Raw genomic sequence first — 55,666 nt, 5'->3', positions numbered from 1 at the left:
TCATCCTGCTCGGCCTGGGCTGGAGTGCGGCGACCGTCGCGGGTGCGGCTCTGCTCACGGAGGCGAGTTCCCCTGAGGTGCGCACACGCCGCCAGGGACGCAGCGATTCGCTGATGAGCCTGTCTGCCGCCGCCGGAGCAGTGCTGGCCGGTGTGATCCTGTCGAACTTCCAGTACGCGGGACTCGGCATCGCAGCGTCCGTTCTCGTGGTCGCGATCGTGGTGCTCTCGCCTCTCGGCGTCTCGAAGGCTCGATGAAGGACTGGGCGGGCACGGGCCGCGCGTACGCCGACTCCTACGCCTCCCTGTGCGTCGGCACCGCCAGTGCCGTGAGCGCATCGCTCGGAGACGCGGGCGGGCGCACGCTGCTCGACGTCGGATCGGGTACCGGCATGCTCGCCGCGGCCCTGGTCGATGTCGGATGGGACGTGACGGGTTGCGAACCGGAGCCGTCGATGCGCGCGGTGTCGCAGCACGATCAACCGATGCTGCCCGTGCGAGACGGTGCGCTTCCGCGTCTGCCGTTCGCCGACGGGTCCTTCGACGCGGTCGTGGCGAACTTCGTGCTCAACCACGTGGCCGACCCTCGAGCATCGGCACGAGAGCTCGCCAGAGTCGCGGCGGACAGCATCGCTGCGACGATCTGGACGACCTCGCCGACGTGGCTGTGGCGTGAGGTGTGCTCGCGGGCGGGACTCGTGCCCGCGCCGGGAGAGCGGCTTCTGCCGCAGTCGGACTTCGAACGCACAGCGGCGGGCTTCGAGCGCATGCTGACCGACGCGGGCTGGCGTGTGCGTGCGGTCTCCGATCTCACCTGGACCTGGCATGCGGATGCCACGGCGCTGTGGATCTCGGCGGAGGGAGGCGTCGGCGGTGCCGGGCTCTTCTATCGTGCGCTCGATCACGAAGGACGCGTCTCGTTCCGGCGGGCATTCGACGAGGTGTGCGAGCAGCGATCCGTGGCCGGGGCCCTTCCTCTCGTGCATTCCGCTGCGGTGGCGGTCGGGAGCCGCCGCTGACTCGGTGTCGCACCTGCAGCCGTATGCGACGCAGACGCGACACCGGGTGAGGTTCTCGGCGAGCTCAGGTGTACCAGGTGGGTTCCGGCACCTCGTTGAGCAGCACGTATCCACCCACCTCGCGCTTCTTGTAGGCGATCGGGTCATGCAGGCTGTGCGTGCGAAGGTTGCGCCAGTAGATGTCGAGACCGACGGAGCTGGCCGATGCGCGGGCACCGGTGAGCTCGTAGACCTTCGTCGCGACCTCCAGGCCGTCGTCGACGATCCGCAGCTTCCCCGCGGCGATCCGCACGGCGATCTCTCCGCGACGGCGGGCGGTGAGCTCTAGGCGCGGTGCATGGAGCGCGGCGCTGATCTCGGCGCCGGCGGCATCGAGCAGGGCTTCATCGGCCCAGAGCTTGGACGCCAGCTCCCCGTACCCCTCGAGCAGGTACCACTCGTCGGTTGCGCGCTGCTTGTCGTCGCCGCCGTACGGCCAGGGGCGTGTCGCGGAGCGCGTGTAGGCAGCCGCCGTTTCGATCGCACCCTGCGCGATTCCGAGGTAGAAGTTGGCGAACACGAGCTGGATGGTCGGCACGTTCAGGGTGTTGTAGGTGAGTGGCTGGAACACCCTGTCCACGAATCCGGCCGCGGAGGCCCAGGGCACACGGACGTCGCGGATCTCTACCGAGCCGGATTCGGTGAGCCGCTGCCCGAGGCTGTCCCAGTCGCCGGCGAAGACGATGCCGTCCTGTGCGGTGGGCACGATCGCGAAGATGTGCGTCTCGGTGCCTTCGAGAACTCCTTCCAGCACCGTCAGATCCGAGATCTGACCTCCGGTGGAGAACGACTTGCGCCCTGAGAAGATGAGGTCGTCTCCGTCTTCCCTGACGATCAGGTCGGAGTCGCGAGGGTTGACGGCACCGCCGAAGACGAAGTTGTTGCTCGTGTACAGCTCCTCGACGGCGGCGATCTGGTCTTCCGTCGCCACGAGCCGGGCAGCCCATGCCCAGAGGTAGTGGTACCCGAGCACCTGACCGATCGATCCGTCGCCGCGCGCCACGGTGCGGATCACCTTGTACGCGGTGTCCCAGATCTCGCCGGCACCGCCGTGCGCAGTGGGGCCGAGCAGCGTGATCAACCCCGCGTCCTTGAGCAGTCTCACCTCCGCGTGAGGAGTCGCATTGGCGCGGTCCCGCTCGACGGCATCGACCGCGAGGATGTCGGCCACCTGCCGCGCTCGCGCGAGCCATTCGGCACTGTTCCGCGGTCGTGGTGCGTCTCGCCAGCGATCGCCGAGCTCGGTCGTCGTTGCCTCCGTGAGTGTCATGTCGTTGCCTTTCGAGTGGAGTGATCCTGCGGTTGTGGGTTGCCGCAACGATAGGAGCCGATCGGTTCGGAATGCAGGTTGTGACCCGGGGTGAGTGACTGTTACCCGACGTGACCGGATGAGCACACGGAAGGACTTCTGCGAGGACCGACGTCGCGCCCGATCGAGGTCGGTGGGAGGGTTCACGACGGCAACTAGAATCGAGGGGATATGGCTACTCCGCACCCCCTCACCACGACCGCCAGTGGCGCCGACGTCCGCGTCCGCTTCTGCCCTTCGCCGACCGGTCTGCCGCACGTCGGCATGGTCCGCACCGCACTCTTCAACTGGGCGTACGCTCGCCATACCGGCGGGAAGATGGTGTTCCGCATCGAGGACACCGACGCCGCCCGCGACAGCGAGGAGAGCTTTCGTCAGCTCGTCGACGCGCTGACCTGGCTCAAGATCGACTGGGACGAAGGCGTCGAGGTCGGCGGCCCGCACGCACCGTATCGCCAGTCCGAGCGCCACGACATCTACCGAGGCGTCATCGACAAGCTGCTCGCCAGCGGTGCGCTCTACGAGAGCTACTCGACGGCGGAGGAGATCGACGCCCGTAACGAGGCCGCAGGGCGCGCGAAGCAGCTCGGCTACGACAACTTCGATCGTGCTCTGACCGAGGAGCAGAAGGCGGCGTTCCGCGCCGAGGGGCGTCAGCCGGCGCTGCGCCTGCGGGTGCCGGACGAAGATCTCACCTACGTCGACCTCATCCGCGGCGAGGTGACCTTCCCCGCTGGATCCTTCCCGGACTTCGTGGTCGTGCGCCCGAACGGCATCCCGCTCTACACGTTCGTGAACCCGGTGGACGACGCCCTCATGGGCATCACCCACGTGCTCCGTGGCGAAGACCTGATGCCCTCGACGGCGCGTCAGCTCGCGCTGTACGCGGCACTCATCGAGGCCGGTGTCACGACCTTCGTGCCGCGATTCGCTCACATGCCGCTGGTGCTGGGGGAGACCGGCAACAAGAAGCTCTCCAAGCGCGATCCGCAGGCCGACCTGTTCCTGCACCGTGACCGCGGCTTCATCCACGAGGGCCTGCTGAACTACCTGGCTCTTCTCGGCTGGTCGATCGGGCCCGACCGCGACGTGTTCTCTCTCGAGGAGTTCACCGAGGCGTTCGACATCGTGAACGTGAACCCCAACCCGGCCCGGTTCGATCAGAAGAAGGCCGAGTCGATCAACGGCGACCACATCCGCATGCTGGGCGAGAAGGACTTCGCCGAGCGGACGATCCCGTACCTCGCCGCCGCGGGACTCTTCGACGAGCCCACGCACGAGCAGCTCGTGATGGCATTCCGCGTCGCGCCACTCGTGCAGGAGCGCGTACAGCTGCTGGGCGAGGTGCCGGGTATGGTCGGCTTCCTCTTCACGAATGACGTCTCGTACGACGCCGATGCGCTCAAGGGCCTTCCGGCGAATGCGGCCGAGGTCCTCGAGGCGTGCGCCGCCGCTCTCGAGCCGGTGACCGAGTTCACTCCCGAGCGGATCCAGGAGGCTCTCGCCGAGGCACTCGTGGAGAAGCTCGAGCTGAAGCCGCGCGTGGCCTACGGGCCTCCGCGGGTCGCGATCACCGGCCGCCGGGTCTCGCCGCCGCTGTTCGAATCGATGGAGCTCCTGGGCAAGGACGAGTCGTTGCGCCGGCTGCGTGCGCTGGCGGCATTCCTCGCGAACTGAGTGCTGACACGAGGGAGGGCATCCATCGGGTGCCCTCCCTCTGTCGTTTCCGGCGACGAGAGACCGGATGTTCCGAGCGCCGCGGAGCACGACGCGCCCGGACTGCCCGGGGCGTTTTGGCATTGCGGCGGTGGCTCGGGTAAGCTTGACTCTCGGTGCGAGGCTCCGGTTTCGCCCTTGGGGTATGGTGTAATTGGCAACACGACGGTTTCTGGTTCCGTTATTCTTGGTTCGAGTCCAGGTACCCCAGCAAGATCAAGACCCGCGGATTTCCGCGGGTTTTCTTGTTTCCGGGTACGCGCTGATTCCCACACGCGCGGTCGTCTGAGCACTCGTGCGCCTAGCAGGTTCACCGGTCACGACGCCATGCCCTTCTCGAAAGCGGCTGCAGTCGAGAAGCTCGACCTCGGGCGCTCCTCCTGAGATCGGAGCGCGTGAGGGAGACGGCGATGGCACTGAGAAGAGTGGTCCCCGGCGAAGAGCCCGGCATCCGCCGCATCCGCTCGGGTTCGGGCTTCCGATACGTCGACGCTGCCGACCAGCCGGTGTCCGAGGCGGACCGCGAGCGCATCCATGACCTCGTCGTCCCGCCCGCATGGAAGGACGTGTGGATCGCGGCAGATCCGCTCGCGCACATCCAGGCGGTCGGCACCGACGATGCGGGGAGGCGCCAGTATCTGTACCACCCGCTCTGGCGCACGGGCCGCGACCAGAGGAAGTTCGCGAGGGCGCTGCGCCTGGCTGCGGCGCTGCCGTCGGCGCGGGCGCAGGTCACTCGGGCGATCAACCAGGACGGGCTCACCCGCGATCGCGCACTCGCCGTCGCCTTCCGCCTGCTCGACGACGCCGCGCTGCGCATCGGTTCCGAGCGCTATCTCGTGAAGCACGGCAGTCGTGGACTCAGCACCCTGCGACGCAACGACGTGCGGGTCGACGGCAGCACAGTGGCGTTGAGCTTCCCCGCGAAGAGCCGCCAGCTCGCGTCGATCGAGATCACGGATGCCGCTCTCGCCGACGCTCTCTCGGAGTTCGCGGTGGGCGCCCCTCGTGCACCGCTGCTGGCCTACCGCAAGGGGCGCCGCCGGGTGCGACTCAACTCGGGCGAGGTGAATGACTATCTCCGGGAGGTCACCGGGGCGGCATTCACGGCGAAGGATTTCCGGACGCTGCATGGGACGATCCTCGCCGCGGATGCCCTGGCGCGCATCGGGCGGCTCGAGACGAAGAACGAGCGGCGTCGTGCCGAGCGCCTCGCCGTGCAGGCCACGGCCTCGGCGCTCGGCAACACCCTCGCAGTCGCGCGGGGGAGCTACATAGACCCGCGCGTCTTCCGTCTCTACGCGCGCGGTCGGACCCTCGATCTGACGGTGTCGCCGGAGACCGCCATCCGGCGACTGCTCGGGCGTTGAGCGCTCAGCTCTCGCGCGGGTAGGTGTAGAAGCCCTCGCCCGTGGCGACGCCCAGCTTGCCCTCGTCGATGTACTGCTCCTTGAGCAGCTGGGCGAATCGCTGCTGCTTCTCTCCGCCCATGCGTGAGATGTTGTAGGCGGTGGTCAGACCGACGATGTCGTAGATCTCGAAGGGTCCTGCCGGCGCTCCGGTTCCGATCCGCCAGGTCGCGTCGATCGCCTCCGGCTCGGCGATCCCGTCGACGAGCAGCTGAGCTCCCGCTTCGAGGAACGGCACGAGCAGCGAGTTCAGCAGGTATCCGGCCTTCTCCTTCTTGATCTGGATCGGGACCATGCCGATCTGCGACGCGAACTCGACGACCGATCCGTAGACTTCGGGGTCGGTGGCGGGGGTGCCCATGACCTCGGCGGTGTTGTGCGACCAGATCTCGTTCGCGAAGTGCAGCGCGAGGAAGCGATCGGGGCGACCGGTGGACTCGGCGAGTGCGCTGGGCAGCAGAGTCGACGAGTTCGTGGCGAAGATCGTCGTCGCGGGAGCCGCATTCGCGAGAGTGCGGTAGATGCCCTGCTTGAGTTCGAGGTTCTCGGGGACGGCTTCGATGACGAGGTCGGCGGCGGCTGCGGAATCCGACAGATCGGATGTGAGGCGGATGCGGCCGATGGCCGCCTGTGCGCCGCCGTCGGCCGCGTTCTCGACGCCGTCTGCGACGTACCGGGCGGCGAGTGCGTCGAAGCGCTCGGCGGCGCGGTCGAGCGCTGCCTGATCGATGTCGTACGCCACGACGTCGAATCCATGGAAGGCGGTCTGGAACGCGATCTGCGATCCGAGGACGCCGGTGCCGAGAACAGTGATGTTCTTCATTTCTCTTCCTTCTGTGGTGGGCTTGTGGGCCGTGGTCACGATGCGGCGTCGCCGCGGTCGAATCGCTGAAGATCATGCGCGAAGCGCGCGACCTCGGCATCCGACCACTGCGCGAGATGGGTGTCGATCACGCCCTGCAACGTGTCGAGCGTGTGGCGGAATGCGTCTTCGCCGGCGGGGGTGAGGGTGAGGGGGCGTCCGCGACCGGCTGGAGACGTCGTCTCCTGCACCAGCCCCAGTGCGATGAGCGCGGAGAGCTGACGGGACACGGTCGATCTGTTGAGCCGGAACATCCGGGCGATGTCCGTCGAGCGGATTCCCGGTTCGTCGGCGATCGCCATCACGATGGACTGATCGGTGATCGAGAGTCGGGGTTCACCCGAGCGCGCATCGACCAGGCCGCGCCGGGTGATGGCCACGAGAGACCGCAATACGGTGACGCTGTCATCGTGTCGTGCATCGGTCGATCCCTTGTGTTGCATGATGCAACTCTATTCCCCTCTGTTGCGTTACGCAACACGCGGGCGTCGTCGGCAGGTGAAATGATGGATCCATGGACACCGCCAACCTCACCCGCGAGGAGACTGCTGCGCGATCCGCCGTCATCTCCGTGCGAAGCATCCGCGTCGAGCTGGATCTCACGGGAGCGCCCGAGCGCGCGCGCACCGGATTCTCGACGATCACGACGCTCGAGTTCGCGTCGACGTCGCAGTCGACCTGGGTCGACTTCATCGGGGAGAGTGTCGATCGCGTCGTGGTGAACGGCATCGATCAGGACGTCGACTTCGACGGCGCGCGCATCGCGCTCCGCGGCCTGGGAGCCTCGAACGTCGTTCGCATCGAGGCGGTGGCTGCCTACAGTCGCTCGGGCGAGGGGATGCATCGGTTCCATGACCCCGTCGACGACCGCACGTATCTGTACACGCAGTACGAGCCCGCCGACTCGCGTCGCGTGATGGCGTGCTTCGAGCAGCCCGACCTCAAGGCCGCGTACACCTTCGTGGTCGATGCCCCCGCCGGATGGGAGGTCCTCTCGAACCAGGCGGCCGTGAAGGTCGATGCGGGTGTCGGTGTGCAGCGGGTGGAGTTCGCGCCCACCCTGCCGATCTCCAGCTACATCACGTCGGTGGCCGCGGGGCCGTACGCACGCGTGGACGGCGCCTGGGATCGCGACGATCAGCACATCGCGCTCGGTGTCTTCGCTCGACAGTCGCTCGCGCAGTATCTCGAATCCGAAGAGATCATCGAGGTCACGCGTCAGGGGCTCGACTTCTTCACCGACGCATTCGCCTACCCGTACCCCTGGGGCAAGTACGACCAGATCTTCGTCCCCGAGTACAACCTCGGTGCGATGGAGAACCCCGGCCTCGTCACCTTCACCGAGGCCTACCTCTCGCGGGGCGCGGCCACCGATGCGCAGCGCGCGGCCCGGGCGAACACGATCCTGCACGAGATGGCCCATATGTGGTTCGGCGATCTGGTGACCATGAAGTGGTGGGACGACCTCTGGCTCAAGGAATCGTTCGCCGACTACATGGGCTCGCACGCCTCCGCGGTCGCGACGCGCTTCCACGACGCCTGGGTGAAGTTCGCGGCCAATCGCAAGGCCTGGGCTTACCAGCAGGATCAGCTGCCGACCACGCACCCGATCGTCGCGGACATCACCGACCTCGAGGCCGCGAAACTGAACTTCGACGGAATCACCTATGCGAAGGGCGCCGCTGTGCTGAAGCAGTTGGTCGCCTTCGTGGGCGATGATGCCTTCTTCGAGGGTGCGCGGCGATACTTCGCCGCGAATGCCTTCGGCAACACGACGCTCGACGAGTTCCTCGTGGAGCTCAGTGCGGTGTCGGGTCGCGACATGACCGAGTGGTCGCGCGCGTGGTTGCAGACGACGGGCGTCTCGACGCTGTGGCTCGAGACCGACGCGGGCGACACCGTGCTCGTCCAGAGCGATCCTCGCCCCCATCGACTGCGTGTCGGGCTCTATGACCGCGTCGATGGCCACGTCATCCGCCGCGAGCAGGTCTCTCTCGACATCCACGGAGAGCGCACTCCGGTCGAGTTCCCGGCGGCCGATCTCGTGCTGCTCAACGACGACGATCTCACCTACGCGAAGGTTCGCCTGGACCATGCGTCCCTGGCGACCGTGCAGGACTCACTGTCCGACATCGAGGATCCGCTCGCACGCGCCGTCATCTGGTCGTCGCTGTGGAACGCGACGAGAGATGGCGAACTCGCGGCCACCCGCTACACGGCGATCGTGCGGGCACATGCGCCCCACGAGTCGAACATCGGCCTCCTGGGCGGCGTGCTCGCGAACGCGCAGTTCGCCATCCGGCACTTCGTCGCGGACGACGTCCGGCAGCACGAGCAGAGGCAGTGGGTCGAGGCGACGTGGAGCGCGCTGCACGCCGCGGATGCCGGCAGCGACGCTCAGCTCTCCTGGGCGCGAGCGCTGGCGACCGCCTCGGCCTACGATGACGGTCGCGCGGGAGAGCTCCGTGCGATCCTCGACGGCGCCGCACCCGACGGGCTGATCATCGACCCGGACCTCCGGTGGCAGCTCCTCACGGCTCTGGTGACGACAGGCCACGCCGGCGCGGAGGAGATCGCAGAAGAGCAGCTCCGCGACGACACCGGGAGTGGACGCACCGCCGCCCGCCGTGCTCGCGCATCGCGCCCGGAGGATTCCGTGCGCGCCGAGGCGTGGCGACAGGCTTGGGACGACGAGTCGCTCAGCAACGATCACCTCGATGCGGTGATCGCGGGATTCCGTGCGGGTGGTCGACGCGACCTCGTCGCAGGGTTCGACTCGGAGTACTTCGCCCGCATCGGCGATGTGTGGTCGCGGCGGAGCATCGAGCTGGCGCGACGTCTGGTCGTCGGCCTGTTCCCGGCGGCACCGAGCCTCGACCCGGTGGATGCCTGGCTCGCGGACAACGCCTCGGCTCCGGCCGCACTGCGCCGCATCGTCGTCGAGCAGCGGGATCACCTCGCCAGGGACCTTCGCGTGCGCGAAGGCCGACCCCGCTAGGCGCCCAGCGCCTCGGCGGTGCTCCGTCCGACGACGAGGTGGTCGGGGCGATCGTCGCTCTGCGTCAGCAGCACGAGCGCGATGTACGCGGCCCAGGCGCGTGCACGCACCCACGTCGCGTCGTCGTATCGGGAACCCGTCGCTGCCCGGAAGCTCTCGCGTCCCGCAGTGTCGAAGAGCATCCAGGCGGCGGCGAGGTCGTAGGCGGGGTCGCCGACGGTGACGTCGCCGAAATCGATGAGCGCGGCGAGTCTGCCCTCGTGCACGAGGATGTTGCCGGGGTGGAGGTCGCCGTGGATCCAGACCCGCTCGTCGCTGGGCGGCGCTGCGAGGCCCGCAGCCCAGTAGTCGCGCAGTGTGGAATGGCGAGAGAGGGCGGCGAGTCGAGGACGCATGGCGTCGTCGCGTGTTCTCAGCTCCCGCCCGCGCACGGGGTTGAGCGGCGCGTCGGCGGGCGCAGGGGAGTGCAGGGTCAGCAACGCTGCCGCGAGATCCGGGGCCCACAGTCCGTTCTCAGTCCGCGATGATGCGATGGCCGCCGTGCCGTCGATCCAGGGGACCACCGACCACGGCCAGGGGAACACGTCCGTCGGCGGCCCCGCGATCACGGGTATCGGGGTGCGGATGCCGAGCGATGCCAGCGGTGGGCCGATCTCGGGAAGGGCGCGATGCTCGTTCGTGATCAGCGCGACCGAGAGTGCGCGGCGGGGGAGTCGCACGACGAGCTCCGCCCCCAGCCGCCACATCGCGTTGTCCCACCCCTCGGCGAACAGCGTGAGCGGGAGGTCCGCACACCCCGGCGCGTGCGCGCGCAGCAGCGCACGGACGCCGGCCTCGTCGAGCGAGTGCTCCGCGACAGGGGAGTTCGCCACGTCAGATGTCGAGCGAATCGCCCGGCTCGAGTACCGTGAACTCGCCGCCGTTCTGCTCGGTGGCCCACTGCAGCCGCTGACGATGCATCGTCTTGCCGGCGACCGAGAGTGTCATGTCGTGGGTGCCGAATGCTCGGCGAGGCTTGACGGCGAGCACGTAGTCCATCGCATCGCCGATCTTGAGCCACGGGGCACCGAGAGGCGCCGCCAGCGTGTCGACCTCGACGTCCTCGGGCACGGCATAGGAGTCGCCGGGATAGTAGAGCGCGCCGTTCACGAGGACTCCGACGTTCTCGATCGTCGGGATCGAGGAGTGGATGACCTCGTGGGTCCCTCCGAAGAATCGAAGTGAGAAGCTCCCTGCCTCGACGACGTCGTCGGGAGCCACGACGGTGATGTCGTAGCCGTCGGCAGCACGGGCGACGCCCGACGGGGCGAAGATCGGAGTGCCCGGGGCCGCACGCAGGATGCGGTCCAGATGCTCCGGGGTCCAGTGGTCCGGGTGCTCGTGCGTGAGCACGACGGCGACCAGGCCGGCGAGATCCTGCGGGGGTGTGGTGAAGGAGCCCGGGTCGATGAGCAGGATGTCGCCGCCCTGCTCGATGCGAAGAGCGGCATGTTCGAATTTCGTGACGCGCATGACCTGAGTCAACTCCTTCCTGCGGCGTCTGGCAAACGTCTGCACCGGCGCGCCACGCCCGGGATCGAGGAGAGCGCCGCTCGATTTTGCGCGCGCAGAATCGCCGTGGCATACTTGAACAGTTGTCGCGGAACGGAAACATTCCGCCAGACGGCCCCATCGTATAGCGGCCTAGTACGCTGCCCTCTCACGGCGGTAACGCGGGTTCGAATCCCGCTGGGGTCACACAACACACGAAAGCCCTCCGGTTGCCGGAGGGCTTTCGTCGTTTCCGTGATCAGCGCGAGGCCGAGGGTCCCGTTCGCCCAGCGGGAGGCGGACGTCGTGTGAGCGTCGGCCTACTCGTCGGCGGCCGCGGTCGAACGCGCTCGACGGGCGCGGCGTGCCCGTCGGATGACCCAGATCACGAGGATCGCGGCACCGACGAGTGCGGCCCACGGAAGGACGAAGCCGATCGCCACGACCAGCGCGTTCAGGGATACCACGAGGCCGTTCCACCCTGCCATGAGCCCGTCGGCGAATCCCGCGGGATCGGCGGTGGTAGGCGCTGTCGTGCGGGTCAGCTGCACCTGAAGACTCGACATGGCGACCTGGTCCTCGAGAGTGCTGAGCTGCTGCTCGTAGGACTCGAGCAGTGCCTGACGGTCGGTGAGCGCGACCTCGGCCTCGATGAGTTCCGAGACGGTGCCCGTCTGGGACATCAGCTCGGTCAGACGCTGCACCGACGCCCTGGTGGCGTCCACGCGCGCCCGAAGGTCGATCGCCGCAGAGGTGACATCCTGCTTCGAAGTGGAGGAGGAGAGCACGTCGCCGGAGTCCGCAAGCTCGTCGATCACGTCCGCGAGATCTGCTGAGGGGACCCGGATGCTGATCCATCCGTATCCGGTGTCGGACGGAACGGGATCCGCCGAGCCGACACCGGTACCCCCGCCGATCTCCGTGCCCTCGACGTAGCCTCCGTGGGCCTCGGCTATGGCGGTGATCCGGGCAGCGGCGTCGGCGATGTCCTCGACCCGGACGGTGGCGTTCGCTGTCGCGATGATCTCGCGATCAACGCTGTCGGCGGCGCCGGGCAGCACGCCCGACGATTCCGCCGAATCCGTGAGGCTCTCCGGCATGACCTGGTCGGCGGAACCCGCGCGCGAGTCCTCGACCGCGACGCCGACCGGCGCATCTCCACCGCCGGCGTCGCTCATGGCGCCGCCACCCACGGCTCCGAGAATGGGCGGTGTGACGAGCACGCCGACCACGAACGCGGCGGCCATGCCTGCGCCCGTGAGCCATCGGCGGCGGCGAACCTTCGAGCGACCAGAGGAGGACGTGCCCGCAGGGCGCTCGGTCGCGATCTGTTCGAAGACGGATGCCTCGATGCGCGCCACCGTGGCATCCGAGATCTCCGGGAGGTCTTCGACGGGCAGGCTGTCGTTCTTCTGTCGCTGGTCGTTCATACGTCGCTCGCTTCCTTCACGGCACCGCGCAGGCGGGTGCGGACTCGGGAGAGACGGTTCCGCACGATGGCATGGCTCACTCCGAGCTCTTCCGCCGCCGCCTGATACGAGTACCCGGCCGCTGCGCAGAGGCGGAAGATCTCGCGGTCGAGATCGCTCAGCGTGCCCACCTCGGCTGTGATCCGCTCTGCCAGCGCCGCGCTGATGACCTGGCCCTCGACGCTGATCGTCGAGGGGATCGTGTCATCGGCCGCATCCGTGGTGTGCGCCCGGTCGCGTCGACGCTGTCGCAGCCGATTCGCCGCCTGGAAGCGGCAGATCGTCGCGAGCCAGGGGAGCAGGGACTCTCCCTGCAGATCGAAGCCCGGCAGCTTGCGCCACGCGGTGACGAACGTCTCCTGGGTCACGTCCTCCGCATCCGTCGGCGAGGCGAGCAGGCCGTGGGCGATCCAGTAGACCGCGCGGACATGTGCGCGGTACAGCTCGCGGAAGGCGCTCTCGTCGCCGGCGGCGGCGTCCGCCACCCATCTCTGATCAGTTGTCTGCACGGGCGTCCCGTTTCGGTTCGGTGTCTCTCACCTGGGAAGTGTCGAACGAGGCCCCATCGTCTCAGATGTGTGGAATCCGCATCAACGGCGCACTGGGTCTAGAATCAGGGACGCGAGAGGGAGTATCCCGCAAGCGCATCCACCGTCATCACGAGCACCGTCATCGCTGCTCCGGTCGTGCGACGCATTCCATGCGTGGGAGAGACTTTCGACAGTTTTCCGACCCCTCCCGAAAGGTGCAGAGCACCCGTGGACATTCCTGTCTGGTTCGAGATCACCTCGATGATCGTCCTCACGATCATCCTGATCGGCGACCTCCTCCTCATCCGCCTGCGTCCGCACATCCCGTCGACCAAGGAGTCGACGCTGTGGGTCGTGTTCTACGTCGGCCTCGCGCTGCTCTTCGCAGTGCTCCTCGGCAACGTCGCGGGATGGCGCAACGCCGGGGACTTCATCACCGGCTGGGCCCTGGAGTACAGCCTCTCGATCGACAACCTCTTCGTCTTCGTGCTGATCATGGCGCAGTTCGCGGTGCCGCGACGTCTGCAGCAGCAGGTGCTGATGGTCGGCATCATCATCGCGCTCGTGCTGCGGGGGGCCTTCATCCTCGTCGGAGTCACGGTGATCGAGCACTTCTCGCCGATCTTCTACATCTTCGGCGCCTTCCTCATCTATACGGCGATCAAGCAGGCCATGCCCGAGGGCGAGCACGAAGATGATGTGAAGAAGGAGAACTTCATCGTGCGCCTGCTGCGGCGTCGCATCGACATCAGCGAGACGTATGACGGCTCCAAGCTCCGCACGACGGTCGACGGCAAGCGCATGTGGACACCCATGGTCATCGTGTTCATCACGATCGGCGTGACGGACCTCATCTTCGCGATCGACTCCATCCCGGCCATCTTCGAGATCACGACCAATGGATTCCTCGTCTTCGCGGCGAACATCTTCGCGCTCATGGGCCTTCGCCAGCTGTACTTCCTGCTGGGCGATCTGCTCGACCGGCTGCGCTACCTGCACTACGGCATCGCGGTGATCCTCGGCTTCATCGGCGTCAAGCTCATCCTGCACGCCCTGCACGAGAACGAGCTGCCCTTCATCAACGGTGGAGAGCACGTCGAGTGGGTGCCCGACATCGACAACCTGGTCTCGCTCGGCGTCATCGTCGTGTCGATGACGGTCGCCACGGTCGCGAGCCTGATCGCGGCGTCGCGCGAGAAGTCGGCCGCGAAGAGGTCAGTGGGCGTCGAGTAGGGCAGGCGCCTTCACTCGGCCGACCAGAGCAGCTCCGCCTCGAGCGTGAGGTCGATGACCTGACGCAGCAGCGCGCCGACCGAGTCCGATCGCAGAAGCGTGTACCGGTCGTACTCTCCGAGCGGTGCGATCGCGGCGAGCTGCCAGGACGCGGCGATCGGATCGTCGGAGAGCTCGGTGTCGGGATCCCAGGGCCCGTCGACGCGAGCGAGTACTCGCCGCACGATGGCCTCCGCTTCGGTGCGCAGCGGGGCGAGAGCGTCGTTCCACGTCAGTTCCGGCAGCGGGGTGACGTCGGCCCGGGGGTACGGAGACTCATCCGTCCACTGCTCGACCGCGATGCGGATGGTTCCGACGCCGACGATGTGCAGCGCCTCCGCATCCGCCGAGACGGTCGCCAGTCTGGCGATCGTGCCGACGCTGCTGCGGCGATCACCACCGCCGACCTCGTGACCGCGTTCGATGAGCACGACACCGAACTGCGGGTCGTCCTGATCGAGGAGCTCTCCGATCATGGTGAGATACCGGGGCTCGAACACCCGCAGCAGCAGAGGGGTGTGCGGAAAGAGCACCGAGCCGAGCGGGAACATGGGGATCGCGGCCATGAGCCCAGTCAACACGGCATGCCCGGCGACGTACAGTGATCAGATGCACAGACCTCGCCCCGTCGTTCCCGCTTCCGGTCAGGAGTCCGTGTGGGACTATCCGCGGCCACCGAGGGTCGAGCCGGTGCTCGAGCGCGTGACGATACGCTTCGGCGGCGAGCTCATCGCCGATACCGAGAGGGCGATGAGGGTGCTCGAGACGAGCCACCCTCCCGTCTACTACCTGCCGATCGACGATTTCATCGACGGTGCGCTCGTGGATGCCGCAGGCTCGTCGTTCTGCGAGTTCAAGGGTGCGGCCCGGTATCTCGACGTGCACGGCGGACGCCTGGTGGCGGCGGGAGCGGCGTGGAACTATCCGAACCCCACGTCCGGGTTCGAGACCTTGGCGGATCGGGTCGCCGTGTATGCCGGACCGATGGACGAGTGCACGGTCGGGGGAGAGGTCGTCGTCCCTCAGCCGGGTGGCTTCTACGGCGGCTGGGTGACGTCGACCGTCGTCGGGCCGTTCAAGGGAGTGCCGGGCTCGATGGGCTGGTGAGCCCTGGGTGCTCGCTCAGAACGCGCGCAGGTTGGCCTGCAGCCCGCCATCGACGTACTCGCGGCGCAGGATGCCGCGGCGACGGAGCACGGGCACGAGCTCATCGAGCGTGCGATGCAGCGTGACCGGGTGGAAGTCGCCCCACAGCAGCACGCCGTCGTTGCCCCAGTCGCCGAGCTCGTCGATGAGATCGGCGAACTCCTCGGCCGTGCCGACGAATCCCGAGCGGTCGGTGATCCGGCCGGTGCGGGCGAGCGCCGTGAGGTGGGCGCGCAGCGGAGCATCCTCGTCTCGGTCTCCGATCAGGCGCTGGATGCTGCCGCGCGAGACGTGCTCCCCGAAGATCGACAGATCGAGGGGGCGGTCGAGGTCGAGCGCGGTCAGATCGGTCTCGAGATCGCTCGACTGCTTGCGAGCGATCTGCACCAGGGCCGCGTCGTCGGGATGGGCGGATGCGGCGACGACGCGATCCGCCTCCTCCGGCGACGAGGTGATGACGGGCTGGATCGCGAACAGGATCTTGATGTCCGCGGGCGAGCGGCCCGCGGCCCTCGCCGCGTCGTGGATCTTCGATCGGTAGGCGCGCACCGACGCCTCGTCGAGAGGTGCGAGAGCGAGCTGGACGTCCGAGTTCGCGCCGGCGAACCCGAGTCCGCGACCGGAGCCGCCGGGAGAGACGATCGCGGGTTCGCCTGCGGTGAAAGGCGCCGCATTCAGGGGCCCGTCGAACGCGAAATGCTCGCCGCGATGCCGGACAGGGCGCAACCTCGACCCGTCGGCGAACACGTCGGTGATGCGATCCTGCACCAGCGCGCCGTCGTCCCAGCTGCGCCAGAGCGAGCGGATGCCGGTGAGCCATTCTTCGGCGCGGTCGTAGGCGGCGTCATGCCCCAACTGCTCGGCGGCCGAGAAGTGGCGCGCGCTTCCGGTGTCTGTCACGACGTTGAGTCCGAGACGGTGGCCGCTCAGATGCTGCAGTGTCGAGAACTGCCGCGCCGCGGTGTAGGGCAGGTACGCCGCGGGGTTGACGGTCGGCACGACCCCGAGATGCCTGGTCGCCTGGAAGAGATACGGCGCGAGAAGAAGCGGATCGTGCTTGGGGCCGCCGAACGCGTGTCGGACGCGCAGGTCGAGCGTCTCCGGAGAACCGAGCGACGGAGCGTCCTCGACGATGACGAGGTCGAACCCGGCCTGTTCCAGAGTGCGAGCCGCGTCCTGATAGATCTCGGGGCGGGTCCAGTCGTAGTTCCAGTCCAGCGACGGGTATCCCCAGCCCTGCGGACCGAAGCCGCGCGCCAGGAACCATCCGAAGTGTTGCGGCCTGGTCACGCGACGGCCTCTCGCGCCGGTTCCAGCACGCGCGCGAGATCCGCGAGGAGATCGGCGACGTCTTCGATCCCGATCGAGAGGCGCAGGGTCCCCGGCTGCACGCCCAGGACGTCGCGTTCCTCCTGCGTGCGGTGGGAATGACTGGTCGTCCCCGGGTGCAGCACGAGGGAGCGGACATCCCCGATGTGCGTCATGTGGGTGAACACCCGAACACTCTCGACGAAGTCGCGCGCCGCCTCGAGTCCGCCGCGCAGAGTGAACGTGAAGATCGACCCATGGCCGCCGTGGAGATACTTCCGAGCGAGCGCGTGATCCGGGTGACTCTCGAGTCCGACGTAGTCGACGCTCTCCACCGCATCCTGCGCGGCCAGCCAGCGTGCGACCTCGAGGGCGTTGCGGGACTGGCGCTCGACCCGAAGACCGAGCGTCTCCGCTCCTTGGCCGATCAGGAAGGCGTTCAGGGGAGAGGGCGATGCTCCGAAGCGGGGCGCCACCGACTCGCGGGCGTACGCGATTCGCGCCTTGCCGCCGTGTCGCGCCGCGACGCTGGGCACCCCACCGCGGCCGGGAAGCACCAGATGCGGGGCGTTGTGGCCGGCCCGCTCGGCGTCGAAACGTCCGTCGTCGATGATGACGCCGCCGAGCACCGATCCATGGCCCGCAAGGAACTTCGACGCGGAGTGCACCACGATCGCGGCGCCGTGCTCGAGGGGCCGCACGAGGAAGGGCGTGGCGAGGGTGTTGTCGACGATGAGCGGGATCGCAGCGGCGTCCGCGACGGCGCTCACCGCCTCGATGTCGAGGATGTCGTTGCGGGCGTTCGCGATCGACTCCGCGAACAGGGCTCTGGTGTTCGGGCGGATCGCCCTCCGCCATGCCTCAGGGTCTCCGATGTCGTCGATGAACGTGGCGTCGATGCCGAGGCGTGAGAGATTGTCGAGGAGCAGGCCGCGTGTGCCCTCGTAGATGTGGGTCGACGAGACGATGTGGTCGCCGGCGCCCGCCACGGTGAGGAGCGCTGTGACGACGGCCGCCTGCCCGCTGGCGACGAGAACCGCATCCGCGCCGGACTCGAGGGCCGCGAGCTGACGCTCGACCGCATGGATCGTGGGGTTTCCGGTGCGGGTGTAGCCGAATCCTGCGCCGGTGCCGAAGTGATCAGCCGCGTGGTCGAAGTCGTCGAACTCGAATCCCGCCGTCAGGTAGATCGGGGTGGCTCTCGACGACGCGGCCCCCTGACTCCTCGCGGCGTGCACAGCTCTGGTGGTGAAGCCGGTGGTGTCGTCGGTCATGCGGGTGCCTCTCGAAGGTGCGGGTCACAGTACTGTGTCACGGCGCGTCGCGCACCGTTCGAGCGGTGGTAACCTGACGTCATGCGGATCGTGCTCCTTCTTAGCGGCCGCGACGAGACCTCGTTCTGAGCCCCTCCTCGTCGCGGAGTCCATCGTGGGCCGACCCGCCATCTTCAGGAGAGAAGCAATGAACACCCCCTCAGCAGACTCTGCTCCCGCACGCAGCCGGACCCTGGCCGAGAAGGTCTGGGACGACCACCTCGTCGTCAAGGGCGAGAACGGCGAGCCGGACCTCATCTACATCGACCTGCATCTGGTGCACGAGGTCACGAGCCCGCAGGCCTTCGACGGTCTGCGCGCCGAAGGCCGTCCACTGCGACGTCTCGATCTCACGATCGCGACAGAGGACCACAACACTCCGACGTGGGACATCGACAAGCCCATCGCCGACCTGACGAGCCGCACCCAGATCGAGACCCTGCGGCGCAACGCCGCCGAGTTCGGCGTGCGTCTGCACTCGCTGGGCGATGCCGAGCAGGGCATCGTCCATGTCGTCGGACCGCAGCTCGGATTGACGATGCCCGGCATCACCGTGGTCTGCGGCGACTCGCACACGTCGACCCACGGAGCTTTCGGCGCCATGGCCTTCGGCATCGGTACGAGCGAGGTCGAGCACGTCATGGCGACGCAGACGCTGCCGCTCAAGCCTTTCAAGACCATGGCCATCAACGTCGAGGGCACGTTGCGCCCCGGTGTGACGGCGAAGGACATCATCCTCGCGGTCATCGCGAAGATCACCACCGGCGGTGGTCAGGGTTACGTTCTGGAGTTCCGCGGCAGCGCCATCCGGTCGCTGTCGATGGAGGGCCGCATGACGATCTGCAACATGTCGATCGAGGCCGGAGCCCGCGCGGGCATGGTCGCCCCCGACGAGACGACGTTCGAGTACCTGAAGGGGCGCCCGCATGCGCCCAAGGGCAAGGACTGGGACGATGCCGTCGCCTACTGGCGCACGCTGCCCACCGACGAGGGCGCGACCTTCGACGCCGAGGTGTTCATCGACGCCGACGAGCTCGAGCCGTTCGTGACCTGGGGCACCAACCCCGGCCAGGGCAGCTCGCTCTCCGCCGCGGTCCCCGACCCCGCCGAGATCGCCGATGCCAACGAGCGGGCAGCCGCAGAACGAGCGCTGGAGTACATGGACCTCACTCCGGGCACGCCGCTCAAGGCGGTGCCGGTGGATGCCGTCTTCATGGGGTCATGCACGAACAGTCGCATCGAGGACCTGCGCGCATTCGCCTCGATCGTCAAGGGCAAGAAGAAGGCCGACGGCGTCCGTGTGATGGTCGTTCCGGGGTCCGCGCGCGTGCGCCTGGAAGCCGAGGCCGAGGGCCTCGATCAGGTGATCAAGGACTTCGGCGCCGAGTGGCGTTTCGCCGGATGCTCGATGTGCCTCGGCATGAACCCCGACCAGCTCGCCCCGGGGGAGCGCTGCGCGTCGACGTCGAATCGCAACTTCGAGGGACGACAGGGCAAGGGTGGGCGTACGCACCTCGTCTCGCCGCTTGTCGCGGCGGCGACCGCCATCCGCGGCACGCTCTCCAGCCCCAGCGACCTGTCGAACGAAGAGCCCGTCAACGCGGGCGCGACCACGGCTGGAGCCATCTGATGGAGAAGTTCACCACCCACACCGGCATCGCGGCGCCGCTGAAGCGCTCGAACGTCGACACCGACCAGATCATCCCCGCGGTGTTCCTCAAGCGGGTCACCAAGACCGGCTTCGAGGACGCGCTCTTCCACGGGTGGCGCCAGGACCCCGAGTTCGTGCTCAATCAGCCGGCGTTCCACGGAGCCTCCGTGCTGGTCGCCGGGCCGGACTTCGGCACGGGGTCGAGCCGTGAGCACGCCGTGTGGGCTCTGCGCGACTTCGGATTCTCGGTCGTGCTCAGCCCGCGCTTCGCCGACATCTTCCGAGGGAACTCCGGCAAGCAGGGCCTGCTCGCCGCGACGATCTCGGAAGAGGATCTCGACCGGATCTGGTCCGAGATCGACCGGAATCCCGGGGCGCGGATCACCGTGGACCTCGAGCAGCGGATCGCCTCGATCGGCGATATCCAGGCTGACCTCGGTATCGACGATTACACTAGATGGCGGCTCCTCGAAGGGCTCGATGACATCGGGCTCACCCTGCGCAACGAAGACAAGATCGCGCAGTTCGAGGCCCGTCGCGAGTCGTGGCGGCCCCGGACCCTTCCCGTTCAGTGAACGGCGGGGCGGGTGAGCCGAAGGGCGACCCGCCCCGATTTCCCTGAATGAAGTGAGGCCCGAATGACGACACCCGTGCGCGACGCTCTCCCCGACGGAGCTCCCGCTCTCACCGGAGACGTCCTCGCCATTCGCGGAGGGCGCCCGCTTCGCGGACGCGTCGACGTCAAGGGCGCGAAGAACCTCGCGACGAAGGCCATGGTCGCGACTCTGCTGGGCGAGACGCCGAGCACGCTGCGCGATGTGCCGGACCTCAGCGATGTGGCCGTCGTGCGGTCGCTGCTCGAGGTGCACGGCGTGCAGGTGACGCCCGGTGACGAGCCCGGCTCGCTGACATTCGACCCCATCGGTGTCGAGTCCGCCCACTTCGAGGAGATCGACGCACACGCCGGTGCCTCGCGCATCCCGATCCTCTTCTGCGGACCGCTCCTGCACCGACTCGGTCAGGCGTTCATCCCGGACCTCGGAGGCTGCCGGATCGGCGACCGTCCGATCGACTTCCACCTCGACGCACTTCGCAAGTTCGGTGCCGTCGTCGAGAAGCTGCCGAGCGGCATCCGCCTCTCCACCGGCGGCACACGCCTGCACGGCGCGAAGATCCACCTCCCGTATCCGAGCGTCGGCGCCACCGAGCAGGTCCTGCTCACGGCCGTGCGCGCAGAGGGAACGACCGAGCTGCGCAACGCGGCCATCGAGCCCGAGATCATGGATCTGATCGCGGTACTGCAGAAGATGGGCGCGATCATCTCCTACGAGCCGAATCGGGTGATCCTCATCGAGGGCGTCGAGAAGCTCCGCGGCTACGACCACCGCTCGATCTTCGACCGCAACGAGGCCGCCTCCTGGGCGTCTGCGGCGCTGGCGACCGACGGTGAGATCTTCGTCGGCGGTGCGAAGCAGCAGGAGATGCTGACCTTCCTCAACGTCTTCCGCAAGGCGGGCGGTTGGTTCGACATCCAGGAGGACGGAATCCTGTTCCGTCGTGAGGGCGAGCTCAAGCCGGTCGTCGTCGAGACCGACGTGCACCCCGGCTTCATGACCGACTGGCAGCAGCCCCTCGTGGTGGCGCTGACTCAGGCGAACGGTCGTTCAGTCGTGCACGAGACCGTCTACGAGAACCGCATGGGCTTCACCGACGCCCTGGTCAAGATGGGCGCCGACATCGTCGTGCACCCGCGCGGTCTGCAGGACGGCCCGCGGCGTGTGCCGCGCCGCGACCTGGAGCAGGCCGCGGTCATCACCGGCCCGACGCCTCTGCACGGTGCGGACATCGTCGTTCCCGACCTTCGCGGCGGATACAGCCACGTGATCGCGGCGTTGACGGCAGAGGGCGAATCGAAGGTCTCCGGCGTCGACATCCTCAGCCGTGGATACGAGAAGTTCCTCGCCAAGCTCGACGCGCTCGGCGCCGACTTCGACGTCATCCGGTGACCCCGATGGGTTCCCGGTCCCCGGAGACCACACGGCCCAGCCTGTTCTGGCCGGTCGCGGCGATCGTCCTGCCCCTGGTCTCGCTCATCGCGAAGATCAGGGTCACCGGTGGCGAGAAGCTGCCCCGAGACGGTGCTTACGTGCTGGCCCCGAACCACTACTCGGAGTTCGATCCGCTGATCGTAGCTGTCGCCGTGTGGCGCATCGGACGTGCTCCGCGGTTCATGGCGAAGGAGAGTCTCTTCAGGGTGCCCGTGCTGGGATCCATCCTCCGGGCGACCGGCATGATCCCGGTGGCGCGCGCGTCGTCCGCCTCCGCGGCGAAGCAGACGCTGAAGCAGTCCGCAGAGCTCGTCGAGCACGGCCGCGGTGTCATCGTGTACCCCGAGGGCACGCTGACCCGTGACCCCGACATGTGGCCGATGCGCGGCAAGTCCGGTGCCGTCAGGCTCGCCCTGACCGACGGCATCCCGCTCATCCCGATGGCCCACTGGGGCACCCAGGAGATCATGGGTCGCTACCAGAAGGGTCTGAGCCTGTGGCCCCTCCGCAAGCGCGTGGACGTCGTGGTCGGCGATCCCGTCGACGTGTCCGACCTTCGCGGTCGGGCCGGTGAGGCCGCGGCGCTGAACGAAGCCACGAACCGCTTGATGAAGGCCATCACCGAGCTCCTCGAAGAGCTCCGGGATGAGAAGGCGCCCGCGGAGCGATGGAATCCTGCATCGCACGGGCAGAAGGAGACGGGTCGCCTTGACTCCTAAGCGGACTGTGGCCACGGGGCCACGCGTCGCCGTGATCGGCGCCGGCAGCTGGGGGACCACCTTCGGGAAGATCCTCGCCGACGGCGGAGCACAGGTGACGATGTGGGCGCGCCGCGCCGAGCTGGCGCACGAGATCGACGAGGCCAAGCGGAACTCGCGATACCTCCCGGGGATCAACCTGCCGCGCACGATGGCGGCGACGCACGAGCTCGCCACTGCTCTGCGTGACGTCGACCAGGTCTATCTGTCGGTTCCCAGCCAGTCTCTCCGTGAGAATCTCAAAGCGCTGAGACCGCTCATCGCCGACGGCGACGCGAAGATCGTCAGCCTGATGAAGGGCGTCGAACGATCGACCGGTCTTCGGATGAGCCAGGTCATCGAGCAGGAGCTCCGGTGCGATCCTGACCGGATCGCCGTCGCTTCCGGCCCGAACCTCGCTCTCGAGATCGCTCGCGAGCAGCCGACCGCCGCGGTGATCTCATCGCGCAGCCGGGAGACGGCCGAGGAGGTCGCCCGAGCCGCACGCAACGGCTACTTCCGCACGTTCGTGAACACGGACGTGATCGGTACCGAGTTCGGCGGTGTGCTGAAGAACCTGATCGCCGTGGCCATCGGGATCGTCGACGGCGTCGGATACGGCGAGAACACCAAGGCGTCCATCATCACCCGCGGACTCGTGGAGATGACGGACTTCGCGGTGGCGAACGGCGCCCACCCCGAGACTCTGCAGGGGCTGGCGGGTCTCGGAGATCTGATCGCCACGTGCCAGTCTCCACTCAGCCGCAACAACACGGCCGGGCGACTGCTCGGCCAGGGATACAGCTTCCAGGACGTCGTGAAGCAGATGCAGCAGACCGCCGAGGGCCTCGCCTCCGTCGCTCCCGTGCTGCAGCTCGCCCGCGAGTCCGGTGTGGACATGCCCATCGTCGAGCAGGTGAAGATGGTGCTCGACGGGAAGATGAATCCCCGCGACATCGCACCGCACCTGACGACGGACGACGACACCCCCCAGGGTGAGAGGACCAACCATGGACAAGCAGACGGTGGTGGTGCTCTTCGGCGGGCGCTCCAGCGAGCATTCGATCAGTTCCGCCACGGCGGGCGGGGTGCTGGGCGCGATTGATCGCACCCGCTACGACGTGATTCCGGTCGGGATCACGCGCGAAGGCGCCTTCGTGCTCGAAGAGGACGACCCGGCGAAGTTCCCGCTGGATGCCGAACATCTTCCCGAGGTCGCGGACAACGGCACCCGTGTGCTGTGGCCCGAGCCCGGGGGAGACCGCACGCTCCGCGTGGTCCAGCCCGACGGCACGGTCGAGGGGCTCGGTGCGATCGACATCGTGCTTCCGATCCTTCACGGCCCCCACGGCGAGGACGGAACGATCCAGGGGTACTTCGACACTCTCGAGGTCCCCTATGCGGGTGGCGGCGTGCTCGACTCCGCGCTCTGCATGGACAAGCACTTCATGAAGATCGCGCTGCAAGCCGCCGGACTCGCCGTCGCGCCGTGGGTGACGGTGCGTGCACGCCAATGGGCGCAGGATGCCGCTTCGGTGCGTCTCGCGGCGGCTGACCTCGGTCTGCCGCTGTTCGTGAAGCCCGCACGTGCGGGCTCGAGCGTGGGCGTGTCCAAGGTCACCTCACCCGATGAACTCGACGAGGCTCTCGCCGTGGCCTTCGCCGAAGACGACAAGGTCCTGATCGAGACCGGCGTCTCGGGGCGCGAGATCGAGGTCGCCGTGCTCGAGGGAGTCGAGGGCGTCCGTGCCTCGCTGCCGGGCGAGATCGTTCTGACCTCGCGCGGCTTCTACGATTTCGAGGGCAAGTATCTCGGCGGCGACGGCGTCGACGTCGTCTGCCCCGCAGAGCTCGCGGACGACGAGATCGCTGCGATCCAGCAGGCGGGCATCCACGCCTTCGAGGCGGTCGACGGTCGCGGTCTCGCCCGCGTCGACATGTTCCTCACGCCGGCAGGCGAGCTCGTCGTGAATGAGCTGAACACCATGCCCGGATTCACGCCGATCTCGATGTTCCCGAAGTGCTGGGTCGCATCGGGGCTGAGCTACGGCGACCTGATCTCCGAGCTGATCGAGGCAGGGCTGCGGCGCTGATCGACTCCGCGGCGGGCGGTCAGCCCGCCGCAGAGTCGTCTGTCGTCGGGATGCGATCCGTGCAGCGAGCGGTGGCGGGTGCGAGCCCGGACCGGATGCTGGTGGAGAGGCTCTCGACCACGGTCCGGAAATCGAGGGACTCTCCCCGCCGGATGATGACCTCGACGGCGGGATCACGACCGTAGGTCACGAGCCGCTGCCGCTCCTCCTCCTGGTCGAGCACGAGCCAGTCGATGCTGCCGATCGTCGTGCAGACCTCAGTCGACGGCGCAGGCGGTTCGACGCCGCAGCGGAGCACGACGCTCGGGTCTCCCCAGGCTCCTGTCGCCTGCGCGTCGGTCCAGACGCGATCGAGCTCGCCGACCGCGTCGGGGAGCAGCACCGAGACCTCGGCGCACGCGGGATCGTTCGCGTAGTCGGCCGGCTCGAGGTGGATCGTGGTCGAGCACCCGGAGAGCGCCGCGACGAGCGCCAATCCGCCGGCGACGACGGTGAGACGGCGGGAACGAGGCATGCATCCAGGCTACCTTTGACTGCATGCCCTCCCGACCCGACCATGACGATCCCCGCCTGGGAGACCTCTCCGAGGGAGAGATACTCCGGGCGATCCTGGCCAGGACAGCGCCCGCGGCGCACACGCTGCTGGGCCCCGGTGATGACGCGGCCGTGATCGCCGCTCCGTCGGGCAGCGTCATCGCGACGACGGACACGCTCGTGCACGGTCCGGATTTCCGCCTCGCGTGGTCGAGCGGCTATGACCTGGGATGGAAGTCGGCGGCGGTGAATCTCGCCGACATCGCCGCGATGGGGGGCCGTCCCACGGCGCTTCTCGTGGCTCTCGCCGTGCCGAGGGATCTGCATCTGTCCTTCGTCGAACGGCTCGCGGACGGATTCCGCGATGCGTGTCAGTCGCTCGCGCCGGGATGCGCGGTCGTCGGGGGCGATCTGACCGTGTCCGACGTTCTCACGGTCGCGGTGACGGCGCTGGGAGATCTCGAGGGACGAGCGCCTGTGACGCGGTCGGGCGCGAGCGTGGGCGATGTCGTCGCCGTGGCCGGAGAGCTGGGGCATGCCGCGCTCGGTCTCGCTGTGCTGTTCGGTCGCTTCCGCGACGGTGAGGTTCCGGTGCCGGTCGACGTCAGCCGGCTCGGAGAGGGCGAGAGCTCGGCTCTCGCTGCTCAGCTCCGCCCCTCGCCACCCATCGGCCTCGGCCCTGTCGCTGCGGTGGCGGGCGCGACGGCGATGATGGACGTCTCCGACGGCCTCGCACTCGATGCGCGGCGTCTTGCCGCGGCATCCGAGGTGACGATCGCGCTCGACGGTTCGACCCTGGGCCGTGATCCACAGCGTGCTCTGGCCGGGGGCGAGGACCACGCACTTCTCGCGACCTTCCCCGCGGGGGGACTGCCGCCCGGATTCCGGATCATCGGTTCGGTGATCACCCGTGGGGACGAGGCGCTGCTGGTCGACGGCGCGCCCGTCGATGTCGCGGGCTGGGACCCCTATCGCGACTGGGACTCGGCGTCGGGCTGAGTTGTCGCCGGCTCGGCCCACCAGAGGGTCGTGTCGCCGTAGGTCTTCTCGCGGATGAGATCGAGGCCTGCGGCAGCCAGCTCGGGCGGCGTCGACCGACGTGCACGTTCGATGATCACCAGCGCGTCGGCTGACAGGAGCGGCGCGAGCGCCATGAGATCGGCGGTCATCGCGTCGTCGGCGAGATCGTACGGCGGGTCGGAGAACACGAGATCGAACGTGCCGGCGGCGCGCTGCAGGAACGATCGGACCGTGCTCTCGTGCACTCGAGCCGTCGACAGGCCTCCGGCCTTGGCGACGATCGCGGCGTTCCGTCGCACGACGGATGCCGCGGCGCGTCCGTGCTCCACGAGATCGGCCGACGCGGCGCCCCGGCTGAGTGACTCGAGTCCCAGCGCTCCGGAGCCGGCGTAGAGATCTAGAACGCGGGCGCCGGTGAAGGCGTCGACTGATTCGAGAGCCCCGAAGAGCGACTCCCTCACCCTGTCGCTCGTGGGTCGGGTGCCCGCAGCGGGCACCGCCAATCTGGCGCCCCGTGCCTTTCCGGCGATGATCCTCGTCACCCGTTCACGATACGACAGCCGCGGGGCGACGGTTGTCGGCAGGGCCTCCTAGACTCGGAGCATGTCGCTCACGCTCGATTCCTCGCTGGAGGAGGCTCTCGGTGCCACCCCCGCGAAGACCCTCGATCGGGCGTTCGGACTCACGTCGGTCGGGGACCTTCTCTCGCACTATCCGCGGCGCTACGCCGATCCCGGTGAGCTGACGCCGATCAGAGAACTCCCGCTCGGCGAGACCGTCACGATCGTCGCCGAAGTGCTCTCCTCGAGTGCTCGTGCGATGCGCAACAGGCGCGGAGCCATGGTCGACGTCGTCATCGGTGACGGCATCGGCAAGATGTCGCTGACGTTCTTCGCCAAGAACCTGGGGGCGGCGAAGTGGCGATCGGACGATCTCGCGGTCGGTCGACGGGGTGTCTTCTCGGGCAAGGTGGGGGAGTTCAACGGCGTCACGCAGTTCGCACACCCCGAGTACGAGCTCTTCGATGACGAAGACGCCGCGCGTCGCCGAGCCGACGCCCGCGCCGCGGTCCTGATCCCGATCTATCCGGCGACGGCCAGCCTGCAGACCTGGCAGATCGCGAAGTTCGTCGGGCGGGTTCTGGATGCTGTCGACGATGTGCCGGAGCCGCTCTCGGCAGAGGTGCGAGCCCGCGAGGAGCTTCTCACCGCGCGTGAGGCGATCGAGCAGATCCACCGCCCGAAGACCCGCAACGACATCGATCCTGCGGTGCGCACGCTGCGTATGCATGAGGCGCTGACGCTGCAGACCGCTCTGCTGCAGCAGCGCGACGCGGTGCGCTCGCTGTCGGCCACGGCCCGGCCTGCGAGGCCGGGAGGTCTGCTCGAGCGCTTCGATGCGGTGCTGCCCTATTCGCTGACTCCCGACCAGCAGACGGTGGGCGAGCAGGTCGCGGCCGATCTGGTGGGTGCGTGGCCGATGAACCGACTGGTGCAGGGCGAGGTGGGTTCGGGAAAGACCCTCGTGGCGCTGCGCGCGATGCTGCAGGTCGCCGAGTCCGGCGGTCAGGCGGCACTGATCGCGCCGACCGAGGTCCTGGCCGGCCAGCACCTGCGTTCCATCACGAAGATGCTCGGGCCACAGCTCGCGCCGCTCGTGATGCCGACACTGCTCACGGGGCAGATGCCGGCCGCGGATCGTCGCAAGGCGGCACTTCGTGTGGCGTCGGGTCAGGCACTCATCGTCGTCGGCACTCACGCGCTTCTAGGCGAGAAGACGACGTTCGCAGACCTCGGTCTCGTCGTCGTCGATGAGCAGCACCGGTTCGGCGTCGAACAGCGCGAGGCGCTTCGTGCCAAGGGATCGAGTCCGCACGCGCTGGTGCTGACCGCGACGCCGATTCCGCGCACCGTGGCCATGACGGTCTTCGGCGACCTCGACACCTCCGTGATCCGCACGATGCCCAAGGGTCGCGCAGGGATCGAGTCCTTCGTGGCGCCTCTCGCCGAGCATCCCGGGTGGTTCAACCGCGTCTGGGAGCGCGCTGCCGAGGAGATCGCCCAGGGGCGTCAGGTCTTCGCGGTCTGCGCGGCGATCGACACGGCGAAGAAGACCGCCGAAGCGGGGGAGCCGCTCGCGCCTCAGCCCGAGGGCGCCTCGGGGCCGCGCTGGGGAGTCGTCCAGCTCGACGAGGCGCTCGCGACGCACCCGAGACTCGGAGGGCTCCGTCGCGCAGTGCTGCACGGGAAGATGCCGTCGGACGAGAAGGATGCGGTCATGCAGGAGTTCGCCCGCGGCGAGATCGATCTGCTCCTGGCGACGACCGTGATCGAAGTCGGCGTCGACGTGCCGAACGCGTCGACCATGATCGTCCTCGACGCCGACCGATTCGGTGTGTCGCAGCTTCATCAGCTCCGAGGTCGCGTCGGTCGAGGAGGAGTCCCCGGACTCTGTCTGCTGGTGACGGAGGCCGAAGAGGGGTCGGTCGCCCGCGAGCGCGTCGATGCCGTCGCGGCCACACTCGACGGATTCGCTCTGGCCGAGGTCGATCTCGAGCTGCGCGGCGAGGGAGACGTTCTCGGCTCCGCGCAGGCCGGAGTGCGCTCGTCTCTCAAACTGCTCCGCGTGGTCAAGGACTCGCGACTCATCGTCAAGGCTCGTGAGCTCGCCGAAGTCATCCTCGCCGAGGACCCCGATCTCGAAGCGAACCCCGGGCTGAAGTCGGCGATCATGCGGCGCGTCAGCGACGAGGACCGTGCTGCACTCGCCAAGAACTGACGCGCTCCACGTGTGCTTTAGGCTGGGGGCATGAGCAGTCGGATCGCCGTCGTCCCGGGTTCGTTCGATCCGCCGACCCTGGGTCACCTCGACGTGATCCGTCGCGCGGCGAAACTGTATGACGAGCTTCATGTGCTCGTCGTGCACAACCCCGGCAAGCAGGCGATGCTGCCGATCGCGCAGCGCATGTCACTGCTCGAGCAGTCGATCGCCGAAGAGGGCATGGACGGCAACGTCGTCATCGGATCGTGGAGCATGGGCCTCCTCGTCGACTACGCCCGTGATGTGGGAGCGGGGGTGCTCGTCAAGGGCATCCGCTCGCAGATCGATGTCGCGTACGAGTCGCCGATGGCCATCGTGAACCGCCACCTCGCAGACATCGAGACCGTCTTCCTTCTGCCGGATCCTGCGCATGCACTCGTGTCGAGCTCACTGGTTCGTCAGGTCGCCGGGCTCGGCGGCGACGTCTCGCCGTTCGTGCCTCCCGCTGTCGCGGCGTTCCTCGACACGGGCTCCCGCGGCATCTGAGCATCATCGGGGCCGGACCGCTCAGCGCGCAACCAGCCATCGCGGCTGCAGAGCCGATACCATTGCGTGGTGCGTTCCCGACTCAATGGCCCCTTCGTCCTCCCTGTCCGTGACATCGTCCGCAAGCCGGGGGAGATGCGCGAGCATGACTTCACAGTGACGCTGCCCGAGGCCTGGGGCGAGGGGATCGTGTCCTACGAGGCCGGGTCTCAGCTCGACTTCGATGTGCGCCTGGAGTCGGTCCACGAGGGCATTCTGGTGTCCGGAACGGTCGATGCCGAGTACTCCGGAGTGTGCGGCAGATGCCTGATCGACATCGCTCGGCCCGTCGAAGTCGAGTTCCAGGAGCTTTTCGCGTATCCTGGTGAGGAAGAAACTGACTTCGAGGTTCAAGACGACCACGTGGATCTTGAAACTCTTGTCAGGGATGCGGCCGTATTGTCGCTTCCATTTCAGCCGGTGTGTCAGCCGGATTGCCTCGGGCTCGACCCGGTTACAGGCGAACGTCTGACCGAGAGCACCGGAACGGAGCAGGCCGCTCCCATCGATCCGCGGTGGAGCGCGCTCCAGAACATCACAGACCAAGACGGCAAGGCAGAGAGCCGCGCCGCCGAGAAAGAAGAGAGCTAGTCATGGCTGGTAACCCCCCGAAGCGCAAGGTCTCCCGTTCGAACACCCGCTCGCGCCGCGCGCAGTGGAAGGCCGAAGCCCCCGCGCTCGTCAAGACCATCGAGAACGGCAAGGTCGTCTACAGCCGTCCTCACCAGGCGAAGGTCGTCACCGACTCGCAGGGCACCGAGCTGTTCCTCGAGTACAAGGGCCGCAAGGTCGCCGACGTCTGAGTCGCGACATCAGAGTTGTGACAGGGGTCGACGGAACGACGCGACCTCTCCCCGAGAAGCTCCGCGTCGATATCGACGCGGAGCTTCTGGAGTTGGCGCTGACGCATCGCTCCTACGCGTATGAGCATGGTGCGATCCCGCACAACGAGCGGCTGGAGTTCCTCGGAGACTCGGTGCTCGGCCAGGCGGTCACCGTCATGCTGTTCACGACCCATCCTGAGCTCGATGAGGGATCCCTGGCGAAACGGCGTGCGAGCGTCGTGTCGACGGTCGCTCTCGCCGAGGTCGCGCGCGGCATCGGTCTGGGAAGTCACCTGCGACTCGGTCGTGGAGAAGAGCAGACCGGCGGTCGCGACAAGGACTCGATCCTTGCCGACACGATGGAAGCCGTGATCGGCGCGACCTATCTGTCTGCGGGACCCGAGGCTGCGACCGAACTGGTCCTTCGTCTGACGAAGCCGCTGCTCGCGGACCCCGAGCGCTACGGCGCCGCGATGGATCCGAAGACGAGTCTGCAGGAGCTCGCCGCGCGTCAGGGCGCCACACCGCCGCAGTACTCGGTCGAGGCCAGCGGCCCTGACCACGACCGCCGATTCATTGCGACCGTGGTTGTCGGAGACCTGACGATGACCGGCAAGGGCAGCAGCAAGAAGACGGCCGAGATGGCAGCCGCGCTCAGCGCCTGGCGCGTCCTCGACGAACGTGCCTGAACTCCCCGAAGTCGAGGTCGTGCGGACGGGACTCGCTCCGGCGACCACCGGGTCGGTGATCACAGGGGTCAGCGTGTTCGACGAACGTGCGCTCACCCGGCATCCGGCGGGCGCGGCGGACTTCGTCGCCCGGCTCGAAGGTCGCAGGTTCACTGACGCCGTACGTCGCGGCAAGTTCCTCTGGTTGCCGCTCGATGACGATGAATCCGCGCTCATCGCGCACCTGGGCATGAGCGGGCAGATGCTGCTCCGGGCCCCGGATGCCGCAGCGGAGCGACATGAGAGGATCCGCGTGACCGTCGAGCATCCTCAGCACGGGGAGCTCGCCGTGGTCTTCGCGGACCAGCGCACGTTCGGATCGCTCGCCGTGGACCGACTGGTTCCGGACGGTCCCTCGCGGATCCCGACCCAGGTCGTGCACATCGCACGGGATCCGCTCGACACGTTCTTCGACGACGCCGCGTTCCGAGAGGCGTCGCGCCGTCGAGGAAGCGCGATCAAGAGGGTGCTGCTCGACCAGCAGGTGATCAGCGGGGTCGGCAACATCTATGCTGACGAGTCGCTCTGGGCGGCGCGCATCCATCCCGAGACCACGGCGAGCACGCTCTCGACCCCCGCAGTGATGAGGCTCCTCGCCGAAGTCAGGTCGGTCCTCGCGAAAGCCCTGGCCGAAGGCGGCACGAGCTTCGACGCGCAGTATGTGAACGTCAACGGCCAGGCCGGCTACTTCGCCCACTCGCTGAACGCGTACGGGCGCGGTGGACAACCCTGCCCCCGGTGCGGCGGGCTGATCCGACGCGAGGCATTCATGAATCGTTCGAGCCACTTCTGCCCGCGGTGTCAGCGCCGCCGCTGACATCGTCTCACCCCTCCTGGAACGCACGCGCGAGCAGCGGCCTGGTCGCCTGAGTACTCGACCAGACGATGCCGATACCCAGGACGAGCACGATCCCGATCGTGAGCAGCGACTCGGGCGCCGTCATCAGCGCCATCCCCAGCAGAGGGAACACGAGAACTCCCGCGCACAGGGCGGAGCCGATCGAGACGGTGAGCAGAGGTGACATGATCGCCCGCCGACGTGCGGTGTGCACGGTCTCCATCGGCATCCCCAGGCGATGCAGGCTGCTGTGCAGGTCGCGCTGATCGAGCACGGAGGCCGCCTGGTTCACGCCGACCGATGCCGCGACCATGAGGAACGACGCGATGAGCGTGATGGTGAGGCCCGTGCCGATGTCGGCCGCGAGAGCCGCGTCGGCGTCGTTCAGGTCTCCGGCGGACATCACGTTCAGAAGGGAGACGCCGGTGCCCGCGAACACCGCGATGAAGCTGGTCATCGCGACTCCGCTGACCTGGCGCCATGACGCCTTCGGCGAGTCGAGCACCATGCGTGCTGCGAGCAGGCCTGCGGGCTGCTGAGCTCGGCGAAGATGTCGCGACGCCTCGACTTTCAGCACCCAGGGGCCGATGACGTTGAGTACGGCGAGAGCGACGCCGAAGAGCGCGGCGAGCACCACGATCGTCACCGCGAGGTCGGCGACCGACGGGAAGACCTTCATCATCACGAAGATGCCCGCGAGCACCGCCACCCCGGCGACCACCCTGAGCCAGTGCACAGGCGAGGCCGTGGTGCGAAGACGCACCCCGAGCGGCGAGATGATCACCCGGCGGAGGCCCAGGACCGCGCTGGCCGCGGCGAGGAGGAGGACGAGGAGCACCACAGCGGCACCGTTGATCGGTGAGAGGAGGACCGCGCTCATCCCGAGCGGCGCCCCGCGGAAGGGGATCATTCCGATCAGAGGAGATATCGCCAGATGGCCGAGCGCGCCGATGAACGCCCCGGTGGCTGCCACCAGGACGGACTCGATAACGGTCATGACGGTGACCCCGGCAGGCGTGACTCCCAGAAGCCGCAGCGTCGAGAGTCGTTCGTCGCGCCGGCGTGCGGAGAGGCGTGCGGCGGCTCCGCCGAGATTCATCAGCGGCACCACCAGAAGCACGAGCGCGATCGCTGCGAGCGCCTGGTAGATCGGTGCCTCCGGATCGGTCCAGGCCCAGAACGACTGAGCGCCCCCGACCACGGTCATCACAAGGGCGGTCACGATGGCGAAGGCGACGACGGGGAGGAGCAGTACGGAGCTCTGATCCTTTGCCGGACGGAAGAGCAGGGCGAGGGTCTGGGCGTTCACGCGGAGACCTCGGTCCCGATGATCCGACCGTCGCGCACAGCGACCGTGCGTGAGCACCGGGCAGCGACCTCGGGGTCGTGCGTGACCACGAGAAGCGTGCGGCCCTGTCCGGTCGTCGACCACAGCAGGGCGTCCATGACCTCGTGCGAGGTGGTCGAATCGAGTGCGCCGGTCGGCTCATCGGCGAACACCAGGTCTGCGCCTGTCGCCTGTGCTCGCGCGATCGCGACGCGCTGCGCCTGACCGCCGGACAGTTCCCCGATCCGGCGGTCCTCCAGTCCGGCGAGTCCGAGCGCGGCGAGCCAGGATGCGGCGTGGGCGACGGCATCCGATCGAGTCACCCCGTTGATCATCGACGCGAGCGCGACGTTCTCGACGGCGGTGAGCTCGGGGATCAGCAGCCCCTGCTGGAAGACGAATCCGAACCGCTCACGACGGAGCCGCGATCGGGCGGACTCGCCGAGAGCGGCCACGTCGACCGGGCCTCCTGCGGACGGCTGGAAGCTGACGGATCCCGAATCCGGGGTGATGATGCCGGCGAGCACATGCAGCAGGGTGGTCTTGCCGGAGCCGGATGCGCCCATGATCGCGACGGATTCGCCGCGCAGGATCGTGAGGTCCACTCCGGCGAGTGCGTGGGTGGTGCCGTAGGACTTGGTGAGGTGTCGGGCTTCGAGCACGGATGCGTTCATGCTGTCCAGCCTCGCTCGGGGGCCACGATCGGTGCATCGGCCGATCGGTGTATCCCACACCTGCGGGATACACCGATCGGATGATCCTTCAGAGTCGCTTCTGCCAGGCGCCGGCGTACGACACTGCACGGAAACCGAGCGCTTCATTGATGCTCAGCATCGGACGGTTCTCCTCGGCGTTGAACGTCGATACCGCCGGCGACAGCGGCATGCTCTCCCGCCACTGCAGGAGGTTCGCGCACTTGACGATGGTGCCCAGACGGCGCCCGCGATGATCGCTCGAGACGAGCGTCCCCAACTGGTGCGTGATGCTCGTGCGATCGGCACCGACGAGCAGCTCGTTGTAGGCGACGATCGTGCCACTCGGCACATGCTCCACGGCCACGACGGACAGTGCCTGACCGGCGCCCGTCAGTCGTCGTTCGCGTCGGACGACACGATCGGCGTCCCACACCTCGGCGACGAAGTCCATGTCACCGCTCGGAGCATCGGTCGACAAGCGAGCCAGAATTGCCGCGTAGCCGTCCCTGTACATCGGCGGGGTCGGCGCCATCCACTGCAGCACTCGGTAGTCGGCTCCGGCTGCCGCCTCTGCGGACTCCAGGGCGGCACGCACCGGCCCAGGGTCGGACCTGAGATCGAACTCGCTGTTCCGCTCGACCTGCTCGAAGTCATAGCCCCGCGCTGTGAGGACGTCCGAGAGAGCCGTCGCGGGGATTCGTCCCCACCCCGTCCGCGGTGCGATCATGCGCTCTGCCTCGAGCGGTCGGTGCAGCGTCCAGGTCTGCACGAGCGAGCGACCGTGAGAGAGCGCCTCGGATTCGGCGAGCGACAGCAGCGCATCCTCGACCCCTCGGCCCCAGTGCCGCGCCGGGACCATCAGGTCGACCTCTGCCGCCTGCGCGTCCTCCTCCTGGGGGTAGTCGATCGTGATCATCCCCACGATCTCGTCACCATGTCGCGCGACGAAGCCTGTGCACAGGGTGTCGGTGGGATCCCGCCACGAAGCCAGCAGTTGTGCGGCATCGGGCGCGATGTCCGGCAAGCCGACCGCTTCATCGCAGATCAGCCGGTTCAGCTCGCCGTACGCGCGGAACTCCGCTCCGTCGTCGTCCTCGAGCGCAGCCGGGACGATGAGAGGGGTGATCGTCAGGGTGATCGTCGTCATGACAGGTCCTTCTTCCAGGCGCCTTCGTAGGCGATCGGGGCGAAACCCATCGCCTCGTTGATGGAGAGCATCGGCCGGTTCTCCTCGGCGTTGTACGTGATGACGTCGCGCGATGCCGGCGCCGCGTCGGCCCATGACAGGAGTGCTGCGCATTTCACGAGCTGCCCGAGCCGGTTCCCGCGGTGCTCTCGCAGCACGAGGGTGTCGTGCTGATGCGTCGTCGCGCTCGGATCGGGACCGATCCCGATCTCGGTGAATGCGGCCAGTTCGCCCGTGCCGATGTGCTGCGCGACCGTCACCTGCATCGTCTGTCTCATCTCGGCGATGCGATCCTCTGCCGCAGTCAGCCGCGCGGCATCCCACGATTCCTCGTCCGTCTCGAGATCGGCGGACGGAGCGTCCGTCGACATCCGTGACTTCAGCCACGCGTACCCGTCGAGGTGCTCAGCGGGGGTCGGGATCATCCACTGGAGCACTCGGTAGTCCGTCGAGAATCGTCGAGCCTCATTCAGAAGCCGGCGCGCGCGGTCCACAGCGTCAGGGGTCAGATCGAGTCGACTCACCCGATAGACCTGTTCCAGAGTGAAACCCTGTCGCCGGAGGAATCGTGCGACGTGGTCATCCGGCACGCTGCCGAATCCGGTCCGTGCGTCGATGCGGGGGCCGGAGCTCGCCTGCTGCTCCGTCCAGTTCTGGATCACAGAGCGTCCGTGCTCGCGGGCCACCGCTTCGATGTGAGGGACGATCGCCGAACCGATGCCTCGGCCCCAGACGCGCGGATGGATCTCGACCGAGGCGATGGCGACTCGGGATCCGTCTTCGTGAGGGATGTCGACGACCGCGCGTCCGACCATCTCGCCGTCGACGCGAAGCGCCCACACGACGGTGGTCCTCTCCGCGCGTGACCGCAGGAGCGGCAGCAGTGCTTCGGGGGCGAGGTCCTGCTCGGTCCGTCCGGTGAGTGAACGGTAGACGTCGTTGCGGACGCGGGAGAGCTCTCGGAATTCCCCCGCGTCCGCTGCATCCGCCCGTGCGGGAAGCGCGAGCGGATGCAGCGTGGCGGTGTCTGTGAGTGGGATGCTCATCTGTCCTCCGGGTCAGCGCAGCTGACGCTGCAGGTCGAATGCGAGCAGGGCGTGCGCCTCAGTGATGGAGCGCTCCCGCCGCTCCAGCGAGAGCGGGTCTGCCGAGCACCTCGTGCGCGGTCGCTGAGTGCGCTGTCGCTGAGCGCGTTGGAGCAGCCAGAGGCCGACGCGGAGGGAGAGACGATCGGTGAGCGCGAGTCGCCGCAGTTCGTCGGGTGCGGGGATGTGGAGGACCTGGTGGTCCTCGGTATCCGGTGGGTGGGTGATGCTGCGATACAGCGTGGTGTTCACGATGGTCCTTCGAGATGAATGGTGCGGATGGGGTCGAGGAGCCGCAGCCTTCGTGGCGCGGGGGGCGACCACGAAGGAAGCGCGGCGGGAGGAACGAGACCGGAGCCGCGGAAAGGCGGACGTCGGGTCGACGAGGTCCGTGATCTGGCTGCAGATCAGAGGGTGGCGCGCGACGAGGCGCGGCGGACGGCGCGGTTCACAGGGCGATGTCCCGATGCCGGCGAGCGGCGGAGTCCTGGGGCAGCGATGCTACGAAAGCGTGCGGAGACGGACGCCGGCGGTTACCGAGTGCGCAGTGCGCGGCGCGAATGGCGCGGCGAGGCTCGTGGCCTGTGCGGTGAGTGTGATCATCATCGGTAACCTCCTTTCGTGTGGCGATCCGGAGGTTACGGTAGCGAAACCCGGGCGTGTCCGTCAAGCACGAGTGGCCGGAATCGGCGTGTCGCGACTGATCGAAGTTCGCCATGAACCCGCGCGGGATGCCGAGAGATCCGCGTGATTCCGGTAGCGTATGGGCGTGATCCACCCCGGAAGCGCGGCGCGCGAATGCATCTGAAGAGCCTGACCCTCAAAGGGTTCAAGTCCTTCGCGCAGCCGACGAGTTTCGTCTTCGAACCGGGAGTCACCTGCATCGTCGGGCCGAACGGATCCGGCAAGTCGAACGTCGTCGACGCTCTGGCCTGGGTCATGGGCGAACAGGGCGCGAAGACGCTCCGGGGCGGCAAGATGGAGGACGTCATCTTCGCGGGTACCTCGACTCGCGGGCCTCTGGGGCGGGCGGAGGTCCAGCTCACGATCGACAACAGCGACGGTGCTCTGCCGATCGACTACGCCGAGGTCACGATCAGTAGGACGCTGTTCCGGAGCGGCTCGAGCGAGTATGCGATCAACGGGGAGAACTGCCGCCTGTTGGACGTGCAGGAGCTGCTGAGCGATTCCGGTCTCGGTCGCGAGATGCATGTGATCGTGGGGCAGGGGCGACTCGACACAGTGCTCCAGGCGTCGCCCGAGGACCGCCGCGGCTTCATCGAGGAAGCGGCGGGAATTCTGAAGCATCGGCGCCGCAAGGAGAAGACTCTCCGCAAGCTCGACGCGATGGAGACCAATCTCACCCGTCTGAGTGACCTCGCCGTCGAGATCCGGAGGCAGCTCAAACCACTGGGACGGCAGGCGGAGATCGCGCGGGAGGCGCAGACGATCGCAGCCGTCGTCCGCGACGCCAAGGCTCGGATCTTCGCCGACGACGTCGTCGCCCTGCGCACGGCTCTCGCCGATCACACTCGCACCGAGAACGAACGCCACACCGAGCGGTTGGTCCTCAGCGATCAGGCCGAAGCGGTGCGGGCGAGCATCGCCCGACTCGAACAGGACCAGAATTCCGTGGCTGTCGATCAGGCGCGGGGTGTGGCTTTCGGACTGGAGCAGGTGCAGGAGCGGATGCGCGGGCTCTATACGCTCGCGAACCAGCGCCTCGCTCTCCTCGGTTCGGAGGAGGACGATGCCGCCGTGACGGCGGTGACGGTCACTCAGAGCACGATCGACGACGCGCAGGACGAGATCGCGGCGATCTCGGCGGGGCTCGGCGATGCTCAGGACGCGGCGAGTACGGCGAGCCGAGAGGTCGTGCTCGCGCGCGCAGAGCTGGACACACTCGATGTCGACATCGCAGAGCAGAGCGCGCTGGTGTCGGAATACGACATGCGACTCAGCTCGCTGCGGGGTACGGCCGATGCGGCGGCATCGGCTCTCGCCGCCGTGCGTGGCGCCGTGCTGCGCCAGGAGAACGCCCTCGAGGCGGCGAACAACCGGCGCCGTGAGGCTGCCGAGGCTCTTGATGCGATCGACGAGGCCGAGGCTCCGGAAGGAACGGCTGCAGAGCACTCCGCCGCGTACGAGAGTGCGCAGCGCGCCGCGACGGCCGCGGAATCCGAACGAGAAGCGCTCCGGGAACGTCTCCATGCTGCCGAGCGTGAGGTCGATGCGCTCATGGCCAAGTCAGCGGCTCTCGGAAGCGCGCTCTCGATCTCGGGAGGTGCAGCCGAGATCGTCAAGGGCGGGGGAGCAGGTATCCGCGGGCTGGTCGGTGACTCCGTGCAGGTCAGGGCCGGTTTCGAAGCGGCGATCGCCGCGGTGCTGGGCCCGCTCGCGGAAGGTGTGCTCGTCGAGCGTTCCGCGGATGCCTTCGCCCTCGCCGCGGACGTCGCGGAACAGCGTCGAGGAGTGGTCGACTTCGTCGTCGCCGACGGCATCCGTCCCTCCGTCGAGCTGACTGCTGTCGCAGGCGTCACGCCCGCGACCGACACCGTGACCGCCCCTGAAGGTGTGCTCGGAATCCTTGCCCACGTCCTCATCGCGGACGATCTCGCAGCTGCGCGCGTGGCGCGAGCGACCCTCGACGTGACGGGAGACGTCACGACGACGATCGTCACCACTGCGGGCGACGTGGTCACGGCGCAGACGCTGCGCACTGGTTCCGGCGGGGAGCGATCGCGCCTCGAGCTTGCGGCTGAGCGGGACGCGGCCGACGAACGGCTCGCCGAGGTGCAGGTGATCGTCGATTCGCTGCGCGACGCCCGCGAGGAGGCGAACGAGACCGTGGAGGCATCGCGCCGACATGCGAAGGATGCTCTCCGGACCCTCCGCGAGCACGATGCAGCGCTCGCCAGCCACGCCGAGCAGATCAATCGCATCACCGTGACGCATGAGTCGGCCGTCGCCGAGTGCGAGAGGCTCGAGAGCGGCCTCGCGCAGGCGCAGGCGGCGGTGGAGGATGCGGAGGCGAAGGCCGAGAAGGCGAAGGCTGAGGTCGAAGCCGTGGTGTCCACACCCCGTCCGGTCCTCGATGCGTCAGCGCGTGACGGTCTGCTCGAGGCGCTGGAGTCGGCCCGCGAGAACGAGATCCGCGCCCGACTCGAGATCGAGACTCTGCGGGAGCGGGTGCGCGCCGCTCAGGCGAGGGTCGTCGCTCTCGAACGCCAGCGAGAGCAGGAACGCGATGCCGCCGCTGAGGCTGCCCGCCGTGCCGTGATCCGGCGCGCTCAGCGCGAGTCAGCAGCGGGAGTCGCCGACGAGCTTCCCCGCATCCTCGACTCCATCGACCGCTCCGTCACCGAAGCGCGGGTCGCTCTGGCCGAAGCCGAAGCGGCGCGGTCCGCTCAGAACCAGGAGCTGACGGCGCTGCGCGCTCAGGAGACCTCGCTGCGCGAGCGACTGGCAGGACTCACCGAAAGCGTGCACGGACTCGAGCTGCAGATTCACGAGAAGAAGCTTCACCTGCACAGCCTCTTGGAGCGGGTGGGGTCGGAGCTTGCGCTCGACGAAGATATTCTCGTTGCAGAATATGGTCCTGATCAGCTTGTTCCACGCGATCCCGGCGCGGGGACCGCTGACGGCGCAGACGATGGTGGCCCCGACGACACTGCGATTCCCTTCGATCGACGGATTCAGCAACGGCGTCTCGCCGACGCGGAGCGCAAGCTCGCGCAGCTGGGACGCGTCAACCCGCTCGCTCTCGAGGAGTTCGCGGCTCTCGAGCAACGGCATGCCTTCCTCACGGAGCAGCTGAGCGATCTCACGCAGACCCGGCAGGATCTTCTGACGATCATCGCCGACCTGGACGAGCGGATGCAGACCATCTTCGCGAGCGCCTTCGACGACACGCGTGAAGCGTTCGGCGAGGTCTTCCCGCTGCTGTTCCCCGGTGGATCCGGCAGCATCTCGCTCACGGATCCGGAGAACATGCTCACCACGGGAATCGAAGTCTCTGTGCGTCCCGTGGGCAAGAAGATCGAGCGACTGTCGCTGCTCTCGGGCGGCGAGCGGTCGCTTGCGGCCGTCGCGCTTCTCGTCGCCATCTTCAAGGCGCGTCCCAGCCCCTTCTACATCCTCGACGAGGTCGAAGCGGCTCTCGACGATGCCAACCTGGGGCGGCTCCTGACCGTCTTCGAGCAGCTTCGCGAGAGCTCCCAGCTTCTCATCATCACGCACCAGAAGCGCACGATGGAGATCGCAGATGCCCTCTACGGCGTCTCGATGCGTCAGGACGGCATGTCCGCGGTCGTCGGGCAGCGAGTGGGCGACAGGGCGTCCCCAGCGAACTGACCGCTCTCCTGGGCGTCCTACTCGGAGCTCACCCAGGGAAGAGCGTCGATTCGAACGCGCCGACGACGTCGGTGAAACGCGACGAATCCTGCGGCCGGTGACCATGGCCCGGAACGATCTCGTGCCTCGCACCGCGATCCCGGAGGACCCTCGCGATCTGCTCGTACTCGTCGTTCCAGCCCCCGGTGACGACCAGAGTGGGGATGCCGTCCACCATCTGTGCGCGCGCTCCGTGGCCCCAGGGCAGATTCGTGCATGCCCAGCGCGCCGCCAGGGCCCGTTCCTCGTCCCAGAGAGCACCGTCGAAGTGGCCGCCGAACATGAGTGGACGCATGATCGCCCAGAAGCCCGGCAGATCTCCGGCCTCCGCGACGGACCTCGCTTCGGTGACGATGCCGATGTGCCGCTCGACGGCGGCGTCTCCCCGTGCGATGTCATAGAGAGCCGGCTCGATGAGGACGAGTGCTGCGAGGTCCAGGTCGCGTGCGGCGATCACGGCCGGAATCGCGCCGATGGAGTGCGCGAACACGATGACTCGACGCCTCTCGCATCGTGAGCGGAGCGCGCTGACCTGATCGGCGATCGAGAGACCCTGGGTGAGCCCGAGGAACTCGCCGGCCGAGGCATCCTTCTCCGGCCAGGCCTCGATGCCGCGCCGTCCGGAGCCGTGGACGAAGACGCGTTCGTGAGGCATCTCAGGATGCTACCCGTAGGCTGGACTCATGGCGGAGAAGTCCTGGTCCCTCACCCGTGCGCTGCGCGGGATGTTCGTCAAGCCCACGATCGACGAGACGACCTGGGAGGACCTCGAGACGGCTCTCATCACGGCCGACTTCGGTCCTGACATCAGCGAGCGCGTGGTCGACGAGCTGCGAGAGAAGGTCGAGCGCTACCGCACGACCGATCCTCAGGATCTGCAGCGCATGCTCCGCGAGACGCTCGAGGAGCATTTCGCCAAGTTCGACACGACCCTCAAGCTCACAGAACGTCCGGCGGTGGTTCTCGTCGTCGGTGTGAACGGAGTCGGCAAGACCACGACGATCGGCAAGTTCACGAAGTTCCTGCGCGGGTATCAGCGCAGCGTGGTCGTGGGTGCGGCGGACACGTTCCGCGCTGCCGCGGTGGATCAGCTCGCGACCTGGGCCCAGCGCGGGGGAGCGGCCATCGTCCGTCCTCAGCAGGAGGGTCAGGACCCGGCGTCCGTCGCGTACCAGACCGTCGAGTACGCACAGCGGGAAGGGATCGAGATCGCGATCATCGACACCGCCGGCCGCCTGCACACCAAGGGCGGCCTGATGGACGAGCTGTCCAAGATCCGCCGCGTCATCGAGAAGCAGGCGCCGATCAGCGAGGTTCTCCTCGTCCTCGATGCGACCACCGGGCAGAACGGGGTCATGCAGGCGGAGGCCTTCCTCGAGCACGCCGGTGTCACGGGACTCGTGATCACCAAGCTCGACGGATCGGCCAAGGGGGGATTCGTGCTCGCGGTCCAAGAACGAACCGGCATCCCGGTCAAGCTTCTCGGCCAGGGTGAGGGAATCGACGACCTGACCGGATTCACCCCGCATGTTTTCGTCCAATCGATGGTCGGCTGAACAGGACTACCGTCACGAGCACGAGGCTGGTTTCATAGCGTTATGGCGATCGAACACGACTACTTCGGACTCCTGTCCTCAGGGCCCGACGGCTCGATCTTCTGGTCGGAGACCGTGGAGCTCGGCGACCAGAGTGTCACCGTCGACCTCACCGCCCCGGACCAGGACGACGTGTCCGCGGACGCGCTCGACATCGCCGCATCGCTGATCGCCGGTCTGGAGACCGTGGATGCCACAGCGCGACGGGGGATGCTGTCGGAGGTCGATGACCGCACGAGCGAGGTGACCGAGTACATCCTGCAGCAGCAGGAGGCCTACGGTGACGAACTCGAAGACGTCCTCGTCGACGTGAGCGGCGATGCCGCAGTCGACATCATCCGCTCTCTCAAGCTGATGAGCATGACGATCCTGGCCGACGAACACGGAGGCTCGGAGCCGTTCGCGGTGCTCGAGTACGCGCTCGACGCGGACACCACCGACGACGTCCTGCTCGTGAATCTCGGATCCGACGGCAGCGTCCAGTCGGTCATGAGCGCCGACTGAGGCGACAGCGTCACACGGCCTGGGCGAAGCCCAGATCCGCACTCTCGGCGATGTGTGCCAGGTGCGGGGGGATCTCTCGCCCCTTGGACACCATGGACTGTGCCCACAGGCGCCCGGCGCGGTACGACGAGCGCACGAGCGGACCGGCGAGGACACCGAGGAAACCGATTCGCTCCGCCTCCTCCTTGAAGTCCACGAACTCCGCGGGCTTCACCCATCGCGAGACGGGGAGGTGGCGCGGCGAGGGGCGCAGATACTGCGTGATGGTGATGATGTCGCAACCGGCGTCATGCAGGTCGTTCAGCGCTTGGACGACTTCTTCCGGCTCTTCGCCCATGCCGAGGATCAGGTTGGACTTCGTGATGAGTCCGGCGTTGCGCGCCTGGGTGATCACGTCGAGAGAGCGCTCATAGCGGAAGGCCGGGCGGATGCGCTTGAAGATGCGCGGCACCGTCTCGACGTTGTGGGCGAACACTTCCGGGCGAGCGTCGAAGATCTGCCCGAGGAAGGCCGGGTCCGCGTTGTGCTCGTTGGCGAGCAGCTCGACGCCGGTGTTCGGGTTGAGCTCGTGGATCTTGCGGACCGTCTCGGCGTTGAGCCAGGCGCCGGTGTCGGGGAGGTCGTCGCGCGCGACACTCGTGACGGTCGCGTAGCGCAGGTTCATCCGCACCACGCTCTCGGCGACACGGCGGGGCTCGTCGGTGTCGTAGGCGTCGGGCTTTCCGGTGTCGATCTGGCAGAAGTCACAGCGCCGGGTGCACTGCGAACCCCCGATCAGGAACGTCGCCTCGCGGTCCTCCCAGCACTCGAAGATGTTGGGGCAGCCGGCTTCCTGGCAGACCGTGTGCAGGTCCTCGCTCTTCACGAGGGAGTGCAGGGCCGTGTACTCGGGACCCATCTTCGCCTTCGTCTTGATCCATTCGGGCTTGCGCTCGATCGGCGTCTCGGAATTGCGGATCTCGAGGCGAAGGAGCTTGCGTCCCTCGGGTGCGGCGGTCATGCGAGTGCTCCTGCGTGGGCGGCGGGTGAATATTCTGCGAGGAAAGCCGTGGTCACGGCGTCGAGGATGTCGGCGGGCGAGATGTCGGCTCCGACGACTTCGCTCACGGTGGTGACTCCCGCGTCGGTGATGCCGCAGGGAATGATGTCGCGGAAGCCCGACAGCGAGTTGTCGCAGTTGATCGCGAACCCGTGCATGGTGACGCCCTGCTGAACGCGCACGCCGATCGCTGCGACCTTGTCCTCCGAGAGCGGCCGGCGTACCCACACTCCGCTGCGGCCCTCGACCTGATATCCCTCGACGCCGATGGGGCGGAGCACGTCGATCAGAAGACGCTCGAGGCGGCGGACGTGCGCGACGACGTCCATGGGCTCGGGTAGACGTACGATCGGGTAGCCGACGAGCTGGCCGGGTCCGTGCCACGTGATCTTGCCACCGCGATCGACATCGATCACCGGTGTGCCGTCCTGCGGTCTCTCCTGGCGTTCGGTGCGCTTGCCCGCGGTGTACACGGCTTCGTGCTCGAGAAGGATCAGGGTGTCCGGTCTGGTCCCGTCGACGACGTCGGCGTGGACGCGTCGCTGCAGATTCCACCCCTCGGTGTAGGGCACGTAGTGGGGCGCGAGGCCGGGGGTCAGGATGTCGAGCATTCTCGTGGCCGCTCTCAGTCATTTGATGGATTGCGTCCAACAATACTCCTCCGTGCCGGCCCGACGGCCGAGGAGCGACGCGCGGTAGCGTGTGAGGATGAGCATTCCAGGCCGGGCGGGCCGCCCCAGGGCCTCTTCTCGCGAGACGCTCGCGGAGGCGGCGTGCGAACTGTTCCTCGAGCGCGGGTACGACGCGACCTCCGTCGCCGACATCACGCAGCGCGCGGGAGTCAGCCGATCCAGCTTCTTCAACTACTTCACGTCGAAGAGCGATGTGCTCTGGTCGGGCTTGGATGAGCGCATCGACCGGGCTGTCTCCGATCTCGTCACGGTCCGCGAAGACCGCCGGGGCTCCGAGGTGCGGCGCATCCTCTCCGCCCTCGTCGCGGACTTCGCTCCGGACAGCCTCGCCCTCGCCATGACGAACTCCACAGCGATGGGGCTGGAGGACGAACTCGATCTGGATGCCGCACGGCGTCAGGCCCGCCTGTCGGGAGCGCTTGCCGACCTCGCGCGACGGTCCGGCGTGGCGTCGATGGTGGCGGACATCGTCGCGGTGACCTGGGCCGGGGCTGTGCTCGCAGCCGTGCGCGCGTGGGCCGAGGGCGGCGCGGGGCGCGGTTCGGTGGGAGATCGGTTCGACGAGGCCGCGGCGGCGATCGACCAGCTCCCGTGGGTGGCGGTGAAGGGCTGAAAGCACGCGGCCCGAAGCGTGACTTCGCGCGGCGCTGAGCGTGGAGCCGCGGCTCGCGTAGAATCTGAAGCACCATGGCAACCTTTGGCACGCTCTCCGATCGGCTCACCGAGACCTTCCGCAACCTGCGCACGAAGGGAAAGCTCACTGCGGCCGATGTCGACGGCACCGTCCGTGAGATTCGTCGCGCACTGCTCGACGCGGACGTCGCACTCTCCGTCGTCAAGGAGTTCACCGCCAAGGTGCGCGAGCGCGCACTCGGCGATGAGGTCAACAAGGCGCTGAACCCCGCGCAGCAGGTCGTGCAGATCGTCAATGAGGAGCTCGTGCAGATCCTCGGCGGCGAGCAGCGACGGCTGCAGTTCGCGAAGACCGCGCCGACGGTGATCATGCTCGCGGGTCTTCAGGGATCGGGAAAGACCACGTTCGCGGGAAAGCTCGCGAAGCAGCTCGAGAGCGAGGGGCACACGCCTCTGCTCGTCGCTGCCGATCTTCAGCGTCCCAACGCGGTCAACCAGCTCCAGGTGGTCGCCGAGCAGGCGGGTGCCACCGTCTACGCGCCAGAGCCCGGCAACGGAGTCGGCGACCCCGTCAAGGTCTCGCGAGACGGAGTCGAGTACGCCCGTCGTCAGCAGCACGACGTCGTGATCATCGACACGGCCGGTCGCCTCGGCGTCGACGCCGAGCTGATGAAGCAGGCGTCGAACATCCGCAAAGCCGTCGATCCCGACGAAGTCCTCTTCGTCATCGACGCCATGATCGGTCAGGACGCCGTCAACACGGCCAAGGCCTTCCAGGAGGGCGTCGACTTCACCGGTGTCGTGCTCTCGAAGCTCGACGGTGACGCCCGTGGTGGCGCCGCGCTGTCGGTGGCGTCCGTCACCGGCCGTCCCATCATCTTCGCCTCGACCGGCGAGCGCCTCGAAGACCTCGAGCCGTTCCATCCCGATCGCATGGCGAGCCGAATCCTCGACCTCGGCGACATCCTGACCCTCATCGAACAGGCCCAGCAGGCCTTCGATGAGGAAGAGGCCATGAAGATGGCCGAGAAGCTCGCCACCGAGCAGTTCACCCTCGAGGACTTCCTCGACCAGCTTCAGCAGATGAAGAAGATGGGCTCGATGAAGAAGATGCTGGGGATGCTCCCCGGCATGGGCCAGATGAAGCAGCAGCTCGAGGACTTCGACGAGCGCGAGATCGATCGCACCGAGGCGATCATCCGCTCCATGACTCCGGGAGAGCGTCGCAACCCGAAGGTGCTCAACGGCTCGCGTCGTCTGCGCATCGCCCGCGGCTCCGGTATGACCGTCACCGACGTCAACCAGCTCGTGCAGCGGTTCGATCAGGCCGCGAAGATGATGAAGACCGTCGCACGCGGTGGCACTCCGAACATCCCCGGGATGGGGTCGATGCCCGGCATGGGCAAGCCGGGGGCGTCGTCGAAGCGCGGCAAGAAGGGCAAGTCGTCGGGCGGTTCGCGCTCGGGCAACCCGGCGAAGCGTGCCGCCGAGAACGCGGGGATCGCCAGCGCATCCACCCCGACGGGGTCGGGTTTCGGTCTGGGCGGGCAGAAGGTGCCGAGCGAGGCCGATCTCGCAGAGATCCAGAAGCTTTTCGGCAAGAACTGACGCGAGTCAGGGTCGGGACGCCTGCAACTCCTGCTCGCGGGCCGGAGTCGATGACCGACGCGTCGTCCTGAGCGCCGTCAGCTGGCCCACGACCAGCGCGACGAGTACCAGTGCGATTCCGAGTGCCTGGAGCGGTGTGAATGTCTCGCCGGCCACGAGCGTGCCCAGCAGCGTGGCGACCACGGGGGAGAGCAGAGCGAGCAGCCCCGGAGCGATGACCGGCAGCAGCTGGATGCCGCGGAACCAGAGCGTATAGGCGAGCAGCCCTCCGACTGAGCCCAGCCACAGGTAGCCGAGCACGGCTCCGCCGTCGATCGAGGCAGGGATGCCTTCGAACAGCAGGGTGAGCGGCAGGAGGACGAGACCGCCCGCCGTCAGCTGCCATCCCGCGTACGATACCGGGCCGACGCCTGCAGGGCGGCCCCACCGCTTCGTGAGGATCATGCCGAGCGCCGTCGCTGTCACGCCTCCGAGTGCCGCCAGGACTCCGAGGGCATCGAGATGTGCGGCGGGCCCCAGCACGACGAGGGCGACGCCTCCCGCGCCCACGACGGCAGCGGTCGCGGTGAGCGGTCGTATCCGGTCTCGCAGGACGAGCGCGCTCATGCCGAGGATGATCATCGGTTGCACCCCTGCGACCGCTGCGGCGACGCCTCCCGGCAGCCGCTCGGCGGCGAGGAACAGCAGCGGGAAGAACGCTCCGATGTTGAGGACTCCGAGAACCAGCGACTTCAGCCACCATCCTCCGGACGGCAGGCGCCTGCCGATCGCCAGCGCGATGATCCCCGCAGGGAGTGCACGGAGGAGCCCGGCCAGGAGCGGGTGACCGAAGGGGAGCAGCTCGGTCGTCACGAGGTACGTCGTTCCCCACGAGAGAGGAGCGATCGCCGTGAGCAGCAGAAGGGCGACGCGGTTCATGTCTCCAGCCTGATCGGATCGTACCGATGAGTCCAACACATACTTGTCACACGAATCATGATGATGAATCATGGACGTGTGGATCTCCAACAGCTGCGATACGTCGTCGAGGTCGCATCGACCTCGAGCTTCACCCGTGCCGCGGAGCGGTGCTACGTCACGCAATCGGCACTGAGTCACCAGATCGCCGCCCTGGAGCGCGAACTCGGACAACGTCTCTTCGTCCGTTCGAGTCGCAGTGTCCGGACGACGGATGCGGGGGAGGCCTTCCTCGTCCACGCGAGGAAGGCGGTGATCGCTGCCGACGATGCCCGAGATGCCGCGGCCGCTGCGTCCGGCCGTATCGTGGGCACGCTCCGTCTCGGCGTGATCCCCACGGCAAGTGCGGTGTCGGTGCCGCGGGTGGTTTCCCGGTTCCGAGAGGCGCATCCCGACGCTCGCGTCGAGCTCACCGTCGGCAACAGCGATACGCTCGCCGACGCGGTGCGACGGGGAGATCTCGACATCGCGCTCCTCGGCTTGCGCGAAGGGAGCGTGCCGAAGGGCGTCGCCGTGCGGGTGCTCGCCCGTGAACGTCTGGTGGCAGCGGTCGCCCCGACGCACAGACTGGCCGGACGGACCGGCGTCCGGATCGTCGATCTCGTCGACGAGGTGTTCGCTGACTTCCCTGCCGGCACGTCGGGGCGTGCTCAGGGCGACAGGGCGTTCGCGTCATCCGGTGTCGCCCGCGATGTGGCCTTCGAAGCCGACTCGTCCGGGTTGATCCTCGGACTCGTCTCGGAGGGGCTGGCGATCGCGTTGCTCGCTCCCGGGGTCATCGTCGGCTCATCCACGGATGCCGTCGCGGTCGAACTCGCCGACGGCCCGACGCGCGTGCAGTACGTCGCGTGGGACGACCGTGCGCCGCGGGGCGTCGCGATCGCCTTCCTCGAAGTGATCGACTCGATGATCGATGCCACGAAAGACGAAACGGGCCCGGAGGAATCCTCCGGGCCCGCCTCTTCAGAACTCTGAGGTCACTTCACGTCCTCATCGACCCAGTCCATAGACTTGCTGACGGCCTTGCGCCACAGGCGAAGCTGGCGGTCGCGCTCTGCGTCCTCCATCGACGGCTCCCAGCGGCGGTCTTCCTGCCAGTTGGCGGACAGGTCGTCCAGACCGTTCCAGAAGCCGACCGCGAGTCCGGCGGCGTACGCGGCGCCGAGCGCGGTGGTCTCCGCGACGACCGGGCGAACGACCGGAACGCCCAGCACGTCGGCCTGGAACTGCATGAGCGCGTCGTTCGCGACCATGCCGCCGTCGACCTTGAGCTCGGTGAGATCGACACCTGCGTCGGCGTTGACCGCATCGAGCACGTCGCGCGTCTGGAAGGCGACGGCCTCGAGCGCTGCGCGAGCGATGTGGTTCTTGTTCGCGTAGCGGGTGAGACCCACGATCGCACCGCGAGCGTCAGGACGCCAGTACGGCGCGAACAGACCCGAGAACGCGGGGACGATGTAGACGCCGCCGTTGTCGTCGACCTGCTTGGCGAGCTCCTCGACCTCGGGAGCGGATCCGATGATGCCGAGCTGGTCGCGGAGCCACTGGATCAGGGATCCCGTGACGGCGATCGAGCCTTCGAGCGCGTAGTGCGTGGGTCCGTCGCCGAGCTTGTAGCCGACCGTGGTGAGCAGCCCGTTCTTCGAGTGGACGATCTCCTCGCCCGTGTTGAAAATCAGGAAGCAGCCGGTGCCGTAGGTGTTCTTGCTCTCACCCGTGTTGAAGGCGGCCTGCCCGAAGGTCGCGGCCTGCTGGTCGCCCAGGATGCCGGCGATCGGCGTCTCGCGCAGCAGCGAGGAGTCCTCTGCGGCGCCGTACACCTCGGAGGAGGAGCGGATCTCCGGCATCATCGAGCGCGGAACGCCGAACGCCTCGAGGATGTCGTCGCGCCACTCGAGCGTCTCGAGGTCCATGAACAGCGTGCGCGACGCGTTGGTGACGTCGGTGACGTGCACGCCGCCGTCGACGCCGCCGGTGAGGTTCCAGAGCACCCAGCTGTCGGTCGTGCCGAAGACGAGGTCGCCCGCCTCGGCCTTCTCGCGCGCACCCTCGACGTTCTCGAGGATCCAGGCGATCTTGGTGCCCGAGAAGTAGGTCGCGAGCGGGAGGCCCACGATCGGCTTGAACCGCTCGACACCGCCGTCCGCCGCGAGGCGGTCGACGATCTCCTGCGTACGGGTGTCCTGCCAGACGATGGCGTTGTAGACGGCCTTACCGGTCGTCTTGTCCCAGACCACCGCGGTCTCACGCTGGTTGGTGATGCCGACGGCAGCGATGTCGTGGCGTGTCAGGTCGGCGCGGCTCAGCGCGAGGCCGATGACCTCCTGCACGTTGCGCCAGATCTCGGCGGGGTCGTGCTCGACCCAGCCTGCCTTCGGAAGGATCTGCTCGTGCTCCTTCTGGCCGCTCGCGACGATGCTTCCCTTCTTGTCGAAGATGATCGCGCGGCTGGATGTGGTGCCCTGATCGATGGCGATGATGTAGTCGGCCATTGTGTTCTCCTTTGAAGTCAGGTTCGGGTTCAGGCGAGGCTGAGCAGTGCGGGCGCGGCGACGGCGGCGAGGACACCACCGATGAGGGGGCCGACGACCGGCACCCACGAGTACGACCAGTCGCTCGAGCCCTTGCCCTTGATCGGGAGGATGGCGTGTGCGATACGCGGTCCGAGGTCACGGGCGGGGTTGATGGCGTATCCGGTCGGTCCACCGAGGGAGGCACCGATCGCGACCACGACGAGGGCCACAGGCAGTGCGCTGAGCGGTCCGAGGCCCGCCGGCGTTCCGATGTCGGCGACGCCGTAGTCTGCGAACGCGAAGACAGCGAACACGAGGACGAAGGTGCCGATGACCTCGGTGACGAGATTCCAGCCATACGAGCGGATCGCGGGGCCGGTCGAGAACACGCCGAGCTTGTTGGCGGCCTCCGGTTCCTCATCGAAGTGCTGCTTGTAGGCGAGCCAGGTGAGGACCGCACCGACGATCGCACCGAGGAGCTCTGCGCCGGTCGCCACCGCGAACTGCGAGAAGTCGATCTTGCCGGCGACGAGGAGTCCGATTCCGACCGCGGGGTTGAGGATGGCGCCGGAGTAGGCGGATGCGAGGACACCCACGAACACCGCGAGGCCCCATCCCCAGTTCACCATCAGGAAGCCGCCGCCGAAGCCCTTGTTCTTGGCGAGGGCGACGTTGGCGACGACACCACAACCCAGGAGGATCAGCATCGCTGTGCCGACGAACTCCGACAGGAAGTAGAGACCGAGATTCACATCAGTCATGTCTTCTTTGACCTTTCTTGAGTGCCAGGGCCCCATAGCCCTGGCACTTGTTGGGAGTTACACCGCGGGGAGGGCGGTGTTCGGATCACCCGTCAGCCGCGTGCGCGGGACGAGATCTTCAGTCCATGCCGTTCGTTCAGCAGCAGACGCGTCTGCTCGAGCTCGGCATCGTGCCGTGCACGGTCCCAGTGGAGCAGAGGAGCCAGTGCGTCGGCAAGCTCTTCGAGCACATCCGCGTCGGCGTGTCCGACGAAAGCGATGCTCGTGCGACGCAGGACGACGTCCTGCAGGCGCGCGACCATCTCGTTCTCGACCATCCAGGCGAGTTCGCGAGTCGACAGGTCGTCGCCCGCGAGGGGGGCGTCATCGCCCTGTTCGATGTACTCCCACACCTGCGCGGCGCGGGTGCCGTAGCGGGCGAGCAGACGCTCGGCGCGGTCACCGGCTCCGGGAAGGTTCTCCTGGATCCAGATGCGACGGGCCTTCTCGGTGCGAGGGAAGTCGCGGCCTCCACCGATCGCGCGGCCGGCCGTCGAGACGGTGCGGGTGCGACCGATCAGACCGAGCACCACGTCCGAGAGCGATTCTCCGAGTGCGCGGAACGTCGTCCACTTCCCACCGACGAGGCTCACGAGCGGGGCTGCGCCCTTGTCGTCGACCTCGATGCGGTAGTCGCGGGACACGAAGCCGGGAGCGGTGTCCTCGTGACGGGGAAGCGGACGGATGCCGGAGAAGTTGTAGACGATCTGCTCGCGCGTCACGTCGATCTGCGGGAAGACGTGATGGATGAGGTCGAAGAAGTAGTCGATCTCCTCCTCTGTGCACACAGGGACCTCGCGCGGGTCGGCATCGATGTCGGTCGTGCCGACGAGGACGCGCCCCTTGAGCGGGTAGATGAGCACGATGCGGCCGTCCGAGTGCTCGAAGAAGATCTCGCGACCCCGGGTCGCCTCGAGGAGCTCGGGGTGATCGAGGACGATGTGCGAACCCTTGGTGCCGCCCATGAAGCGAGTGTCGGTACCGAGGGAATCGTTCGTCAGATCGGTCCAGGGGCCCGAGGCGTTGACCACGACGTCGGCGGTGACCGCGAACTCGGTGCCGCTCTCGCGGTCGCGGAGGAGGACCTTCGCGCCGTTGCGTCCGATCGCCTCGACGTAGTTGAGCGCGACCGCACCCGGGTGGGCGGCACGTCCGTCCTGCAGCACGTCGAGTGCGAGGCGCTCCGGATCGTGCATCGAGGCGTCGTAGTAGGTCGCCGTGTACTTGATGTTCGGGTCGAGCGAGGGGAGCTCGGCGAGCGAGCGCTTGCGTCCCAGGAAGCGGTGACGGGGGACCATGCCGCCGTCGCGCGAGAACGTGTCGTAGATCGTGAGGCCGACCTTGATGAGGAACGCACCGCGCTCCTGAGGCTTGCCGCTCTTGTGCGTCAGGAAGCGCAGCGGAGCGGAGAGGATGCCGGAGAACGTCGAGTAGATGGGGATCGTCGTCTGCAGCGGCTTGACGTAGTGCGGTGCGATCTTGAGCAGGCCGTTGCGCTCTTCGACGGATTCCCGGACGAGTCGGAACTCGCCGTTCTCGAGGTATCGGATGCCACCGTGGATCATGTGGCTCGACGCCGCCGAGGCTCCCGAAGCGAAGTCGCCGCGTTCGACGAGCAGGACGTCCACGCCCTGCAGCGCGAGGTCGCGGAACGTCGAGATCCCGTTGATGCCCGCTCCGATGACGACGACGCTGGTGCGTCCCGATTCGCGTACGGCGCGGACGTCCGCGCGTTCCGGTGATGAGTGTGTCGACTCGATCATCTTCGACCCTTCTCTCTGCTTGCTCCCAGCTTCGACCCGCACGGCCACCGCGCGCAAGCCAGCTGCACATATGTGCAAGGATCGGTGTCCAGGAGGTCGACATGAGCCAGTCAGGCGCAGAATCTCGGGACGCGAAGCTGATCGCCGCGCTCACCGCGGCGCAGCTCTACTACATGCAGGACAAGACGATGGAGGTCATCGCCCAGGAGCTGGGCACGTCGCGCTCCTCGGTCTCCCGCCTGCTGAGCTACGCGCGGGAGAGCGGGCTGGTCGACATCCGGATCAATTCGCCACTCGAACGCCTCGGCATGCTCGAGCAGCGCATCCGCGATGGTCATCGAGTGGTCGCACACGTGGTGCCGATTCCCGAGATCGTGAGCGAGGTCGAGCGACTCGAGCGCGTGGCCCTGACTGCGGGGCGGTTGCTGTCGCAGTTCGTCGACTCCAACATGATCGTCGGGGTCGCCTGGGGCTCCACGATCAGCGCCGTCAGCCGAGGCCTGACTCAGAAGGAGACGCACAACACGACGTTCGTGCAGCTCAACGGCGCGGGGAACACCCAGACGAGCGGCGTCGAGTACTCGAGTGACATCCTGCAGCGATTCGGAAGCGCTTTCGGCGCTCAGGTGCAGCAGTTCCCGGTGCCCGCGTTCTTCGACGATCCGTCGACGCGCGAGGCGATGTGGCGGGAGCGGAGCACGCGACGCGTGCTCGACCTCCAGTCGAAGATGGACATCGCGGTGTTCAGTCTCGGTTCGCCCGCGGCCGAGGTCCCGAGCCGGGTGTACGTCGGCGGCTATCTCAGCAGGGACGATTACCGCAGTCTGCGCGAGGACCACGCCATCGGTGACGTCGCGACGGTGTTCTTCCGTGCGGACGGATCGTGGCGTGACATCCGCGTGAATGCGAGAGCCACCGGTCCGACACTCGACAGACTGCGCCGCGTGCCCCGTCGCGTATGCGTGGTCTCGGGTGTGCCGAAGCTCGTGAGCCTGCGGGCCGCCATCGCCGCAGAGCTCATCACGGACGTGGTGCTCGATGAGGGCCTGGCGCGGATGCTGGTCGAGGACTGAGGTCAGGGGCCGTCGGTCGACGCCTCGGGGCCCGAGCGGAACTCGCGGATCAGGTGCTGTACGACGGCGCCCAGATCTCCGCCTGTGGCATTCGCGATGATCAGCTGCCGCTCGTAGCTCGCGCCGTCCTTGAGGATCGAGCCGATGCTCCCGAACTCGCGCACGCAGCCGAGTTCCACCGCGATGGGAGCGAGTTCGTCGATGATCTCCGCCAGGTGCTCGCGCACGGGGCGCTGCGTACCGACATCGTCGACGATCACCCGAGCGTCGAGTCCGTAGCGCGCTGCGCGCCACTTGTTCTCGCGGTGGAACCAGGCAGGCATCTCCGCCAGGTCGCGTCCGTCGTCGAGCTGACGGGAGAGATGCTCCACCAGCACCTGGACGAGTGCCGCCACCGCGGCGAGCTCGGGCAGGGTCGAGAGGCCGTCGCAGGCGCGGACCTCGATCGTTCCCCATCGCGGCGCAGGGCGGATGTCCCAGCGGACTTCGGTGGCATCGGCCATCACGCCGGTGCGCACCATGTCATCGAGGTAGGACTCGTACTGCGACCAGTCGCGCAGTGGCCAGGGAAGACCGGCGGTCGGCAGCTGCTGGAAGACCAGGGCGCGGTTCGAGGCGTAGCCCGTGCGCTCGCCCGCCCAGAACGGGCTCGACGCGGCCAGTGACTGCAGGTGCGGAAGATAGGCGGCCAAGGCGTTGATGATGGGGATGACCTTGCGCTGATCCTCCACGCCGATGTGGACGTGGATTCCCCAGATCATCATGTTGCGGCCCCACCACTGCGTACGCTCGATGAGGGTGTGATACCGCGTCTTATCAGTGACTTCCTGGTCGTACCACTGGGCGAAGGGGTGGCTGCCCGCCGACAGCAGCTCGATGCCGGCCGGATCCGTGGCCGATCGAACGGCCGCGATGGCGTTCGCGATGTCGTCGACAGCGTGGGCCACGGAGTCGCCGATGCCGCTGGTGACCTCGATGGTGTTCGTGAGCAGTTCGCCGGTCACCGTGTGACGCTCCTCGGCACTCTCCGCCTCGAGCGCGGCCAGCAGCTCAGGCGCGCGCCCGACGAGATCGCCGCTTGCCGGATCGGCGAGCATGATCTCCCACTCCAGGCCGACGGTGGACCGCGCGGACGGCGCGAAATCGAGCTTCACGAGCACAGTCTGACACGCACTGTCGGCGACACGGCAACCGTCGTGTCGCCGCGTTTCGCTCCTGGGCCGCGCATCTGGCAGAATAGAGGGTCGGACGACGTGCTCGACCCTCTATCCAGCTCTCGTCCTCCCTCTTTGAGCTTCCGCCGGGTGTGCACCCCACTCTCCAGGCGATCGGTTCGTCAACTTCCACACAATTCAGGAGAATCGTGGCTGTAAAGATTCGTCTCAAGCGCCTGGGCAAGATCCGTGCGCCCTACTACCGCATCGTCGTCGCCGACTCGAAGACCAAGCGCGACGGCCGCGTGATCGAAGAGATCGGCAAGTACCACCCCACTGAGGAGCCCTCGTTCATCGAGATCGACTCCGAGCGTGCGCAGTACTGGCTCTCCGTCGGCGCGCAGCCGACCGAACAGGTCGCAGCCCTTCTCAAGATCACGGGCGACTGGGGCAAGTTCAAGGGCGACAAGGACGCCAAGTCCACGCTGAAGGTCAAGGAGCCCAAGGTTCCGTTCGAGATCGACGCGTCCAAGAAGTCCGTCGTCAAGCCCAAGGCAGAGAAGAAGGAGGCTCCCGCTGAGGAGGCTCCGGCCGCTGCCGACGCGGAGGCCGCTGAGGCTCCCGCCGCCGACTCGGAGTAATCCGTCGTGCTCGCCGCCGCGCTCGAACACATCGTCAAGGGGATCGTCGATCACCCGGAGGATGTGCGTATCAATTCGTCCACCTCGCCGCGAGGCGATCTCCTCGAGGTGCGCGTGCACCCCGATGATCGTGGACGCGTGATCGGGCGCGGCGGCCGCACCGCGAAAGCACTGCGTACGCTCATCTCCGCTCTGGCGGACGGGCGACGCGTCCGCGTCGATGTCGCGGACGACTGACGTGGTGTCGAAGGAACGCAACCAGGGCAAGAATC

55 protein-coding genes and 2 tRNA genes (2 of these 57 running past the window's edge) are annotated in these 55,666 nt (G+C 67.6%); 32 read left to right on the top strand and 25 right to left on the bottom strand.

Going from position 1 to position 55,666, the window contains the following annotated elements; translation table 11 throughout:
- Positions 1–257: the 3' end of an MFS transporter gene (locus IXW21_RS10195; RefSeq protein ID WP_194764152.1), read on the top strand. The gene continues 1,003 nt to the left of window position 1, outside the view; only the last 257 of its 1,260 coding nucleotides appear in the window; its start codon lies off the left edge, out of view; the stop codon is at positions 255–257.
- Entirely contained in the window at positions 254–1,018 is a 765-nt protein-coding gene (locus IXW21_RS10190) for a class I SAM-dependent methyltransferase (RefSeq protein ID WP_194764151.1), read from the top strand. The genes IXW21_RS10195 and IXW21_RS10190 overlap by 4 nt, the downstream gene beginning before the upstream one ends.
- 64 nt (positions 1,019–1,082) lie before the next feature.
- Here the strand turns inward: IXW21_RS10190 and IXW21_RS10185 are convergent, their stop codons facing one another.
- Positions 1,083–2,327: an acyl-CoA dehydrogenase family protein gene (locus IXW21_RS10185; RefSeq protein WP_194764150.1), complete on the bottom strand. Its 1,245-nt coding sequence runs from the start codon at positions 2,325–2,327 to the stop codon at positions 1,083–1,085.
- Between the two features lie 210 nt (positions 2,328–2,537).
- On the opposite strand from IXW21_RS10185, the gene gltX reads away from it, so the two are divergent.
- The 3 genes from gltX (at position 2,538) to IXW21_RS10170 (ending at position 5,452) form a co-directional block, all read left to right on the top strand.
- Entirely contained in the window at positions 2,538–4,043 is a 1,506-nt protein-coding gene (gltX, locus tag IXW21_RS10180; protein WP_194764149.1) for a glutamate--tRNA ligase, read from the top strand.
- 178 nt (positions 4,044–4,221) lie between these two features.
- A tRNA-Gln gene (locus tag IXW21_RS10175) sits at positions 4,222–4,293 on the top strand.
- Between the two features lie 199 nt (positions 4,294–4,492).
- Positions 4,493–5,452 (top strand): DNA topoisomerase IB, encoded by a 960-nt coding sequence (locus IXW21_RS10170; RefSeq protein WP_194764148.1) that lies wholly within the window; start codon positions 4,493–4,495, stop codon positions 5,450–5,452.
- Between the two features lie 4 nt (positions 5,453–5,456).
- Here the strand turns inward: IXW21_RS10170 and IXW21_RS10165 are convergent, their stop codons facing one another.
- Entirely contained in the window at positions 5,457–6,314 is an 858-nt protein-coding gene (locus IXW21_RS10165) for a 3-hydroxyacyl-CoA dehydrogenase (protein WP_194764147.1), read from the bottom strand.
- A 35-nt stretch (positions 6,315–6,349) separates the two neighbouring features.
- Entirely contained in the window at positions 6,350–6,796 is a 447-nt protein-coding gene (locus tag IXW21_RS10160) for a MarR family winged helix-turn-helix transcriptional regulator (protein ID WP_194764146.1), read from the bottom strand.
- Between the two features lie 71 nt (positions 6,797–6,867).
- Here IXW21_RS10160 and pepN point away from each other — a divergent pair, with 71 nt between their 5' ends.
- Positions 6,868–9,351: an aminopeptidase N gene (gene pepN / locus IXW21_RS10155; protein ID WP_194764145.1), complete on the top strand. Its 2,484-nt coding sequence runs from the start codon at positions 6,868–6,870 to the stop codon at positions 9,349–9,351.
- Here pepN and IXW21_RS10150 read toward each other — a convergent pair.
- Both IXW21_RS10150 and IXW21_RS10145 read right to left on the bottom strand, forming a co-directional pair.
- Positions 9,348–10,223: an aminoglycoside phosphotransferase family protein gene (locus IXW21_RS10150; RefSeq protein ID WP_194764144.1), complete on the bottom strand. Its 876-nt coding sequence runs from the start codon at positions 10,221–10,223 to the stop codon at positions 9,348–9,350. The genes pepN and IXW21_RS10150 overlap by 4 nt on opposite strands.
- A gap of 1 nt (position 10,224) precedes the next feature.
- Complete coding sequence (locus IXW21_RS10145) at positions 10,225–10,863, bottom strand: MBL fold metallo-hydrolase (protein ID WP_194764143.1); 639 nt, start codon at positions 10,861–10,863, stop codon at positions 10,225–10,227.
- A 152-nt stretch (positions 10,864–11,015) separates the two neighbouring features.
- On the opposite strand from IXW21_RS10145, the gene IXW21_RS10140 reads away from it, so the two are divergent.
- Positions 11,016–11,088: transfer RNA gene (locus IXW21_RS10140), tRNA-Glu, on the top strand.
- Between the two features lie 113 nt (positions 11,089–11,201).
- Here IXW21_RS10140 and IXW21_RS10135 read toward each other — a convergent pair.
- Together IXW21_RS10135 and IXW21_RS10130 are read right to left on the bottom strand one after the other, a co-directional pair.
- The gene (locus IXW21_RS10135; protein WP_194764142.1) at positions 11,202–12,311 is read right to left on the bottom strand and encodes a DUF4349 domain-containing protein; all 1,110 of its coding nucleotides are present in this window, start codon (positions 12,309–12,311) and stop codon (positions 11,202–11,204) included.
- Positions 12,308–12,835, bottom strand: coding sequence for an RNA polymerase sigma factor (locus IXW21_RS10130; protein ID WP_323742213.1), 528 nt, complete (start codon positions 12,833–12,835; stop codon positions 12,308–12,310). Before IXW21_RS10130 ends, IXW21_RS10135 begins: the two co-directional genes overlap by 4 nt.
- Positions 12,836–13,108: 273 nt before the next feature.
- Here IXW21_RS10130 and IXW21_RS10125 point away from each other — a divergent pair, with 273 nt between their 5' ends.
- The gene (locus IXW21_RS10125) at positions 13,109–14,113 is read left to right on the top strand and encodes a TerC/Alx family metal homeostasis membrane protein (RefSeq protein WP_194764140.1); all 1,005 of its coding nucleotides are present in this window, start codon (positions 13,109–13,111) and stop codon (positions 14,111–14,113) included.
- Positions 14,114–14,124: 11 nt separating this feature from the next.
- Here IXW21_RS10125 and IXW21_RS10120 read toward each other — a convergent pair whose 3' ends face one another.
- On the bottom strand, positions 14,125–14,718 hold the full coding sequence (locus IXW21_RS10120) for an LON peptidase substrate-binding domain-containing protein (protein WP_194764139.1): 594 nt from the start codon (positions 14,716–14,718) through the stop codon (positions 14,125–14,127).
- Positions 14,719–14,761: 43 nt separating this feature from the next.
- On the opposite strand from IXW21_RS10120, the gene IXW21_RS10115 reads away from it, so the two are divergent.
- Complete coding sequence (locus tag IXW21_RS10115) at positions 14,762–15,259, top strand: DUF427 domain-containing protein (protein WP_194764138.1); 498 nt, start codon at positions 14,762–14,764, stop codon at positions 15,257–15,259.
- 15 nt (positions 15,260–15,274) lie between these two features.
- On the opposite strand, the gene IXW21_RS10110 is transcribed toward IXW21_RS10115, so the two are convergent.
- Both IXW21_RS10110 and IXW21_RS10105 read right to left on the bottom strand, forming a co-directional pair.
- On the bottom strand, positions 15,275–16,588 hold the full coding sequence (locus IXW21_RS10110) for an LLM class flavin-dependent oxidoreductase (RefSeq protein ID WP_194764137.1): 1,314 nt from the start codon (positions 16,586–16,588) through the stop codon (positions 15,275–15,277).
- A complete protein-coding gene (locus IXW21_RS10105) occupies positions 16,585–17,880 on the bottom strand; it encodes an O-acetylhomoserine aminocarboxypropyltransferase/cysteine synthase family protein (RefSeq protein WP_194764136.1) in 1,296 nt (431 codons plus the stop codon). Before IXW21_RS10105 ends, IXW21_RS10110 begins: the two co-directional genes overlap by 4 nt.
- Positions 17,881–18,067: 187 nt before the next feature.
- On the opposite strand from IXW21_RS10105, the gene leuC reads away from it, so the two are divergent.
- The 6 genes from leuC to IXW21_RS10075 all read left to right on the top strand — a co-directional run bounded on the left by leuC (position 18,068) and on the right by IXW21_RS10075 (position 24,448).
- Complete coding sequence (gene leuC / locus IXW21_RS10100) at positions 18,068–19,549, top strand: 3-isopropylmalate dehydratase large subunit (protein ID WP_194764135.1); 1,482 nt, start codon at positions 18,068–18,070, stop codon at positions 19,547–19,549.
- Positions 19,549–20,145: a 3-isopropylmalate dehydratase small subunit gene (gene leuD, locus IXW21_RS10095; protein WP_194764134.1), complete on the top strand. Its 597-nt coding sequence runs from the start codon at positions 19,549–19,551 to the stop codon at positions 20,143–20,145. Before leuC ends, leuD begins: the two co-directional genes overlap by 1 nt.
- Before the next feature lie 63 nt (positions 20,146–20,208).
- Positions 20,209–21,576, top strand: coding sequence for a UDP-N-acetylglucosamine 1-carboxyvinyltransferase (murA, locus tag IXW21_RS10090; protein ID WP_194764133.1), 1,368 nt, complete (start codon positions 20,209–20,211; stop codon positions 21,574–21,576).
- Positions 21,577–21,581: 5 nt separating this feature from the next.
- Entirely contained in the window at positions 21,582–22,337 is a 756-nt protein-coding gene (locus tag IXW21_RS10085; protein WP_194764132.1) for a lysophospholipid acyltransferase family protein, read from the top strand.
- A complete protein-coding gene (locus IXW21_RS10080) occupies positions 22,327–23,460 on the top strand; it encodes an NAD(P)H-dependent glycerol-3-phosphate dehydrogenase (RefSeq protein ID WP_194764131.1) in 1,134 nt (377 codons plus the stop codon). The genes IXW21_RS10085 and IXW21_RS10080 overlap by 11 nt, the downstream gene beginning before the upstream one ends.
- Entirely contained in the window at positions 23,366–24,448 is a 1,083-nt protein-coding gene (locus IXW21_RS10075) for a D-alanine--D-alanine ligase family protein (protein ID WP_194764130.1), read from the top strand. Before IXW21_RS10080 ends, IXW21_RS10075 begins: the two co-directional genes overlap by 95 nt.
- Before the next feature lie 19 nt (positions 24,449–24,467).
- On the opposite strand, the gene IXW21_RS10070 is transcribed toward IXW21_RS10075, so the two are convergent.
- Entirely contained in the window at positions 24,468–24,962 is a 495-nt protein-coding gene (locus IXW21_RS10070) for a DUF3515 family protein (protein WP_194764129.1), read from the bottom strand.
- A gap of 23 nt (positions 24,963–24,985) precedes the next feature.
- On the opposite strand from IXW21_RS10070, the gene thiL reads away from it, so the two are divergent.
- Complete coding sequence (gene thiL / locus IXW21_RS10065; RefSeq protein ID WP_194764128.1) at positions 24,986–25,981, top strand: thiamine-phosphate kinase; 996 nt, start codon at positions 24,986–24,988, stop codon at positions 25,979–25,981.
- Here thiL and rsmD read toward each other — a convergent pair.
- A complete protein-coding gene (rsmD, locus tag IXW21_RS10060; protein WP_194764127.1) occupies positions 25,951–26,544 on the bottom strand; it encodes a 16S rRNA (guanine(966)-N(2))-methyltransferase RsmD in 594 nt (197 codons plus the stop codon). The genes thiL and rsmD overlap by 31 nt on opposite strands.
- Positions 26,545–26,605: 61 nt before the next feature.
- On the opposite strand from rsmD, the gene IXW21_RS10055 reads away from it, so the two are divergent.
- The 6 genes from IXW21_RS10055 (at position 26,606) to mutM (ending at position 31,716) form a co-directional block, all read left to right on the top strand.
- The gene (locus tag IXW21_RS10055) at positions 26,606–28,780 is read left to right on the top strand and encodes an ATP-dependent DNA helicase RecG (RefSeq protein ID WP_194764126.1); all 2,175 of its coding nucleotides are present in this window, start codon (positions 26,606–26,608) and stop codon (positions 28,778–28,780) included.
- A gap of 30 nt (positions 28,781–28,810) precedes the next feature.
- Entirely contained in the window at positions 28,811–29,308 is a 498-nt protein-coding gene (coaD, locus tag IXW21_RS10050) for a pantetheine-phosphate adenylyltransferase (protein WP_194764125.1), read from the top strand.
- A gap of 135 nt (positions 29,309–29,443) precedes the next feature.
- Positions 29,444–29,938, top strand: coding sequence for a YceD family protein (locus IXW21_RS10045; RefSeq protein WP_194764310.1), 495 nt, complete (start codon positions 29,444–29,446; stop codon positions 29,936–29,938).
- 2 nt (positions 29,939–29,940) lie between these two features.
- Entirely contained in the window at positions 29,941–30,150 is a 210-nt protein-coding gene (rpmF, locus tag IXW21_RS10040; protein WP_013586329.1) for a 50S ribosomal protein L32, read from the top strand.
- Between the two features lie 17 nt (positions 30,151–30,167).
- A complete protein-coding gene (rnc, locus tag IXW21_RS10035) occupies positions 30,168–30,860 on the top strand; it encodes a ribonuclease III (RefSeq protein WP_194764124.1) in 693 nt (230 codons plus the stop codon).
- Complete coding sequence (mutM, locus tag IXW21_RS10030) at positions 30,853–31,716, top strand: bifunctional DNA-formamidopyrimidine glycosylase/DNA-(apurinic or apyrimidinic site) lyase (protein ID WP_194764123.1); 864 nt, start codon at positions 30,853–30,855, stop codon at positions 31,714–31,716. Before rnc ends, mutM begins: the two co-directional genes overlap by 8 nt.
- 7 nt (positions 31,717–31,723) lie before the next feature.
- On the opposite strand, the gene IXW21_RS10025 is transcribed toward mutM, so the two are convergent.
- From IXW21_RS10025 to IXW21_RS10005, 5 genes are all read right to left on the bottom strand, one after another.
- Positions 31,724–33,046, bottom strand: coding sequence for an FtsX-like permease family protein (locus IXW21_RS10025; protein ID WP_194764122.1), 1,323 nt, complete (start codon positions 33,044–33,046; stop codon positions 31,724–31,726).
- Positions 33,043–33,738, bottom strand: coding sequence for an ABC transporter ATP-binding protein (locus IXW21_RS10020; RefSeq protein ID WP_194764121.1), 696 nt, complete (start codon positions 33,736–33,738; stop codon positions 33,043–33,045). The genes IXW21_RS10025 and IXW21_RS10020 overlap by 4 nt, the downstream gene beginning before the upstream one ends.
- An 88-nt stretch (positions 33,739–33,826) precedes the next feature.
- Positions 33,827–34,906, bottom strand: a complete 1,080-nt coding sequence (locus IXW21_RS10015; RefSeq protein ID WP_194764120.1) for a GNAT family N-acetyltransferase — start codon at positions 34,904–34,906, stop codon at positions 33,827–33,829.
- Entirely contained in the window at positions 34,903–35,991 is a 1,089-nt protein-coding gene (locus tag IXW21_RS10010; RefSeq protein ID WP_194764119.1) for a GNAT family N-acetyltransferase, read from the bottom strand. Before IXW21_RS10010 ends, IXW21_RS10015 begins: the two co-directional genes overlap by 4 nt.
- A gap of 12 nt (positions 35,992–36,003) precedes the next feature.
- Entirely contained in the window at positions 36,004–36,282 is a 279-nt protein-coding gene (locus IXW21_RS10005; RefSeq protein ID WP_194764118.1) for a hypothetical protein, read from the bottom strand.
- A 546-nt stretch (positions 36,283–36,828) separates the two neighbouring features.
- Between IXW21_RS10005 and smc the strand changes: the two genes are divergently transcribed.
- Complete coding sequence (gene smc, locus IXW21_RS10000; protein ID WP_194764117.1) at positions 36,829–40,383, top strand: chromosome segregation protein SMC; 3,555 nt, start codon at positions 36,829–36,831, stop codon at positions 40,381–40,383.
- A 28-nt stretch (positions 40,384–40,411) separates the two neighbouring features.
- On the opposite strand, the gene IXW21_RS09995 is transcribed toward smc, so the two are convergent.
- A complete protein-coding gene (locus tag IXW21_RS09995) occupies positions 40,412–41,077 on the bottom strand; it encodes an alpha/beta hydrolase (RefSeq protein WP_194764116.1) in 666 nt (221 codons plus the stop codon).
- A 28-nt stretch (positions 41,078–41,105) separates the two neighbouring features.
- Here IXW21_RS09995 and ftsY point away from each other — a divergent pair, with 28 nt between their 5' ends.
- Together ftsY and IXW21_RS09985 are read left to right on the top strand one after the other, a co-directional pair.
- A complete protein-coding gene (gene ftsY, locus IXW21_RS09990; RefSeq protein WP_194764115.1) occupies positions 41,106–41,978 on the top strand; it encodes a signal recognition particle-docking protein FtsY in 873 nt (290 codons plus the stop codon).
- 42 nt (positions 41,979–42,020) lie between these two features.
- Positions 42,021–42,521, top strand: coding sequence for a DUF2004 domain-containing protein (locus IXW21_RS09985; RefSeq protein WP_194764114.1), 501 nt, complete (start codon positions 42,021–42,023; stop codon positions 42,519–42,521).
- Positions 42,522–42,531: 10 nt separating this feature from the next.
- Here IXW21_RS09985 and lipA read toward each other — a convergent pair whose 3' ends face one another.
- Complete coding sequence (lipA, locus tag IXW21_RS09980; RefSeq protein ID WP_194764113.1) at positions 42,532–43,521, bottom strand: lipoyl synthase; 990 nt, start codon at positions 43,519–43,521, stop codon at positions 42,532–42,534.
- Positions 43,518–44,171, bottom strand: coding sequence for a lipoyl(octanoyl) transferase LipB (gene lipB / locus IXW21_RS09975; protein ID WP_194764112.1), 654 nt, complete (start codon positions 44,169–44,171; stop codon positions 43,518–43,520). The genes lipA and lipB overlap by 4 nt, the downstream gene beginning before the upstream one ends.
- 97 nt (positions 44,172–44,268) lie before the next feature.
- Here lipB and IXW21_RS09970 point away from each other — a divergent pair, with 97 nt between their 5' ends.
- Both IXW21_RS09970 and ffh read left to right on the top strand, forming a co-directional pair.
- Complete coding sequence (locus IXW21_RS09970; RefSeq protein WP_194764111.1) at positions 44,269–44,865, top strand: TetR/AcrR family transcriptional regulator; 597 nt, start codon at positions 44,269–44,271, stop codon at positions 44,863–44,865.
- 74 nt (positions 44,866–44,939) lie between these two features.
- Positions 44,940–46,493, top strand: coding sequence for a signal recognition particle protein (gene ffh / locus IXW21_RS09965; protein WP_194764110.1), 1,554 nt, complete (start codon positions 44,940–44,942; stop codon positions 46,491–46,493).
- Between the two features lie 6 nt (positions 46,494–46,499).
- Here ffh and IXW21_RS09960 read toward each other — a convergent pair whose 3' ends face one another.
- Positions 46,500–47,411 carry an EamA family transporter gene (locus tag IXW21_RS09960; protein ID WP_194764109.1) on the bottom strand — a complete coding sequence of 304 codons (912 nt, stop codon included), beginning with the start codon at positions 47,409–47,411 and terminating at the stop codon, positions 46,500–46,502.
- 78 nt (positions 47,412–47,489) lie between these two features.
- Between IXW21_RS09960 and IXW21_RS09955 the strand changes: the two genes are divergently transcribed.
- On the top strand, positions 47,490–48,425 hold the full coding sequence (locus tag IXW21_RS09955) for a LysR family transcriptional regulator (RefSeq protein WP_194764108.1): 936 nt from the start codon (positions 47,490–47,492) through the stop codon (positions 48,423–48,425).
- 2 nt (positions 48,426–48,427) lie between these two features.
- Here the strand turns inward: IXW21_RS09955 and glpK are convergent, their stop codons facing one another.
- The 3 genes from glpK to IXW21_RS09940 all read right to left on the bottom strand — a co-directional run bounded on the left by glpK (position 48,428) and on the right by IXW21_RS09940 (position 52,526).
- Positions 48,428–49,942 carry a glycerol kinase GlpK gene (glpK, locus tag IXW21_RS09950; protein WP_194764107.1) on the bottom strand — a complete coding sequence of 505 codons (1,515 nt, stop codon included), beginning with the start codon at positions 49,940–49,942 and terminating at the stop codon, positions 48,428–48,430.
- A 29-nt stretch (positions 49,943–49,971) separates the two neighbouring features.
- Complete coding sequence (locus tag IXW21_RS09945) at positions 49,972–50,724, bottom strand: MIP/aquaporin family protein (protein ID WP_194764106.1); 753 nt, start codon at positions 50,722–50,724, stop codon at positions 49,972–49,974.
- Positions 50,725–50,816: 92 nt separating this feature from the next.
- Positions 50,817–52,526 (bottom strand): glycerol-3-phosphate dehydrogenase/oxidase, encoded by a 1,710-nt coding sequence (locus tag IXW21_RS09940; protein WP_194764105.1) that lies wholly within the window; start codon positions 52,524–52,526, stop codon positions 50,817–50,819.
- 101 nt (positions 52,527–52,627) lie between these two features.
- Here IXW21_RS09940 and IXW21_RS09935 point away from each other — a divergent pair, with 101 nt between their 5' ends.
- Positions 52,628–53,599 (top strand): sugar-binding transcriptional regulator, encoded by a 972-nt coding sequence (locus IXW21_RS09935; RefSeq protein WP_194764104.1) that lies wholly within the window; start codon positions 52,628–52,630, stop codon positions 53,597–53,599.
- A gap of 2 nt (positions 53,600–53,601) precedes the next feature.
- On the opposite strand, the gene IXW21_RS09930 is transcribed toward IXW21_RS09935, so the two are convergent.
- Positions 53,602–54,753, bottom strand: coding sequence for a glutamate--cysteine ligase (locus tag IXW21_RS09930; RefSeq protein WP_194764103.1), 1,152 nt, complete (start codon positions 54,751–54,753; stop codon positions 53,602–53,604).
- Positions 54,754–54,962: 209 nt separating this feature from the next.
- Between IXW21_RS09930 and rpsP the strand changes: the two genes are divergently transcribed.
- The 3 genes in view from rpsP to rimM are tightly spaced (at most 6 nt apart) and all read left to right on the top strand, a layout consistent with a single transcriptional unit that may run on beyond the window.
- Positions 54,963–55,394, top strand: coding sequence for a 30S ribosomal protein S16 (rpsP, locus tag IXW21_RS09925; protein ID WP_194764102.1), 432 nt, complete (start codon positions 54,963–54,965; stop codon positions 55,392–55,394).
- A gap of 6 nt (positions 55,395–55,400) precedes the next feature.
- Entirely contained in the window at positions 55,401–55,631 is a 231-nt protein-coding gene (locus tag IXW21_RS09920; RefSeq protein WP_056307930.1) for an RNA-binding protein, read from the top strand.
- Positions 55,615–55,666: the 5' portion of a ribosome maturation factor RimM gene (rimM, locus tag IXW21_RS09915; protein WP_194764101.1), read on the top strand. The gene runs 569 nt beyond the window's last position; only the first 52 of its 621 coding nucleotides appear in the window; its start codon is at positions 55,615–55,617; the stop codon falls past the right edge of the window. Before IXW21_RS09920 ends, rimM begins: the two co-directional genes overlap by 17 nt.

It is taken from the genome of Microbacterium sp. UFMG61 (genome assembly GCF_015354505.1).
GTDB lineage: Bacteria > Actinomycetota > Actinomycetes > Actinomycetales > Microbacteriaceae > Microbacterium.
The sequence above is the reverse complement of the archived record's forward strand: the minus strand, read 5'-3'. Positions and strand labels throughout refer to the sequence as shown.

Excerpts from the sequence above, each read along its gene's own strand:
- IXW21_RS10010 (WP_194764119.1), bottom strand. The coding sequence starts at position 35,991 with ATGAGCATCCCACTCACAGACACCGCCACGCTGCATCCGCTCGCGCTT.
- ftsY (WP_194764115.1), top strand. The coding sequence starts at position 41,106 with ATGGCGGAGAAGTCCTGGTCCCTCACCCGTGCGCTGCGCGGGATGTTC.
- IXW21_RS10055 (WP_194764126.1), top strand. The coding sequence starts at position 26,606 with ATGTCGCTCACGCTCGATTCCTCGCTGGAGGAGGCTCTCGGTGCCACC.
- IXW21_RS09995 (WP_194764116.1), bottom strand. The coding sequence starts at position 41,077 with ATGCCTCACGAACGCGTCTTCGTCCACGGCTCCGGACGGCGCGGCATC.
- glpK (WP_194764107.1), bottom strand. The coding sequence starts at position 49,942 with ATGGCCGACTACATCATCGCCATCGATCAGGGCACCACATCCAGCCGC.
- gltX (WP_194764149.1), top strand. The coding sequence starts at position 2,538 with ATGGCTACTCCGCACCCCCTCACCACGACCGCCAGTGGCGCCGACGTC.
- coaD (WP_194764125.1), top strand. The coding sequence starts at position 28,811 with ATGAGCAGTCGGATCGCCGTCGTCCCGGGTTCGTTCGATCCGCCGACC.
- leuC (WP_194764135.1), top strand. The coding sequence starts at position 18,068 with ATGAACACCCCCTCAGCAGACTCTGCTCCCGCACGCAGCCGGACCCTG.
- thiL (WP_194764128.1), top strand. The coding sequence starts at position 24,986 with ATGCCCTCCCGACCCGACCATGACGATCCCCGCCTGGGAGACCTCTCC.
- IXW21_RS10045 (WP_194764310.1), top strand. The coding sequence starts at position 29,444 with ATGCGCGAGCATGACTTCACAGTGACGCTGCCCGAGGCCTGGGGCGAG.
- IXW21_RS10120 (WP_194764139.1), bottom strand. The coding sequence starts at position 14,718 with ATGGCCGCGATCCCCATGTTCCCGCTCGGCTCGGTGCTCTTTCCGCAC.
- IXW21_RS10185 (WP_194764150.1), bottom strand. The coding sequence starts at position 2,327 with ATGACACTCACGGAGGCAACGACGACCGAGCTCGGCGATCGCTGGCGA.
- IXW21_RS10115 (WP_194764138.1), top strand. The coding sequence starts at position 14,762 with ATGCACAGACCTCGCCCCGTCGTTCCCGCTTCCGGTCAGGAGTCCGTG.
- IXW21_RS09985 (WP_194764114.1), top strand. The coding sequence starts at position 42,021 with ATGGCGATCGAACACGACTACTTCGGACTCCTGTCCTCAGGGCCCGAC.
- IXW21_RS09935 (WP_194764104.1), top strand. The coding sequence starts at position 52,628 with ATGAGCCAGTCAGGCGCAGAATCTCGGGACGCGAAGCTGATCGCCGCG.
- rpmF (WP_013586329.1), top strand. The coding sequence starts at position 29,941 with ATGGCTGGTAACCCCCCGAAGCGCAAGGTCTCCCGTTCGAACACCCGC.
- IXW21_RS10145 (WP_194764143.1), bottom strand. The coding sequence starts at position 10,863 with ATGCGCGTCACGAAATTCGAACATGCCGCTCTTCGCATCGAGCAGGGC.
- IXW21_RS10075 (WP_194764130.1), top strand. The coding sequence starts at position 23,366 with ATGGACAAGCAGACGGTGGTGGTGCTCTTCGGCGGGCGCTCCAGCGAG.
- lipA (WP_194764113.1), bottom strand. The coding sequence starts at position 43,521 with ATGACCGCCGCACCCGAGGGACGCAAGCTCCTTCGCCTCGAGATCCGC.
- IXW21_RS10015 (WP_194764120.1), bottom strand. The coding sequence starts at position 34,906 with ATGACGACGATCACCCTGACGATCACCCCTCTCATCGTCCCGGCTGCG.
- IXW21_RS10160 (WP_194764146.1), bottom strand. The coding sequence starts at position 6,796 with ATGCAACACAAGGGATCGACCGATGCACGACACGATGACAGCGTCACC.
- murA (WP_194764133.1), top strand. The coding sequence starts at position 20,209 with ATGACGACACCCGTGCGCGACGCTCTCCCCGACGGAGCTCCCGCTCTC.
- pepN (WP_194764145.1), top strand. The coding sequence starts at position 6,868 with ATGGACACCGCCAACCTCACCCGCGAGGAGACTGCTGCGCGATCCGCC.
- IXW21_RS10135 (WP_194764142.1), bottom strand. The coding sequence starts at position 12,311 with ATGAACGACCAGCGACAGAAGAACGACAGCCTGCCCGTCGAAGACCTC.
- IXW21_RS10020 (WP_194764121.1), bottom strand. The coding sequence starts at position 33,738 with ATGAACGCATCCGTGCTCGAAGCCCGACACCTCACCAAGTCCTACGGC.
- IXW21_RS10170 (WP_194764148.1), top strand. The coding sequence starts at position 4,493 with ATGGCACTGAGAAGAGTGGTCCCCGGCGAAGAGCCCGGCATCCGCCGC.
- IXW21_RS10070 (WP_194764129.1), bottom strand. The coding sequence starts at position 24,962 with ATGCCTCGTTCCCGCCGTCTCACCGTCGTCGCCGGCGGATTGGCGCTC.
- lipB (WP_194764112.1), bottom strand. The coding sequence starts at position 44,171 with ATGCTCGACATCCTGACCCCCGGCCTCGCGCCCCACTACGTGCCCTAC.
- IXW21_RS10190 (WP_194764151.1), top strand. The coding sequence starts at position 254 with ATGAAGGACTGGGCGGGCACGGGCCGCGCGTACGCCGACTCCTACGCC.
- IXW21_RS09945 (WP_194764106.1), bottom strand. The coding sequence starts at position 50,724 with ATGACTGATGTGAATCTCGGTCTCTACTTCCTGTCGGAGTTCGTCGGC.
- ffh (WP_194764110.1), top strand. The coding sequence starts at position 44,940 with ATGGCAACCTTTGGCACGCTCTCCGATCGGCTCACCGAGACCTTCCGC.
- leuD (WP_194764134.1), top strand. The coding sequence starts at position 19,549 with ATGGAGAAGTTCACCACCCACACCGGCATCGCGGCGCCGCTGAAGCGC.
- smc (WP_194764117.1), top strand. The coding sequence starts at position 36,829 with ATGCATCTGAAGAGCCTGACCCTCAAAGGGTTCAAGTCCTTCGCGCAG.
- IXW21_RS10165 (WP_194764147.1), bottom strand. The coding sequence starts at position 6,314 with ATGAAGAACATCACTGTTCTCGGCACCGGCGTCCTCGGATCGCAGATC.
- IXW21_RS09960 (WP_194764109.1), bottom strand. The coding sequence starts at position 47,411 with ATGAACCGCGTCGCCCTTCTGCTGCTCACGGCGATCGCTCCTCTCTCG.
- IXW21_RS10085 (WP_194764132.1), top strand. The coding sequence starts at position 21,582 with ATGGGTTCCCGGTCCCCGGAGACCACACGGCCCAGCCTGTTCTGGCCG.
- IXW21_RS09970 (WP_194764111.1), top strand. The coding sequence starts at position 44,269 with ATGAGCATTCCAGGCCGGGCGGGCCGCCCCAGGGCCTCTTCTCGCGAG.
- IXW21_RS09940 (WP_194764105.1), bottom strand. The coding sequence starts at position 52,526 with ATGATCGAGTCGACACACTCATCACCGGAACGCGCGGACGTCCGCGCC.
- IXW21_RS10105 (WP_194764136.1), bottom strand. The coding sequence starts at position 17,880 with ATGACCGACGACACCACCGGCTTCACCACCAGAGCTGTGCACGCCGCG.